Here is a 55924-nt window from a genome sequence, read left to right on the forward strand (position 1 = left end):
CATGTTGCCGAAGCGGGTCGGCGTCCCGAAGATGATGGCGTCGTAATCGGCGAGTTCCGCCGGAGTCGCGACCGGGGCGGCCTGGTCCAGCTTGACGCCGGCCTTGGCCGCGACTTCCGGCGGCATCAGCTCGGGTACGCGCTTGACCGTCACGTCGGTGCCGGGAACCGAACGGGCTCCTTCGGCGACCGCTCCGGCCATGGTTTCGATGTGACCATAGGTGCTGTAGTAGAGGACCAGGACCTTCGCCATGTCTCGTCTCCCGTTGGATGGATCCGTCGGCACCAGTTCGCCGCGCCGACGCCCTGATAGGTATCGCGTTGCGCCGATCCTGATAATCACCGACAATCTCACTTCATTGTTCTGCCAGACGCAACAATACGGCGGGAAGGATGTATGGACCGGCTTGACGACATGTGCGTGTTCATCCGGGTGGTGGATGCCCGCAGCTTCACGCTCGCGGCGGAGCGGCTGGGCTTGTCCAAGTCGGCGGTCAGCCGGCGCATGGCCGACCTGGAGAACCGCCTGGGCGCCCGGCTGCTCAACCGTACCACCCGCAGCCTGAGCCTGACCGAGGTGGGGCGGGCTTTCTACGACCGCTGCGCGCGGATCGTGGCCGACGTGGAGGAAGCCGAGCGAGCCGTCGCCGACCTGCACGCGCAGCCGCGCGGGACGTTGAGGATCAATGCGCCGATGTCGTTCGGCATGATGCATATCGCGCCGGCAATCGCCGAGTTCCTGCGCCGCCATCCCGGCCTGGAGATCGACATGGACCTCAACGACCGGTACATCGACTTGATCGAGGAGGGCTACGACGTCGCGGTGCGGATCGGCAGGCTGCGCGACAGCAGCTTGGTCGCCCGGCGCCTCGCCCCGAACCGGCGAGTGGTCGTGGGCAGTCCCGCCTACTTCAAGGCCCACGGTCGGCCGGTCGATCCCGATGATCTGGCCGGCCACAACTGCTTGATCTATACCAACGCGCCGCTGGCCGACCAGTGGCAGTTCCGGATCGACGGCGAAGTGCGCTCGGTGAAGGTTTCCGGCACCCTGCGGGTCAACAACGGCGAGGTACTGCGGGAGGCCGCCGTCGGCGGCCATGGGATCGCCATCCTGCCGACCTTCATCATCGGCGAGCAGATCGCCAGCGGCCGGCTGGACGTCGTCCTGATGGATTTCGTCGCCGGAGACAGCGCCGTCCACGCGGTTTATCCGCACGGTCGCCACCTGTCGCCCAAGGTGAGGGTGTTCGTCGATTTCCTGGCCGGGCGGTTCGGTCCGGTGCCCTATTGGGACGCCTCGCTGCACGTGCTGACCGGGGGGTGAGCGGCACTCACCCGGGAACCCTCCGCTCCACTCCCTGTTGTAACCGCTAACAGGCGAGTTGCTTGTCAAGAGACAAAACGCGGAGGATGAGGATAATGAACAGGTTGATGTTGGGCGCGGCGGTCATCGCGCTTACCGCAGGGACGATGGGAACGGTTCAGGCCCAGACCTCCTCCAGTGGCAGTACCGAGAATTTGCAGCCGGCTTCCTGCACGCAACTGGAGATCGGTCAGGTCGGCAACCGTGTGGACCAGCTCCAAGGCCAGCAGAAGGCCGAGGCCGAGCTGATGCTCCAACGGGCCCGCGGTGCCCAGAACGATGGCGAACTCAACCAGTGCCGCCAAATTCTCGCGGACCTTGAGAAGATGCTCCCGGGCGGCCAGCAGGTCACCAAGACGACCCCGCTTCCCGCTATCCTCGGCGGCGAGGGTGGCCAAGGCGGCCAGGGCACCGCGCGTAGCGGCGCCGATCCGCAGCAGGCTCCCATCCAGGCTGACAACGTGGTCGCGGCGCTGCGCGAGAACCGCCAGTTCAGCACCCTGGTCGGATTGATCGAGAGCGCCGGCATGGCCGAGACGCTGAGCCAGTCGGGTCCCTACACGATCTTCGCGCCGACCAACGCGGCCTTCGAGAAGCTGCCGCAGAACGTCCGCGACCAGCTGGGCCAGGAGCAGAACCGCGACCAGCTCCGCGCCGTGCTGTCCCAGCACGTGGTCCAGAACCAGAGCATCGCCTCCACCCAGATTCCTTCGGAAATCAAGGCAATGGGCGGCGGGCCGATCGACGTGTCGATGACCAATGGGCGCCCGCGCCTCAACATCGGCGCGCCGCAGCCGCCGGCCCAGAATCAGAGCGGGGCCGGCGCCGGCCAGACCATGGCCTCCCAGCCGGCAGCCGTGACGGATGTGCGCGACGCCCGGACCGCGCTGGAGAACGCAAACCAGACTCTGGGCGGCCAGGGCCAGGATATGGAGGCTGTCCAGGATCAGATCACGACCGCGCGCCAGGCGCTCGACCGCGGCTTGACCGGGGCGCAGGCGCCGAACCGCGCGCCCCTCGAACAGGCGAGCTCCGCCCTTGCCCGCGCCGATCAAGCCGTGCAGGCCAACGACCGGAACGCTGCCCGCCAAGCGGTCGACGACGCGCTGCTCCAACTCCGCCAGGCGGAGACCGCGATGACGGAAGGCACGGGGACCACTACCTCCGGCCAGACCGGTGGCGGCCAGACCGGTAACGGCCAGCAGCGGACGGCGGACCGTTCGGGCCAGAACCCCGCGTCCATCACCGTCGGTGATATCCGCACGGGCAACGGTTTCGTCCACGGCATCGATCAGGTTCTGGTGCCCGAGAACGTGCAGGAAGCGCTCGTCCAGTAACGGTTGGCAGTAGCGGCTGCAGCCAACCCCCAAGTCACCTCTTCGAGGCCGGCGCTCCCAGCGCCGGCCTTTTTATTTGTATTTGCCCTGCTTGACGCGCGTTCGAGACCAGCGTAGATGACTGAGTGAATGAACGTTCACTCTCAGCACAGACGGCAGCACGGCGGCAATGGCACCAAGCTTCAAGGAAGACTCGACGACCACGGCGGCAGCGGCGGCGACGGATCCGCGGGAGGCGCAGCAGCAGCGCATCCTTGCCGCCGCCATGACCTGCTTCGCGCGCTCGGGCTTCCACAAGGCCAGCATGCAGGACATCTGCGCCGAGGCCGGCATGAGCGCCGGCAACCTGTACCGCTACTTCCGCAGCAAGGAAGCCATCATCGGCGCCATCGCGGAAGCCGACCGCGTCCGCAATGCCGAGATCTTCGAGATCCTGGACCGCACGGACGACCCGGTGCGCGGCCTTTCCGCGCTGGCCCGCGCCTTCCTGCGCGAGATGCACGGCCGCGAGGCGCCGGCGCTCTGCACCGAGATCATCGCCGAGGCGTTGCGCAACCCCGAAATCCGCGCCATGTTCGAGCGTAACATCAACGAGGCCCACGCCGCCTGCGCCAAGGCGCTGCGCCGGGGAATCGAAAAGGGAACCGTCGATCCCGGGATCGACGTGGACGTCACCGTCCGGCTGCTGATGGCGCTGGGTGACGGCATCATCGCCCACCGGCCCATGGCCGATTTCATGACCGACGACAGGATCGACGCCGTGCTCGACACCCTGCTGGAACGGTTCCTGCGGCCGACATCCGCACACTCCTCGCCTCTCCTTTCCGAATAAGGCCAAGACCATGTCCCGAGCACCCGATCGCCTCTCGTCCATAGGCAAGCTGCTGCTTGGCGCGGCACTGCTCGGCTGGTCCGCAGCCATCTTCCCCGCCGCCTCGCCGGCCCGCGCCGAGGAACCCGCCGTCAACGTTCCCAAGCCGCCCAGCGTCAGCGTGGTCAAGGCCCAGACCGGCACCCTGGCCGAGACGATCCTGATGACCGGCACCCTGGTCGCTCGCGACGAGGTGCTGGTCGGGGCGGAGATCGACGGCCTCGCCATCATCGAGCTGCTCGCCGAGGAAGGCGACCGGGTCGAGCGCGGCCAGGTCCTGGCCCGCCTGTCGCGCGACATGCTGGATGCCCAGGCGGCGCAGAACAGGGCGTCGATCACCCGCGCCGCCGCGGCCATCGCCCAGGCGCGCAACCAGATCGCCGAAGCCAACGCCAATGCCCGGCAGGCGGACGCCGCCTTCGACCGCGTCCGCACCCTGCAGGACCGCGGCAACGCGTCCCAGGAATCGCTGGAGCAGCGCGAGGCCGCCGCCTTGGTGGCCCGCGCCCGTGTCGCCGTCGCCGAGGACGCCCTGCGGCTGGCCCAGGCCGACAAGGATCTGGCCGAAGCCCAGCAGCGCGAGATCGATGTCCGGATCGGCCGGACCCAGATCAAGGCCCCTGCCGCCGGCATCATCAGCCGGCGCGAGGCCAAGCTGGGAGCCCTGGTCTCCTCCGGCGGCGAACCGCTGTTCCGGATCATCGGCAACGGCACGATCGAGGTCGAGGCCGACGTTCCAGAAACCTCGCTGGCTCGGCTGCGCGTCGGCCAACCGGCGCAGGTCCGTCCCGCGGGCATGACGGAACCGGTTCCGGCCCGGGTCCGGCTCGTCTCGCCCGAGGTCGACCGCACGTCCCGCCTCGGCCGCGTCCGCCTGTCGGTGGACGAGGTTCCCGGGCTGGCGGTCGGCGCCTTCGCCCGCGGCGCCGTCGAGGTGGACCGCCGGGAGGGCACGCTGGTGCCCCTGTCGGCCGTGCTAAACCGGCCGGAAGGACCCGTGATCCAGGTCGTGCGCGACGGCGTCGTCGAGACCCGGCCCGTCACCGTCGGATTGAAGGCCGAAGGCAAGGCCGAGATCCGGAACGGCCTGACCCCGGGAGAGGACGTGATCGCCGTGTCGGGCACCTTCGTGCGCGGTGGCGACCGGGTGACCCCGGTCCCGCAATCCCCCGCCGCGTCGGCGATCCAGACCAGCAGCATCCCCTAAGCGTCCCCACGAGAGAGAAGCGGGAGCCCGTCCCATGTCGCTCAACGTCTCCGCCTGGTCGATCCGCAGTCCGGTCCCGGCCCTGGTGTTCTTCGCGGTGGTCATGCTTCTAGGCATCGTGTCGTTCCAGTCGCTGCCGATTACGCGGTTCCCCAACATCGACGTGCCGGTCGTCGCGATCACCGTGACCCAGTCGGGTGCGGCGCCGTCCGAGCTGGAATCCCAGGTGACCAAGCAGGTCGAGGACGCGGTCGCCAACATCACCGGCGTCAAGCACGTCACCTCGACCATTACCGACGGCACATCCACCACCGCGATAGAGTTCCGCCTGGAAGTGGACACCGACCGGGCGGTCAACGACGTGAAGGACGCGATCGCCAAGATCCGCGCCGACCTGCCGCGCACCATCGACGAGCCGATCATCGAGCGGATCGACGTGGAAGGCCAAGCGATCCAGAGCTACGCCGCCTCCGCTCCCGGCATGACGCTGGAGCAGCTGTCCTGGTTCGTGGACGATGTCGTCAAGCGCAAGCTCCAGGGCCTGAAGGGCGTCGGCCGGATCGATCGGATCGGCGGCGTCGAGCGCGAGATCCAGATCCAGCTCGACCCCGACCGGCTGATGTCGCTGGGCATAACGGCGGCCGACGTCAACCGGCAGCTCCGCGCCACCAACATCGACCTGGGCGGCGGCCGCGGCGAACTGGGCGGCCAGGAGCAGGCGATCCGCACCCTGGCCGGCGCCCGTACCCTGGACGACCTGCGCCAGACCCGCATCGTGCTGCCCGGCGGCCGCGAGGTGCGCCTGTCGGACCTGGGCGAGGTGGCGGATTCGTACGAGGAGCCGCGGTCCTTTGCCAAGCTGAACGGCGAGCAGCAGGTCGTCTCGTTCAGCGTGTTCCGATCCAAGGGGGCCAGCAACGTCGAGGTGGCCCGGGTGGTCGAGGCGGAGCTTGCTCGGCTGTCGGAAGCCCACCCCGACGTCAGCTATACGCTGATCGACGACACGGTCGACTATATCGAGGGCAACTACGAAGCCGCGATGATGACCCTGCTCGAGGGCGCCGCCCTGGCCATCATCGTGGTGCTTCTGTTCCTGCGCGACTGGCGCGCGACCCTGATCGCCGCCGTGGCGATGCCGCTGTCCATCATCCCGGCCTTCTGGGTCATGAGCATGATGGACTTCTCGCTCAACTTGGTCAGCCTGCTGGCGATCACGCTGGTGACCGGCATCCTGGTGGACGACGCGATCGTGGAGATCGAGAACATCGTCCGCCACATGCGCATGGGCAAGTCGCCCTACCGGGCCGCGATGGAGGCGGCGGACGAGATCGGCCTTGCGGTCATCGCGATCACGTTGACCATCGTCGCCGTGTTCGCGCCGGTCAGCTTCATGGGCGGCATTCCCGGCCAGTACTTCAAGCAGTTCGGCCTGACGGTCGCCGTCGCCGTGCTGTTCTCCCTGCTGGTCGCCCGGTTGATCACGCCGATGATGGCGGCGTACCTGATGCGCGCCCACCCGCCCCGGCCGGAGCGCGACAGCGCTCTGATGCGGGCCTATACCGGTTTCCTGCGGGTCACGCTGCGCTGGCGCTGGCTGACGCTGCTGGCCGGCATCGGGCTGTTCGCGGTCTCGATCTGGAGCACGTCGCTGCTGCCGACCGGCTTCATCCCGGCGGAGGACGCGGCCCGCTCCGTCGTCTCGGTCGAGCTGCCGCCCGGCGCCACCCTGGAGGACACCGCCCGGACCACCGACCGGATCGCCGCGACGCTGCGCGAGATGCCGGAGATCCGGTCGGTCTTCGTGATGGGCGGCACCACCCCGACCGGGGCCGGCCGCGAGGTGCGCAAGGCGGCGCTGTTCATCATGCTGACCCCCAAGGACGAGCGGGAGCTGACCCAGAAGCAGGTGGAGGGCGAGATCTCCCGCCGCCTCGCCGAGGTGCCCGACATCCGCGCCTGGTACGTCAACGAGCGCGGCGAGCGGGAGCTGTCGATCACGGTGATGGGCAACGACGGCGAGGCCCTGGGCGAGGCGGTCGCCTCGATCGAGGCGGCCATGCGTCGCGAGCCGGGCTTCTCCAACGCCGCCGCCAGCGCCGGGCTGGACCGGCCGGAGATCCGGGTCCTGCCCCGGCTGGACGAGGCCGCCCGCCACGGCGTCTCGCCGGAGACCATTTCCGAGACGGTCCGGGTCGCCACGATCGGCGACATCGGCGCCAACCTGGCCAAGTTCAACGCGGGCGACCGCCAGATCCCCATCCGCGTCCAGCTCGACACCCAGGCCCGCCACGACCTGCGGCTGATCGAAACGCTGGCGGTGCCCAACACCGCGGGGGTGGCGGTGCCGCTGATGTCGCTGGCCGACATCTCCTTCGGCCAGGGTCCCTCGTCGATCGAGCGCTACGACCGGGAACGGCGCGTGCTGATCGGCGCCGACCTGACCGGCGGCCTGACGCTGGGCGACGCGCTGGCCCGGGTGAAGGCGCTGCCCGAAGTCCGGGACATGCCGGCCGGCACCCGCATCCAGGAGAGCGGCGACGCCGAGATCATGGGCGAGGTCTTCGCCGGCTTCGCCGCCGCCATGGGCGCCGGCCTGCTGATGGTGCTGGGCGTGCTGGTGCTGCTGTTCCACAACGTGTTCCAGCCGATCACCATCCTGCTGTCGCTGCCCCTGTCGATCGGCGGCGTGATCATAGCCCTGCTGCTGACCGGCAACCCGATCAGCATGCCGGTCGTGATCGGCATCCTGATGCTGATGGGCATCGTCACCAAGAACGCGATCATGCTGGTCGATTTCGCGGTGGAGCAGGAACGCCAGGGCATGCCCCGGATCGAGGCGATCATCGACGCCGGCCGCAAGCGTGCCCAGCCGATCATCATGACCACCATCGCGATGGCCGCCGGCATGCTCCCCAGCGCCATGGGAGCGGGCGACGGCGGCGAGTTCCGCGCCCCCATGGCTATCGCGGTGATCGGCGGCCTGCTGGTCTCCACCGTGCTGTCCCTGATCTTCGTGCCCAGCTTCTACACGATCATGGAAGGGCTGTCGGAACGGGTCGGCCGCGTCCTGGGCCGCTTCGTCGGCCCGAAGGAGGACGACGATCCGCACGGTGCGCCCCAGCCGGCGCCGGCCCTGCCGGTGCGCCACGCGGCGGAGTAGGCCGCGCGGAAGAGCCGGGGACCAGCCATGACGAAGGGTGCGTTGACCGAGGTCGGCGCACCCTTCATCGTTTGCCATCAAACATTCGTGCGCAAGCCCCCGTCACTCCGCCGGTCCCCTCCCCGTGAGCTATATCGCCTTCATCGTCGCCAATGGGCGGCTGCTCGCCTTCGGCTTCCTGCTGACCCTGTTCTCCAGCTTCGGCCAAACCTTCTTCATCTCGCTGTCCGGCGGCCATATCCGCGAGGAGTTCGGCCTGACCAACGCCGAGTTCGGCCTGCTCTACTCGATCGCCACCCTGGGCAGCGCCACCGCGCTGATCTGGGCGGGCCGCCGGATCGACACCACCGACCTGCGGCGTTACGTGGCCGCCGTCTGCCTGGCGCTCGCCGCCGCCTGCGTCGGGATGGCGACCGCCAGCCATGCGGCCCTGCTGGTGCTGGCGCTTTTCGGCCTGCGGCTGGCCGGACAGGGACTGATGCCGCACACCGCCTTCACCACCATGGCCCGCCGATTCGACACCGGCCGGGGCACGGCCCTGAGCCTCGCCGCGCTGGGCCACCCGACCGGCGAGGCCCTGCTGCCCACGGTGATGGTGACCGTCCTGGCGCTGCTGGGCTGGCGCAGCGCCTGGGCGATCTGTGCCGGCGTGCTGCTGCTCGCGGTGCTGCCGGTGCTGCTCTGGCTTTCCCGCGCCGAACCCGCCGCTCCCGACGCGGCCCTCCCAGCCGGAACCTCGCCATCGGCCCGCCCCGTGGCGGTCCGGGACTGGACGCGGGAGGAGGTTCTGCGGGATCCGCGCTTCTACATGGTGCTGCCGGCCTTGCTCGCCCCCGGCTTCATCAACACCGGCGTCTTCTTCCACCAGATCGCCCTGGTCGAGTCGAAGGGGTGGCCGCTGTCCCTCTTCGCCGCCAGCTTCGCGCTCTACGCCGGGACCACCATCGTCACGTCGCTGACCGTCGGCCCCCTGATCGACCGGCTGGGCGCCGTGCGCCTGATGCCCTTCTACCTGCTGCCGCTGGCGGCCGCGCTGCTCGTTCTTTCCTCCACCGCCGACCCGCTGGCGGCGGCGGGCTTCATGGCCCTGGCCGGGATCACCGCCGGGATCAGCGCGATCATCGTCGCGGCCGTCTGGGCCGAACTGTACGGCACCCGCCACCTGGGAGCGATCCGCTCGCTGTCGGTGTCGGTCACCGTGCTGGCGACGGCCTTGTCGCCGGGACTGTTCGGCTGGCTGCTCGACCGGCAGGGCAGCTTCGACGGCATCGCGCTGGGGAGTGCCGCCGGCGTGCTGGCGGCTGCGGCGCTGACGGTGCCGGCGGTGCGGCGGCGAGCCGAAGCGGAGATTTGAAAACGGTAAGCTCGAAGTGTCACGGCAGCGGCATTCGTGCCGATTGCGTGCACTGCAGCGGACTGTTAGACACCTCCGCGGATACCGGACGCCGCCATGCGGGCCGGCAAACTGCTATGGGGTGGCCTTTCCGTGATCAGACCGCTGTACGACTGGACGATGCGCCTTGCGGGTCATCGCCATGCAATGTGGGCGATGGGGTTCATCTCCTTCATCGAAAGCTCGGTCTTTCCGGTGCCGCCGGACGCCCTGCTGATGCCGATGGTGCTGGCGCGCCGCGACCGGGCCTGGGCGATCGCCGCCGTCTGCACGATCGCCTCCGTCGTGGGCGGAGCCTTCGGCTACATGATCGGCTACTTCCTGTGGGACGCGATCGGCCAGCAGGTGATGAACCTGTACGGCTATACCGACAAGATGGACCAGTTCGCTGCGCTCTATAACGAGTGGGGCTTCTGGATCGTCGCCGGCGCCGGCTTCACGCCGTTCCCCTACAAGGTCATCACCATCGCCAGCGGGGTCACGCACCTGGACTTCGCCGTGTTCATGATCGCGTCGATCGTGTCGCGCGGCGCGCGGTTCTTCCTGGTGGCCGGCCTGCTGTGGTATTTCGGTCCGCCGATCCGCACCTTCATCGAGAAAAACCTGGGCATCCTCGCCACGGCGTTCTTCGTGCTGCTGCTGGGCGGTTTCGTGGCCGTGCGGTACATGGTCTGATCACCCTCGGCCCGCATTTCTCAACGGAGACCATGACTACGTCAGACGCCCTGTCCGCCCCCCGCCTGCCCGCGCTCTTCCTGCTGGGAGCCAGCGTCGGATCGTTGCTGGCAGCCTTCTTCTTCCAGTACGTGGTCGGGCTTCAGCCCTGCGTGCTGTGCATCTGGCAGCGCTGGCCCTACGCCGCCGTGATCGCCCTGGCGGCGGTGGCGCTGCTGATGGCGCGAGCACCGAAGGCACGGGCGGCGCTGCTCGCGCTGTGCGGCGTGGCCCTGCTGATCGGCGGCGGCATCGCGGTTTTCCATGTCGGCGTGGAACAGCACTGGTGGACCGGAACGCCGGGCTGCGGCGTCACGGGAACCGCCGGCTCGGTCGAGGCGCTCCGGGCGCAGATCATGGCGACTCCGGTCGTCGGGTGTGACGAGGTCGCCTGGTCGCTGTTTGGCATTTCCATGGCTGGATACAATATCCTGATCTCACTCGTGCTGGCGGTGGTGGCATTGTTCGCCGCCGGCCGTGCCGCCTCGGCGGCGCGGTGAGAGGAAGAGGAGAAACCGATGAACCTGACCAACGAACGGCCGCAGCCGACCGGCTCCGACGCGACTTCGCCGATCGAAGCATCCCCCGGCCAGGCCGAGGCGCCGAAGCCTGCCCGCCCGCGCTATCTGCCCGGGGACCCGGAAACCCGCGAGCAGCTTGCCCGGATGATCCGGGTGAACCATGCCGGCGAATACGGCGCCAAGCGGATCTACGAGGGACAGCTGGCCGTGCTGCGGAACTCTTCCGCCGCCAAGACCATCCGCCACATGCAGGAGCAGGAACAGGAACACCTGGACACCTTCAGCCGACTGATCGTCGAGCGCCGGGTCCGGCCCACGGTCCTGCATCCGCTGTGGCACGTCGCCGGCTTCGCCCTGGGCGCCGCCACGGCGCTGATGGGCCAGCGTGCCGCCATGGCCTGCACCGTCGCGGTCGAGGAGGTCATCGACGAGCACTACGCCCAGCAGGCCGAGCAGCTCGGCGACACCGAGCCGGAGCTGAAGGGATTCATCGAGAAGTTCCGTGCCGAGGAGTTGGAGCACCGGGACATCGGGCTTGCCCACGAAGCCGAGCAGGCTCCGGCCTATCAGGTGCTGACCGGCCTGATCAAGGCGGGGTCGCGCGCCGCGATCTGGGCGGCACAGAGGTTCTGATAACGGTGCCTGTTGAATTTGGCCGGCGGTCGGTCGGTCAACGGCTGCACGGTGGGCCTGAAAAATCGTGTGACGTGGATTGCAGGCGGATTGCTGTAGGTCGCCCTTCGACCGAAGGGCGAACGCCGACACCCTGCATCAACGTTCAAGCCACGCTGTCGGCGTCGGCCTTCGGCCGAGGCCGACCTACGCTCCCCAGCATCTCCCAGGTCGCGATCCCAGCCGGCCGAAGCGGTCAGAACGGGTCGAGTTCGGTATCCCAGTAAAGAAAATCCCGCCAACTTTCGTGCAAGAAGTTTGGCGGGAAGGATCGTCCGTTTTCCTGAAGCTGATGCGCCGTCGGCTGGAAGGGCGGCATTAAAGGTACCATGCCGCACTGATTGGGTAGCCTGTTCCCTTTCCTGAGATTACACGCCGAACAGGACGTGACGACGTTCTCCCACGTCGTTCGCCCGCCTTTCGAGCGCGGAATCACATGGTCGAACGTCAGTTCCTGGGTCGGGAACGGGTCGTTGCAGTACTGGCACGAGAACCGGTCGCGCAGGAAGACGTTGAACCGAGTGAAGGCTGGACGGCGGGCCGCCGGGATGTATTCCTTCAACGAGATGACGCTGGGCAGCCTGATCTCGAAGTTGGGGGACCGGACGACCCGGTCATACTCGGAAATGATGTTCACGCGGTCGAGAAAGACGGCCTTGACCGCTTCCTGCCAGGACCACAGGGACAAAGGAAAGTAGCTCAGCGGACGGAAATCCGCATTCAGTACCAGCGCCGGACAGTGATCGGGTGGTGGTGCCAAGCCCACGCCCTCCTCTGGTTCCCTTGCCTGTCAGGCCCAAGCGCCTGACTTGGATGCGCTTCTCTCATAGAGCATCCTCGACCCAAACTCAACAAGCTGGACCGCCGGATATTCCCAACTTCATGATGCTGTAACGGTATGCCGTGCCGGACGTCCCATAGATGCGGGTGAACGGGTGCCGCTCTACGGCGTGCAGGTCACCCCAGAAGCGCCCGTTTCAGGAAGAAACCGCCGCGGGTCAGGCCTTCCTGGTCGATTCCGTGGCCGAGACCGGGACGGACCTCGACCTCCACGGGCACGCCTGCGGTTTGCAGGGCGGCCTGCGCGGCCGGCAGGGCCTGCGGCGGGACGACCTGATCGGCATCGCCATGGACCAGGAGGACGGGCGGGCGGGACTTGATTTCCCCCGCCAGCAACTCGGGAGCGAGCAGCGCGCCGGAATAGCCGAGCACGGCGGCAACCGAGTCGGGGCGCCGAAGCGCCACGTAAAGCGATGTCATGGTGCCTTGGGAGAACCCGACGAGCGCCAGCTTGTCCGAAGTCAGGTTGCGCTCCGCCAGGGCTTGGTCGATGAAGGCGTCGATCACCGGAGCGACCCGCTTGACCCCCGCCGTCATGGCGGACATCGAACGGTCCAGCAAGCTGAACCATTGATACCCGTAGGGCGACATGTCGCATGGGTCCGGCGCGTTGGGGGAGATGAACTCGGCATCCGGAAGCAGGGCGCCCCAATAGTCCGCCAGCGAGATCAGGTCGTCGCCATCGGCCCCGACTCCGTGCAGCAGGATCACAAGCTGGCGGACGGGACCACCGGACGCGGGCGGGACGCTGGGTCCCGAGAGTTTGGCAAGGTCGCTCATGCGTGCTGTTTTGACCAACCCTATTCGTCCTGTCAATCTTCCTCCGGGTTACCCAACGGAGATTTGAACGGACCGGCCTCTTCGGGGAAGGGCTTGGCAAGGCGTGAGGCGCAGTGCCAGATGATAGCGCCATGAGCATCGTCACGCGCTTCGCCCCCAGCCCGACCGGGCATCTCCACCTGGGCCACGCCCATTCCGCCCTGTTTGGCTGGCACGCGGCCGTCGACCACGGCGGCCGCTTCCTGCTGCGGATAGAGGATATCGATCCGGTCCGCTGCCGGCCGGAGTTCGAGCGCGACCTGATCGAGGACCTGGAATGGCTCGGCCTGGATTGGCCCGGACCGGTCCGGCGCCAGTCGGAGTACCTGGAAGACTATCGCGCGGCGCTGGAGCGCCTGGACCGGATCGGGGTGACCTATCCCTGCTTCTGCACGCGCCGCGAGATCGACGAGGAGATCGCGCGCGCCGGGCACGCCCCCCATGGACCGGACGGCCCGCTCTACCCCGGCACTTGCCGGAGCCTCACGCCCGGGGAGCGAGCGGACCGCATCGCCCGGGGCATGCCGTTCGCGGTCAGGATCGACGTCGCCCTTGCGTCGGAACTGACGGGTCCGCTCACCTGGCATGACCGCGCCGCCGGAACGGTCCCGGCCTCGCCGGGAGTACTGGGCGACGCCGTCCTGGCGCGGAAGGACGTGCCGACCAGCTATCACCTCAGCGTCACCGTTGACGACCATCTGCAAGGCGTGACGCTGGTGACCCGCGGCGAGGACCTGTTCTTCGCGACCCACCTTCACCGGCTGCTCCAGGCCCTGCTGGGATACCTCCCGCCGGAGTATCATCACCACGGGTTGCTGACCAACGAACGCGGCGAACGGCTCGCCAAGCGCGACAAGGCGGTCTCGCTTCGAGCGCTCCGCGCCGCAGGCAGGACGCCGGCGGAAGTCAGGGCAATGGCGGGCTTCCCATAAGCGGGGACCTACGCCAAAGGGGCGCTAAAGCGGGCGGCGCAGGCCCATTACCAGATCCAGATAGTCTGGCTGCTCGGGCTTCAGGTAGCCGTGGCGCACCAGGAAGTCGATGATCACCAGGTTCACGTTGAACTTGAAGTCGTCGCTTTCGCGGACCCGCGCGGCCACTTGGTCGAGCGGCCACAGCATGAATTCCTCGACCTCGCCGTCCGTGTTCCGCGGCTTGAAATCCTCGGCCACTTCGAGGTCATAGACGAACAGGGTGTCGGGCTTCAGCCCGGCTTCGGTCTCCATCAGGTAGGATACCGCGCCCACGGGAACGGCGCGCCGGGCCAGGCCCGCCGACAGGCCGGCTTCCTCCTCCGCCTCCTTCACGAGGTTCTCGTCGAGCGACAAACCGTAGGGTTGCCCGCCGGCGACCAGGTTGTCCAGCTTGCCGGGGGCGATCCGGCGATCGGTCGCGCGCTTGCCGATCCAGAGATGCAAGCCGTCAGGCCGCCGGACGAAGCCGTTGACGTGGAGCCCGAAGGAGCGGATGCCGAAGAAGGCGACCGCCGACCGGTCGATCTTCAGCAGCGGCTCCGCTCCCCAGGCGGTCACCACGGGATAGGCCTCGCGGCGGAGACGCTGGATCGTGCCGTCGGCGACCAGGGCGTCGAGGACGCGAGCCATGGCTTCGGACCGGGACTCGAACGTATCGAGAGTCTCGCGCAACGAAACCATGTCCGGCCGGACATCGAATACGTCGCCGAAGCGGGCGAGATGGTCGGCCAGGGCGTGGCGCACCCAACCCACCCGGTCCTCCGCCACCCGAAAGGGGCGGAAGCCTGTGAGGTCATGGGTATTGCAGGCGCTGATGTGATGCAGGTAACTCGTCATAGGCGGATTAAACCCCCGCCCACGGAGTTCGTCACGCTGTTTTATCCGGTGCGGCGCCTATTCCGCGGCGGCGCGGAACCGCTCGGACGTCAGCACCGTGACCACGTCGGGGATCTGGCGGAGGCAGGCGGCGACATAGTCCGCCTCGCTCCGCACCATGCCGTGCATCTGCAGGTCGATGATCAACTCGTCGTCCCGGACTCCGCCGACCCGGCTGTGCCAGGAAGTCGGTACCAGTCCGCGCTTGGCGAACAGTTCGAGCACGCGCGGCATCACGCCGGGATCGGCCGATGCCTGCACCGAGAAGCAGGCGGTCGTGTCGGCATCGTAGGGGCGGGTTTCGGCACCGGGTGCCGACAAGGTGGGCATAGCCATGGGGGGCTGTCCTTCAAGCGGTATCGTCAGGGCGAGTCAGCGGTCGAGTACTCCCGGCCCTCAGGAGAGGACCGGGCCGCTAATTCGCGAGATGATCGCTATGAGGGCTGCCACTTGCATGGACCGGACCATACGGGGCTCGGCCGAGGCCGGTCAAGTGCCATGCTGACGCAGCCGATATGCGCCGCGGCAAAGGTTCAGTCGCCCCGGGTCCGCTCGACGCCGAGCAAGCCGGTCGGGCGCATCACCAGCACGGCGATGAGGACGGCGAAGACGGCGATGTCCTTGAACGCCATCGGGAACCAGGCGGCCCAACCGGTTTCCAGCGCCGCGATCAGCAGTCCGCCCAGGAAGGCGCCCGGAACAGACCCGATGCCGCCGACGATCGCCGCGGCCAGCGCCTTGAATCCCAGCAGCGTGCCCATGTACGCATTCACCCCGCCGTACTGCAATGCCACGATGAAGCCCGCGGCACCCGCGCAGGCGGCTCCCAGGGCGAAGGTGGCCCCGACCGTCCGGTCGGTGTCGACCCCCAGCAGTTCGGCCATCGCCATGTCGTCGCTGCAGGCCCGGTTGTCGCGCCCGAACCCCGTGCGCCGGAGCATCCACCAGAGGCCGCCGGAGCACGCGACGGTCAGCGCCATGGCCAGCAGCTGTCCGACCGAGATCGTGACGGAGAAGCCCTCGGCACCGGCCAGGGTGAGCCGGCCCGTCAGCACCGGGGCCAGCCAGCGGTCGCGGCTGCCCTGGAGCAGGCGCGCCGCCTCCTGGAGCGCGATGGACAATCCGATCGCGGCGATCAGCGGGATCTGCGTCGGCGTGCGCCGCAGGGGGCGGAACACCAGCCGCTCGACCGACCAGCCCTGCCCCGCCGTGAGTGCCACCGCCGCCAGCAGTACCAGCGGCAGGACACCCCATCCGGCGCCTCCCAGACCCATGAGGACGACGGCCGAGATCACGGTCTGATAGGCCCCCAGCATCATCAGCTCGCCGAACGCGAAGTTGATCCGCCCGATGATGCCGTAGACCAGCGAGAACCCGACCGCCAGCAGGGCATAGATGCAGCCGAGCACGGCGCCGTTGACCGTCTGCTGAAGCGGATAGAGCCAAGCCAACCCCCGCTGCTCTACCATGGGGTTCGCAGGAATGGCTGACGGTTGTTCGACGGCGGGCGCGCCCCTTTCCAGGGCGAGCCAGCGCTTCAGGAAGAACAGGCGCAGGCCGGTCACTTCCCCGTCCTGGCTGGTGGCGACACGGGTCAGCTCCAGCGGGGCGTTCTCCACCCGTCGCGGAGAGAACCGGCAGGCGATCCAGCGCGCTTCCCCGTCGGTCGTCCTGTACCCGACGACCACGCCATCGGGATCGGAGGGATCCGACTCCGGCGGTCCGACGAAGACCCGGGCCATGTCGGGCTCGAAGGCGCCGATCGCCCGGCGGCAGGTCTCGACTTCGCCCGGATCGGGTCCGCAGCCGGCGAGCAGCAGGAGGAAGGCGAGCGACGGAAGCAGCGATCGGACAGGCATACGGTCGGGATTCCACCAATGCGCTGGCCATGTCCGGATTGGCGGACCGGCGGACAGAGTTCATATCAGAGGGGGAAGTTATCCGACCAGGGGTTCCGATATGGCCTGTTCCCGATTGCCCTCGTACGGGGTGATGGCGGCACTGCTCCTGCTGGCCGGGTGCGGCGGCAGCCGGGTGGTCTCCGACACACCGAGCACGGCCTATTCCCCGCTGGAGTTCAGCGCCGCGGCCGGCGGACGCGACCTCGCGACGGAGGTCGTCGGCAATCCGTTCGGCATGGACCAGGTCGCCTTCGGCAATTCGGTGACGGACCTGATGCAGAACCAGCATTTCGGCCCGGCGACCCGTTTCACCACCACTCCCGGCGACAGCGCCGACCCGCGATATAAGGTGGTGCTGGTGTTCAACCCGGCTGAGAACGTGCCGAATCCGCAGATCTGCGGCGGGCGCCCGATCGCGACGGATACAAGGCCCGGCCAGCCGATCCGCCTGCAGGCGGCGTTCTGCCGGGGCGGCACCCTGACATCGACCAACGGCTGGGCGCCGGCCTTGTCGTCTCCGCAGGACCCGGCGTTCCGCAGCCTGATATCGGACGCCACCTTCTCGCTGTTCCCGGTCCGGGACCCCAACGATGGCGGCGACGAGTGCCGACTCGCCGGCTGCTGACCCGCCCCTCGGCCCGATGCGGGCTTCAGGAGTAGATCAGCCAGTCCCGCATCAGCGCCGTCGCGGCAAAGGGGCGCTCCAAGGTGGCCAAGTGGCCGCATTCCTCGATGACGGCGAGGCGGGCGCGGGGGATCAGGTCGGCCATCTCGACATGCATCTCCAGGGTGCTCAACGCGTCCTCCCGGCCGCACAGCACCAGGGTGGGGCTGGTGATGCCGGGCAGGTCGGCGCGGCTGTCGGGGCGGCCCATGATCGCGGTCTGCTGGCGCAGGAAGGCATCCTTGCCGACCCGCTCAGCCATGCCCATGACGGTGCCGGTCAGGGCCTCGTCCCCCGTCCGGGAGGGATGGATCAGCATCGGCAGCAGGCGGGGCGTCACGCCGCGGAATTCGCCCTGGTTCGCCAGGGCCATCAACCCGCGCCGCCGACGGCGCTGCTCGTCGGTATCGGCCCGCGCGTTGGTGTCCAGCAGCGCCAGCTTGACGACACGGTCGGGCGCCTGCCGGGCGATCTCCAGCGCCACGTACCCTCCCATGGACAGGCCGGCGACGGCGAACCGCGGCGGCGCCGCTTCCAGCACCGCGGCGGCCATCGCCGCGACGCCGTCATGGCGGGTGAGGTCGGCGACGCTGACGTCGGCGACCTCTTCGAGATAACGGGATTGATGCGCCCACAGCGCGCCGTCGCACAGCAGGCCCGGAAGCAGGATGAGGGGAAGCTTGGTCATCGGATCAGTGGAAGAACCTTCTTGAAAGCGGGCGTGTCGGCGCGTCCCAGCCATTCGAACATGACCATTTCTGAAGTCACGATCTGGACGCCCCGGCCGCGCATCCGCTCCATGGCGAGGTCGCGGTTGAGCGGTACCCTGGACCCGACGGCGTCGGCCACCAGGAAGCAGTCGAATCCGGCCTCGACCAGTCCCAGCGTGGTCTGGAGCACGCAGACATGGGTTTCGGTCCCCGCGACGACGATCTGGCCCCGGTCGAGCCGGCGGACGCGGTCCATGAATCCTTGCTCCCGAGCCGCGCCGAAATTGATCTTCTCGACCACGGCGCCCTCCGGCATCAATTCGGCGACCGGCGCTATGGTATGGCCCAGCCCCTTGGAATACTGCTCCGTCGCCAGCACCGGAACGCCCAGTTCGGCCGCTGCCAGGAGCAGCTTCCGGATGGAGCCGACGACCGCCTCGACCTCGTGGATCGCGGTGGCAAGGCGCTCCTGGACATCGACCACGAGCAGGATCGACCGTTCCGAGTCGAGCAGCATGGCGCAGATCCTCCTTGCGGAAACCCTCGGGTGACACTATCGTCCGCGGTATTGCGAAGCCAAGCCTATCGCACCGTGCCGCGCACCGCTGAGAAAAATCGGTGCGACAATACGGAATGTTGACACAATGGTTTGACTTTCCATACTGCCGCTCCAATCTGTGCTGCAAGCCGATAGGCTTACGCTGCTTTCTCCAACCGACACTGGCTTAATGAATTTTTCGGAAATTGGGCTCGGGCCCGAAGTCCTGCGCGCCGTCGAGGATGCGGGCTATACCCAACCGACTCCGATCCAGGAACAGGCGATCCCCTGGGTCCTTCAGGGACGGGATGTACTGGGCTGTGCGCAGACGGGCACCGGCAAGACGGCAAGTTTCACCCTCCCCATGATCGAGATCCTGGCCAACGGCCGGGCGAAGGCGCGCATGCCGCGCTCGCTGATCCTGGAGCCGACCCGCGAACTCGCGGCGCAGGTCGCCGAGAACTTCGAGACGTACGGCAAGCACCATAAGCTGAACATGGCGTTGCTGATCGGCGGCGAATCGTTCGGCGACCAGATCAAGAAGCTGGACCGCGGCGTCGATGTCCTGATCGCCACGCCGGGCCGCATGATCGACCTGTTCGAGCGCGGCAACATCCTGCTGAGCGACATCAAGATCTTCGTGATCGACGAGGCCGACCGGATGCTCGACATGGGGTTCATCCCGGATATCGAGCGGATCGTGGCGCTGCTTCCGAAGATGCGGCAGACCCTGTTCTTCTCGGCGACCATGCCGCCGGAAATCAAGCGGCTGGCCGACAACTTCCTGATGAACCCGCGCGAAGTGTCGGTGTCCCCGCCCGCCTCCATGGCGGAGACGGTCACCCATGCCCTGACGATCGTCCAGCCCGAGGACAAGCGGCGTGCGCTCCGCCACCTGCTCAACACCGAGGACGTCAAGAACGCGCTGATCTTCTGCAATCGCAAGCGCGACGTGGCGATCCTGCACAAGAGCCTGGAGAAGCACGGCTTCAACGCCGGGGCGCTTCACGGCGACATGCCGCAGAGCAAGCGGACGGAAACGCTGGAAGCCTTCAAGAAGGGCGAGATCACGCTGCTGGTGTGCAGCGACGTGGCGGCGCGCGGCATCGACATCGCCGGCCTCAGCCACGTCTTCAACTTCGACACGCCGCTCCATGCGGAGGATTATGTCCACCGGATCGGCCGCACCGGCCGGGCCGGCCGACTGGGCCGCGCCTTCACGATCGCCAATCCGGAAGAAGGCAAGCAGGTCGCCGCGATCTCCAAGCTGATCAAGCGGGAAATCCCGCTGATCTCGATCGACGGCATCGATCTGGCCGAGTTCGAGGAGATCTCCGACCGGCGCCGCCGGCGCCCCGCCCGCAAGGACGAGGTCCGGAAGGAAGAGCCGCGGAAAGAAGAGCCCCGGAAAGAAGAAGAGACCAGGGCAGCCCGTCCGCCGAAGTCGGAGGCCCGTCCGCGGCCGGAGCTCCGGCCGGAACGCGAGGTCCGTCCCGACCGCGAGCAGCGCGCCGAGGGGATGCGGTCCGACCCGCCGCGGCGTGACCGCGACGACCGTCGCCGGCGCCGCGACGATGATGACGACGATGAGGTCGTGATCGGTTTCGGCGATCATATCCCGGCGTTCCTGCTGCGCCGCGCCCGGCCGATCGCCAATCCGGAAGCATAGGGGCGATCCCGGCCATGCAGACCATCTTCATCATGGTCAAATGCGACCTCGGACAGGCCTACGAGGTCGCGGACCGCGCGGTGCAGGACGTGGAGCAGGTATCGGAGGTCCACTCGACCTCCGGCCAGTACGATCTGCTGATGAAGTGCTACCTGGACGACGACACGGATATAGGCCGATTCGTCACCGAACAGGTGCAGACCCTGCCGGGGGTGAAGGACACCTTCACCCTGATCACGTTCAAGGCGTTTTCCTGAGGGCTCCGGTGACCGGCGGCCGAAGGCCTCGCGGCGTCACCGGCCGACCGCCAGGTTCTCGCGCCGGATATCGGCGCCGCCCAACAACTTCCCGTCCTCCATCGCGATGATGCTGAGGCCGCTGGTCAGCTCGGTCACCGAGACGCCGTGGCCCATCCGCTCCAACTCGGCCGCAAGATCGGTGACCGACGTACCGGCTTCCAGCAGGGTCGCGGGCGCTTTTCCGTTGTTGTTCTGAAAATGCGGCAGCGCCGCTACCTGCTGCGGATCCAATCCCCAATCGACCAGCGCCACGATACTCTGCGCGACGTAGGAGATGATCGAGGAGCCGCCGGGCGACCCGAGCACGTATTTAACCTTTCCGTCCCGGTCGAACACGATCGTCGGCGCCATCGAGCTGCGCGGCCGCTTGCCCGGCTCCACCCGGTTGGCGACCGGCTGCTCCGGCGTGCCCGCCGCGAAAGAGAAGTCCGTCAGCTCGTTGTTGAGCATGAAGCCGCGCACCATGCGCCCCGATCCGAACGCGCTTTCTATGGTGGTCGTCATCGACACCGCGTTGCCGAACCGGTCCACGATCGAAACATGGCTGGTGGCGGGAACGTCGCGGTGCATTCCGTCGAGCAACCGGCCCGTCCTGAACGGCGGATCGCCGGGTTCCGCCGGCCCCATGTCACGCTCGGCGCCGATCAGGCCGGCGCGCGTCTTGAGGTACTGAGGATCCAGCAGCCCGCGTACGGGTACGTCGACGAAGTCGCCATCGGCGACGTACCTGTTGCGGTCCGCGAAGGCCAGCCGGTTGGCCTGGGTATAGAGCTGCACCGACCGCGCCGTGTTGGCCCCGGCGGCGGCCATGTCGAACGGCTCCAGCATCGCCAGGATCTGGGCCACCGCGATGCCGCCCGATGACGGCGGTCCCATGCCGCAGACCCTGTGCTCACGGTAGACCCCGCAGACCGGGGCGCGCTCCTTGACCCGATAGGAGGTGAAATCTTCGGAGACCATGTCCCCTGCCCGAGGCTCCCGACGAACCGTCGAGATGATGTCGTCCCGGATAGCGCCCTTATAAAAGGCGTCGGCATTGCCGTGCCGCGCCAGGGACTCGACCGACTGTGCGTAGTCCTCGTTGCGCAGCAGCGTGGCGGCCTGCTTGGGCGTTCCGTCCGGGTTGAAGAAATAGGACCTGGCGACGGGATCGTTGGGGATGCGGGTCGAAGCCTTGATCGAGTCGGCGAGACGCGGCGATATCTCGAACCCGCCGCGTGCCAGCTCGATCGCGCGCGCCGCAAGGTCGGAAAGCGGCAGCGACCCGAAGCGGCGGTGCATCTCCTCGATCAGCTTCGGCGTTCCCGGAACGCCGGTCGAGAGCCCGCTTTCGATCGCGTCGGCCAGGGACATTCCCTCGAACCGGGCAGGCGTCGCGGCTCCCGGCGCCGTCTCCCGCGCGTCGAGGGTGATCAGCCGGTCGGCCGCCGCATCGTGATAGACAAGGAAGGCGCCTCCGCCGAGCCCGGAGGACTGTGGCTCCGTCAGCCCGAGGACGAGCTGGACCGCGATCGCGGCATCGATCGCGTTGCCGCCCCGCTCAAGGACGGCCAGACCGGCGCGCGATGCTTCCGCGTTGGCCGAGACGACCATTTCGCTTTCGGCCTCGACCAGGGGCTTCTGGCGGAAGCCGGTGGCGATTTCCGGCGGGAGCCGGTCGTTCAACTGAAGTGCCCATACCGGCAGCGTCGCCGCTACGGTGCCGACCGCGCCGGCGATGATGGATAAAACGACCTGTCTGCGCCCCCGGCCCATCCTGCTGCTCCTCGATTATGGCGGCCCCTTCCGACCGAAGCGTAATCGCTACATGGGCGAGCCTGCACCACTTTCCCCGGCCAGTTCCCGCGCCTCTTCGAGACGTTCCATGCACTGGGCCGTATCGCCCTGGCGGCCGGCATTGCGGGCACCGAGCAACAGGGTCTCCACCTGCGCCCGTTCCGCCGCACCCATTTCCGGCTGTCCGCCCGGAACCGCCCCTTGGGGAGCGCCGTCCTGCCGCGGGATCGCCGGTGCCGTGTCCATGCCGTCGGCGCTCGGATTCGGCGGCTCGACCACACGCCCGGCGCCAATGTCGGGCGGCTGGATGACGCCGCCGGACTGGGCGAGGCTTTCGCTGCCAGCGCTCCCCCCACTCCCCGCCTGGGGGGCGCTTCCGTTCAGCCCCAGCGATCCGGCCAGCTGGTCGACCTCGGCGAGGCAATCCTGAGCCTGGCCCTGTTGGGCATAAGTGGCCGAAGTCGCACCGGTCAGGATGACCGACGCAGTCAAGAGCATACCCAGTCCACGCATTCGAACCTCCTTCGACCTGTCATGCCCTGTCAACACCTGGAGGAGCGGTTTCGTCCCCCATGGCGCGGGCAGGCGCAACAAGTGATCGGGGAACATGTTCACAGGAGGCTCTATCCCCAACTTGCGGCCGCCCTGTAAAATGCCAGCCTCGACGTCCGGTCCCCGGGTCTTCTCCCCGCGATCCCATTCGCCGCAATTCCAGCCGCCGCAATCCCAGCCGCCGCAATCCCAGCCGAGTGTCCGGCCGCTCCGCGTCCAGCCGGCCGCCCCGGCGGTATCGCCCGGCACGACGCTCGGCATCATCGTGACCGTCGTCGCGGCGCTCTATTTCGGCCGGGACATCCTGATGCCGGTCGCGCTGGCGATCCTGCTCAGCTTCGCGCTGGCGCCGATCGTGATCCGCCTGCGCCGCTGGGGACTGGGCCGGGTCCTCTCGGTGATCCTGGTCGTCCTGCTGATGTTCACGGCGATACTGGGCTTCGGCACCCTGGTGGCGAGCCAGCTTGTCGACCTGGCTCGCAACCTCCCGAACTACGAGCAGAACATAAGGGCCAAGATCCAGAGCGTACGGGGGGCGACCGAGGGGGGCGGCGGCGGCGTGATCGACCAGGCGTCGGAGATGCTGCGCGATCTCAGCAAGGAACTGGAGCAGGCGACCACTCCCAGTACCGAAGAGGTCGCCCGCCAAGCCGGGGAGGATGGACGGCTCGAGGTGCTGCGCCCCATCCCGGTCGAGATACACGAGCCGCGCCCATCGCCCTGGAACGAGATCCAGACCTTCCTGGGGCCGCTGGTCGCCCCGATCGGCACCGCCGGCATCGTGCTGGTGTTCGTGATCTTCATGCTGCTTCAGCGGGAGGACCTGAGAGATCGCCTGATCCGGCTGGTCGGGGCCAACGACCTGCACCGGACGACCGAGGCGATGGACGAGGCCGGGGCCCGGGTCAGCCGATACCTGCTGATGCAGCTGATCATCAATGTCACCTACGGCATCCCGGTCGCGGTCGGCCTCTACTTCATCGGCGTGCCCAACCCCATACTGTGGGGCGTGCTGGCGACGGTGCTGCGCTTCATACCCTATGTCGGCCCGGTCGTGTCGGCCTTCTTCCCCATAGTCCTGTCGTTCGCGGTGTCGCCCGGATGGACCGACCCGCTGCTGACCATCGGCCTGTTCCTGGGGCTGGAGCTGTTCAGCAACAACGTGCTGGAACCCTGGCTCTACGGCAGCAGCACCGGCCTGTCGCCGCTGGCCGTGATCGCGGCGGCCGTGGTCTGGATCACCCTCTGGGGGCCGGTCGGGGTCCTGCTCGCGACGCCGCTGACGGTCTGCCTCGTCGTCATCGGCCGACACGTGCCGCAGCTCCAGTTCCTCCACGTGATGTTCGGCAACGATCCCGTCCTGCCGATCGAGGCCAGGTTCTATCAGAGATTGCTCGCCCGTGACCCCGCGGAAGCGGCGGAACTGGTGGAGGAAGCCGCCGGCGAACGTCCGCTCGCGGTCCTCTACGACGAGTTGATCCTGCCCGCCCTCCATCTCGCGGAGACCGACCGCCAGCGCGGCTCCTTCGACAACGTCACCCAGGCGGCCATCGCCGAAGGCATCGACACCGTGGTGGAAGCGCTCGACGACTATGAGGAGCCACCGGCCTCGGAAGATGATGCCGCCGAGAACGATGCCGTCAGAAGCCAGGCGGCTCCCGTCCGCGTCCTGTGCATCGCCGGCCGGAACGAGCTGGACCGGGCGGCGGCGGTCCTTACGGCCCATCTGCTGGAGCGGGACGGGTTCAAGGCGGAAGCCCTGCCCTGCGAGGCCGTATCGCTCCGCAACCTCGCCAAGCTCGACATGTCGGATGTCCGGCTCGTCTGCCTGTCGTATCTCAACCCTGGATCGGTCCAGCATGCCCGGCGGGTGGTGAGACGCCTGCGTGGCAAGCTGGGCACTTCGACTCCCATCGTGGTCGGGATGTGGAGCGGACCAGGCACTTTCCCCCCGGCGGATGCAGAGAGCACCATATCGGCGGACAGGCTGGAAACCACCCTGTCCGGAACGCTCGCCCATATCAGGAATCAGCAAATCTTCGGGAGTACAGAGAGCTGATCACGGGCATTTCCTGTTGTTAACGATAAGGAAATAACCAAACGCTCGAAGTTCAGAAGGGGAATTACGTTGGGTGGAGTGCGTCTCATCATAGCCGAGGATCAGTTGCTGGTCGCGCTCGACATGGAGACGATCCTGACCGGAGCCGGCCATGAAGTCTGCGGCATCGCCTCCAATGCCGACGAAGCGCTGACCCTGGTGGCGGAGCACCGGCCAGACCTGGCGCTTCTGGACGTCGAGCTTGGCGGCACCGACGGACTGGAAGCGGCCCGCCTGATCATGGACCGCTGGCAGGTGCCCACGCTGCTGGTCACCGGTCACGTCACCATGGAGATCGCGCGGGGGGTGGGTGTCGTCGGGCTGGTGCGCAAACCCTTCACGGAGCGCACCCTGCTGGCCACCATCGACGCATGTCTCACATGGCTCGCCGATGGCGTGGTCCAGGAGCCGCGACCGCCGGGTTTTATCGGACCGGACATCTAAAGCGGTACCCGATCAGCCTGACCCGGCCGTAACAGGCGGGTCGATGCGTTGGCCCATGGCCCAACGCATCGCGACAATTGGAACGACAGGCTGTGTGGAACCGGTCAATCTGGTCAGAAACCGTTCTAGCGTTCCGGCCGGAACATCAGGGCGCCGACGGATCGGAGTGAGCAGCCAATCGAAGCTGAGGTATCACACCTGAAACTTATTCATCAGCAACGGTGCCGGACTCTTGAAAAGCTCAGCCTAAGTAACAAAAGGCCCATCATTGGTCATAGCGGCATGTTCGACATGGTTCCGCACGATCCGAATAGTATCAGTTGGTATAAGTATTTATTGTAATGGACAGGCACCGTCAGTTCCGTAGATAAATCTGCTACTTGAAACGTCGGCAGCCTCGGGGCACAGCCGCTTTATCACCGGACTGAAGCATGACTTCGTGGGCCTTGCAGGATATGCGGCACGCTATCACCACCATGATGCCGGACCTGCGGCGCTATGCGCGTTCGCTGACACGATCAGCCGATGCCGCTGACGATCTCGTCCAGACAGCCTACGAGCGCGTCCTGACGCGACAGGTATCTCTGGAATCCATCGAGCAGCCGGCGAGCTGGATGCGCTGCATCATCCGGAACCTGTGGGTCGACCAGAAGCGCAGTTCCCGGGAGCGTCTGTCGGCGCCGTTGGAAGACGGCGAGCATATCGGAACGGAGGAAACCGAGCGGACCCTGATCGCACGCTCCACCCTGATGCGGGTGCGAGAGGTGATGGCGGCGCTTCCCGAGGAGCAGCGCGCGCCCATCATGCTGGTCTGCGTCGAGGGCTTCAGCTACCAGGAGGCCGCCGCGGAGCTGAACATTCCGATCGGCACCCTGATGAGCCGCCTTGCTCGGGGACGGCTTGAACTCGCCAGACGGGTAGGTTTGGCGAAATGAGGCGCGACCGCTGACCACCCCAGGAAGCATCCTCCTGCGGAATACCAAGTCGAGGAGCATCCGCAAGGGTTGGGCCCGAGGGCCCAACGCACTGCGGGAGAAAACGTGGACGGCAGCCCCCTGGCGCCGCGGGACCTCAACCGCTACGGCCGGACGGCTGACCTTCCGTGGTGGTGATCTCGCCCGCTTCCATCAGCTGCTTGAGCCGGCGCAGCGCCCGGTGGGCATGGAGTTGGGGCTCCTGTCCCGATAGCATGGCGATCCCTCGGCCCAGCCGGCCCAGCGGCGGTTCGTAAGTCAGTTCGAGCCGTACTTCCGTGCCGCGGCCGCCCGGCGCGTCGGCGAACGTAACCCAGCCCGAGTTATGCACCTGGGCGTCGCCGACGCTGCGCCAGGCGATGCGCTCGTTCTCGCGGTCGTCATCGACCTCCGCGTCGAAGGTCACCTTTGCCCCGCCCGGTCCGTTGACTACCCAGTGGGAGTGGCGCGGGTCCCGTACGTCGATCCGGTCGATTTCCGTCATGATCCGCGACAGGTTCGTGAAGTCGCGCCAGAACCGGTACAGTTCCTCGCGCGGCTTGGCGATCGTGACCGAATGGCGGATGGTGACCGGTTTCGGGTGGATGGCCGGCATGTCGCGCAAGTCCGGAAGATGGAGGCGCTCCCTTACGGCATCGTTGGCGACGCCGCTGGCGAGCAGGCCCGCCCCGGCCGCCGTCAAGGCCGCCCCAGCCCAACCGCCGCGGCGCAGCCCCTGGACGGTCAGCAATCCACCGCCGGCCAGCAAGGCGTAGCGGCCCCAGTTCGCGGCCGCCGTCATCGATCGATCCATGTTTCTACCCTCCTGGTTTTCCGTTGATGGCCGCATCCGCTGTCAGGGAAGGCCGCCGATGCCGCCCAGTGTGCCCGCCTTGGTCCCGGTGGAGTCGGGATCCTCGTCATGCCCATAAGGCTTGCCGTCCGCATCCAGCGTCGGCGAGGCCCCCTGTTCCATCCGGCGCTCCTTGCCCGTCCGCATGGCTTGGTCGGGTTCGGGATCGAGCCCTCCGACCGAAGCCGATTCGCCCTGCTCGTCTGCAAGGTGGCGGGCGTCGCGCTCCATGATCACGTCGGTCCGGCTGCGGATGTCCTGCGGACGCTCGCCCACCGGCTTCTCACGCTTTTCGCGGGCTTCACGGTCGTTCATTGCCTTGTCCCTGGACTGTTGTAGTGCCTTCGACAACAGCCTGGACGCCAGACCATTGCGTGGCGACGCGCGGTTCCACCTTGGCTTGTCGCGCCCTATATGCGGCCGGCATGGAGCGTGTATCATCGCGGTACGGTAATCACGGCACGCGGAGCGACGATCGATGAAATTCCGGATTGCCATGAAGGGCGCCCCGATGCGGGTCGCCGCGCTGACGGCGCTGGTCCTGCTCACGGGCCTTTCCCACGGGACGGCCTACGCCTCGGAGCAGGCCAACGGCCTGACGCTCGATCCGCCCAGCGGCTGGAGCCGGTCCCAGGAGGGGACCAACGTGGTCTACCGGACGCAGACGTGCAGCCTGTCCGTCCTGGCTCCGAGGGCATTGGGGGGCGAACGCCCGGTGCCTTTCTTCCAGCAGACCTGGAATTCGGTCAAAGGACCGCTGCGGGTCCTGCGCGAGCAGCCGCCGACGCAGATGCGGACGGGCGACGGATCGGTCGGCCGCTATGCCTCCGCCGTGGTGGATTCCGGCGCCGACGAGCGCGTCGTCGCCGTGTTCATGGCGAGCGACTCGCGGGACGCCCACTTCATGGTCTTCACCGGAGAAGCGGCGGACTGCGAGCCCCATCTGCCGAGCGCGGAAACGGCCATGCGGAGCGTCACGTTGGGCCGACGCGGCGCGACTCCCGCGCCGCTGTAGGCCGGGAAGCCGAGCCTGTAGCCGGGGCCGGGTACACCTGATCGGGTAACGCCCTAGCGGCCGTAAGCCTTCCAGCCGCGGCCGGTGCGGCGCCCCTGGTGGCCGGCCGCGACCCGCTGCTTCAGGAGGGGGCGCGGCAGGAAGCGCGGGCCGTAGGCGTCGTGCAGGATCTCCTGGACCTGGAGCGTCAATCCGTTGGTCACCAGGTCCATCAGCTCGAACGGACCGACGGGGTGGCCGAGGCCCAGGCGACAGGCCTTGTCGATGTCCTCCGGCGTCGCGACCTCCTCCTCGGCGAGGCGGACGGCCTCGATCAGGAAGGCATGCAGCACCCGGTTGACGGCGAACCCGGCGACGTCCTTGACCTGGATCGGCTCCTTCGCGGCGGCCCAGCAGATCTCCATCACCCGGTCCACGACGTCCGGCGCGGTCTCGAAGCCGGGGATCACCTCGACGAGCTTCATGCGGCTGACCGGCGAGAAGAAATGGGTGCCGAGGAAGCGATTCCGCCGCTCCGCCGACAGCGCCGCCGCCAGGGTCGAGATCGGGATGGTCGAGGTGTTGCTGGCGAGCAGGCAGTCCGGCGCGCAGATCGCGTCCAGGCGGCGGAAAACCTCTGACTTGACCGAGACGTCCTCGAACACCGCCTCGATCACGAACTCGCGGTCGGCATATGCCGCGAGGTCCGGCGTCGGCAGCAGGCGGTCGAGCGTCGCCTGTTTGTCCTCCGCCTTGTAAAAGCCCCGTGAGGCGCCCTTGTCCAGCACCTCGCCGAGCCGCGCCATGGCGCGATCGATCGACGCCGGATCGTTGTCATGCAGCCGCACCTCGTTGCCGGCGAGGGCGAAGCTCAGCGCGATCTCCGCGCCCATCATGCCGGCGCCGACGATTCCGATTCTCACGGGTCCGATACTCATGGGCGGTTCTTCCAGGAAATAGTGAGGATACGGTCAAAACCAGTCCGGCCGCATGTCGAGCAGCGTCGGATCGAGCGAAAGCAGCACCTGGGCATGAGCCCGGGCGCGCGGCAGTTCGTAATGGAAGAAGTAGCGGCAGGCCTGGAGCTTGCCCGCCCGGAACGCCGCGTCCGGATGCATCCGGACCGCGACTGCCTGCCTCAGCCACATCCAGGCGACGACGGCATGGCCGACCAGATCCAGGTACAGCGAGGCGTTGGCGAGCGCGCGGTCGGCCGGCCCCTCGCCCAGCGCCGCGGTGATCCGCTCGATCAGGTCCCAGGTCCGCGCCAGGTCTTCGGCGTGGCCGGCCGCCTCCCCGCCCCCGGCCTGGTCGATGGTGGCCCGGACCTCCCGAACCAGCAGCCTGAAGGCGGCACCGCCCTCCATGGCGACCTTGCGGCCGAGCAGGTCCAGGGCCTGGATGCCGTTGGTGCCCTCGTGGATCGGGTTCAGCCGGTTGTCCCGGTAGAACTGCTCGACCGGATACTCCCGGGTATAGCCGTAGCCGCCATGGACCTGGATGGCGAGGTCGTTGGCTTCCAGGCAGTACTGCGCCGGCCAGGCCTTGACCAGCGGCGTCAGGATGTCGAGCAGGAGCCCCGCCTCGCGCCGGGCGCCCTCGTCCGTGGCGGTGCGCCGCTCGTCGACCAGCCGGGCGGCGTAGAGGCACAGCGCCAGCCCGCCCTCCACATAGGCTTTCTGGGCCAGCAGCATGCGACGGACATCGGCGTGCTCCATGATGGGTCGCTGCGGCGCCGAGGGGTCCTTAGCCCCCGCCGGGCGCCCCTGGGGACGGTTCCGGGCGTAATCGAGCGCGTGCAGGTAGCCGGTATAGCCCAGCATGACGGCGCCGAGCCCGACCGCGATGCGGGCCTCGTTCATCATGTGGAACATGTAGGACAGGCCCTGGTTCGGCTCCCCGACCAGCCAGGCGACGGCGCCTTCCCGCTCCCCGAAGTTCAGCATGGTCGAGGTGGTGCCCCGCCAGCCCATCTTGTGGATCAGGCCGGCCAGCGCCACGTCGTTGCGCCGCCCGAGGGAGCCGTCCGGCTCGACCAGGAACTTGGGCACCAGGAACAGGGAAATGCCCTTGGTCCCGGCCGGCGCCCCGCGGATCCGGCCCAGCACCATGTGGACGATGTTCTCCGACAGGTCGTGATCGCCGCCGGAGATGAAGATCTTGTTGCCGGTCAGCCGCCAGGTGCCGTCGCCGGCGGGCTCGGCCATGGTCCTGATGTCGGCCAGTGAAGAGCCCGCATGGGGCTCGGTCAGCGCCATGGTGCCGAACCAGCGCCCGGCCAGCATGTTCGGGACATAGCGGGCTTTCTGTTCCTCCGACCCGTGGGCCAGGATCAGGTTGGCCGCCGCCATGGTCAGCATGGGATAAGAGGCGGTCGCCAGGTTGGCGGCCTTGAACAGCCCGAAGCCGGCCAGCGCCACCGCATGGGGAAGCTGCATTCCGCCAAGCTCGAAGTCCTGACCCGCGGCCATCATGCCGGCCCTTGAGAAAGCGTCCAGCGCCTCCCCGACTTCCGGGATCACATGGACCCTGGTGCCGTCGAAGCGGGGTTCCTCCAGGTCGGACTTGCGGTTATGCGGGGCGAAGTACCGTTCGGCCAACCGAAGCGCCGTATCGATGGAAGCATCGAAGGTCTCGCGGCTATGCTCGGCGAAACGCTCACGCGTGGTCAGGTCCTGGACCCGGAGAACGTCGTACAGCTGGAAATCCAGGTCGCGCCGGTCGATCAGCAGACTTGGCATCACGCTCCGACAACGCCGGGTCGGCGTGGCGCGACCACCGGCCCGGTCCCGCAAGTCGGGGCCAAGCCGGCAGCAACGGAGAGGCCGGAAACCGGCGTCATCTGCGTAACCTCCCTAGAGGGGATTGTTCTTCCTGAATGCCCTGGTGTCCGGGCTTAGCGGGACTGTATATTCAAACAAACGTATGAGTCAATCACGCAGGTGGCTCATGGGAGCGGAAATCCTATGGATTCCGCCAGAATGCGGCTCGCTCGTCCAACTTGGCCTTCAGGTCGTCCCGCGCCCTCTCCATGGCGTCGATGTCGGTCATCTCCATCGCCTCGCGGCAGTCCGCGCAAAATCCGGCGGTTTCCTGGATGGAAAACAGTATGAGGTCGAACCTCCACAGCATCAGCCCCAGATGGACCGACAGCAGGTCGAGTTGGTGCTGGAGCGTGCCGATCTCACCCCGGAACGCGTCCATATCCTCGACATGCGGAGCCGGACGGCCCGCGGCATGCGGGGCGCGCGCGGCGACTGCCTGCTGGAAATCGATGATCTTGGCCGTCCCCATGATCACGCGGCCTGGACGCCGGCCATCCGGCTCACCGGAGTTCGGCAGCCCGTTCATTGTCATGATTCCTCCTCGGTAAGCAGGCAAAGGATTTCGATCCCGCAAGAGAGTTCCGGAATAACTTCGCTTGGAAACCGCTCCTGCCTGATGACGAGAAAGCTAGATGTTTTTGCACAAAACAGTAATTGAGCTAAAGGTTAGAGGTCGAAGTTTTGCGGTGACCGGGCGTATAAGGCCGTTACATAGAATGTCATACACGCAGGCCAGGACATCGGCGGCTGCTCCATGCCGCCGCGCCTGAGGACGGGCCGGCGGCATCGCCTTCGGTGGACGGGGTCGGACCGGTCAGTCGATCTCGGCCAGCGCTGCGCTGAATGCCTCCGCTATCTGAACCATGGCGAAAGGCTTCACAAGGTAGCCGAAGGGTTCGGCGGCGGCCGCGCGCCGCCGGGTCGGCGCGTCGGACTGGGCGCTCATGAAGATGGAGCGGATGCCGGGGTCCTCCCTGATCTCCAAGGCTGCCTGGATCCCGTCGGAGCCCCTGGCAAGGCGGATGTCCATCAGCACGACATCGGGGCGAAGCCGCCTCGCCGCCTCGACGGCAGCATGTCCGGTATCGACCGTGGCGATGACATCATGCCCGAGTTGGAGGACCATGTCCTCGATATGCATGGCGGTAATGGCCTCATCCTCGACGATGAGGACGCGGAGCGCGCGACGGAGCCGCTCCACCCCGCCGGCGCCCGATTCCGCGGCATAGGCAGGTCGGCACATCATGCGATGATTGCAACCGGCGTAACCCAAGTTTTGCATTCCGCCTTAGCTTTCTTCGCAGTTTATTGAACGGCGGGATATGATCGCCGCTCGTCGGGCATGATGTCACACCGATACCAGGGAGTACCAGTATGTCGAAGGCGGACAGGGATGGCGAACACCAGTTCCGCCTGCTTGCCGATAACGCTCCGGTCATGATCTGGCGATCCGACCTGACCAAGGCATGCGATTTCTTCAACAAGCCGTGGCTCGAATTCTCGGGCCGGACCATGGAAGAGGAACTTGGATTCGGCTGGGCCGAGGGGGTCCATCCCGAGGATCACGATCGTTGCGTCCGGATCTACACGACTAGCTTCGACACGCGCGAATGCTTCACCATGCCGTACCGGCTCAGGCGGCATGACGGGGAGTATCGCTGGCTGCTGGACAATGGACGCCCCTATCACGATGCCGACGGCTCCTTCGCCGGCTATTTCGGTTCTTGCATCGACATCACCGACATGAAGCAGGCGCTGGACGACAAGGACGTGCTGCTGCGCGAGGTGCATCACCGGGTCCGCAACAACATGCAGCTGATCTCAAGCCTCCTCGAAATGCAGGCCAGCACCGCCCAGGCACCGGAAGCCAGGAGCAAGCTGCAGGAGACCGCCTGGCGCGTCCGGTCGATCGCACTGGCGCAAGAGCAGCTTCACGAGGCCGGGAACTTCTCGAACGTCGATCTGGGGGACTATGTCCGGTCCCTCATCCTGGCGGTGGCGGACATGAGCGAGCGAATCACCTTTGAGGTCGATGTCGATCAGATCCCTTTCCCGCTGGACCGGGCGGTGCCCACCGGGCTGATCGTCAACGAGTTGCTGACGAACTCCCTGAAACACGCGTTCCCCGGCGACAGGGCCGGTACCGTCCGGGTCGAGGCGCGCCGGGGAGACGACGGAACGGTGACGATCACCATCTCCGACGACGGCGTCGGTCTGCCCTCGACCGACTTGCCGGAACGGGCGCGGAGCCTGGGATACCGCTTGGTCAAGCGGCTGGGCATGCAGGCGGGAGCCCGGATCTCGGTGGAGAACGCCTGCGGCACCCGCCACCGGATCGTCCTGTCCCCGGCGTGACGCGAGGCGCCATCGGCCGTGGTTCAGACCCGTCCCCGGAAGGAAGGGCCGGCCCACGGCGGATGGTCGCGACCACCTACTTGCGCGCTCGGATCGCCGCCAGCCGGTCCGAGAGGGCGGCCGGGGCCGGCGCCTGCCCTGAGGCGAGACGCAGGGCCGCCGCGATGTTGGGGTCGTCCTCCTCCGGCTTGGTCGGCTTGAGCAGCTTGGCCTTGGACGCCGCCGCGTCGGCCGACGCCATGTCGCGGGCCGCCGAATCCTGCATCGCCTTCAGCGCCACGCTGAGACCGCTCGTGGCGCTCGCCAGCCCGGCGGCCTGCCGGGCGGCTTCGGCCCGGCGCTCGGCCGCCTCGCGCTGCTGCTGGGCGCGCGACATGTCCCGCTGGGCGCGGTCGAGTTCGCTGCGGGCGCGCTTCAGCTTCGTGCCGGCATCGGCATAGGTCTGCTCCAGCATTTCCAGGAATTCCTGGGCATCCTTGGCCTCGGCCTCCTCGCGCTCGATCTCCGGCGCCATTTCCTCCAGCATGGAGACCAGGGTGTTCAAACTCTTCTCGAAAGCCGCCTTGCGGCCCGGGTCGGTTTCCGCGGCGACCTGATTCTCGATCTGCTCGGCGGCGGCAAGGCGCTGCCGCGACAGGGCGTTGATCGCGTCGGCTTCCTTCTTTTCCCGCTCGTAGCTGGCGCGGGCATGGGCGACCTGGAGGCCCAGGTCGTCCAGATGCTGCTCCATGGTGCGCAGTTCAGCCTCGGTCGCGGCCTGCGGGTCCCACCGGACCAGCGCCTCGACGCTGGCCTGGACGGCGCGGTCCGTCTTGACACCGACGAGGTTGCGAATGAACGAGATCATCTAGGGCTCCTTGCCAAATTGGTCGATGCAGATTTGGGCATCATCCCGCCATCGCGCCAGCGTTCAACAGGCCGATTCCGATCTGAATTCCCGCCAGGGTCAGGGCCGCCGCCACATTCCCCCCTTCGATCATCGGCCGCATGTCGCGGAACAGCAGGGTCGCGATGCCGAAGGCGGCGAGCTGGAGCACCAGGGCGATCAGGCCCCAGATCACGATGTCCAGCAGGAACAGGCTGGTGGCGAGCGTGGCGCCCAGCGGTATCGCGAAGGCCACGATGGTGCCGCCATAGACGATGCCGGCGGCGATGTTGCCGCCGCGGACGAGGTGCCGCTCGTTGAACGGGGTTATCGCGGTGTAGCAGGCGACGCCGAGCGCCAGCAGCAGCAGGGTCACCGCGAAGTGCAGCAGCAGGACGGGCAGGCCCTGGCCAAGGCTGGTGAGGACGGTGCCGAAATCGGTTTCCATGGGGTGTCCGTGCTTCTTGGATGGCGGGTCGGGTCGGGCCGGCTCAGGCGAGGGAGAGCATGGCGGGATTGATGTCGATGCCGGCGTGGATCTCGACCCAGGCCTGGCTGCCCTCCTCCACCGCCGACACCATGATGTATTCGGTCGGCGGCGCCGGATCGGCGGCCCCGGTCGGAGCGGCGTAGAGCATGGTGTTGACCGTCCTGACGGTCATGCCGTTGGCGTCGGTGCCGTTCTCGTACTGGGTGTGCGGCGGAATGCGCGACGGCCCGGGCGCCCAAAGGCGCGGATAGACCTTGCCGTCCTTGGTCTGGAACTCCGGCCAGCCGATCATGCCTTCGCGCTTGTCCAGCCAGAAACCCCACTCCTCCTCGCTGCCCGGCTGGACCTCGTCCATCAGGGAGAAGAAGCGGCATTCGTCGGGCTGGCCCGCGGTGTTCAGGTGGATCTGGAAGAATCCCTTCTCCTCCGGCAGGTAGAGCCGGTGCAGCGTGGCGGCGCCGTCGCCGACGGTGGAGACCATGGCGACGCTGACCAGCATGTTGGAGCCGGAGACCTCGCTGGGCGCCGCGACCTTGGTCGTGCCGCCGGCCAGGATGAAGGGCGTCGGGTCCAGGGTCAGCGTCATGCCCACCCGGAACAGCGACGGCTTGTAGGTTTCGCCCGACAATTTCTGACGCAGGATATTGCCTGCGGTCCTAAGATTGCTCATGGAGCCACTCCCTCCGGAACGGGCGGGCCGCGCGCCCTTCTGCTTTCGCCACAGCCAGACCAGGAAAATCACGCCTCCGCCGACCAGTACGATCGCGACGAGGCCGAACTCGCCGAAACCGCCCGAATCGGCCGGCGAGTCGGCGGTCCCGGCCAGCGCGACCTCGCGCGGGGTGTCGGGCGGCAGGTATTCGGGATCGCGGGGTTCGCCCTGCTTGGCGTCCAGGGATTGGTCGAGCGAGTTCAATTTCGATCGCAGGTCGGCGTTGTCGGCGGCGAGGCGGTCGGCCTCGGCCCGCCATTGCTGGTAGCCCGGATCGTTCTGATGGTTATGGAAGAAATCGGCGTAGCCGGGGCGGGTCAGGTTATCGAGCAGGAACCACAGGAACAGTCCGTCCCAGATCCCGAACCGGGACGCCGAACGGGCCGCGTAGCCGGGCACCGACCAGCCGCGCGCCCCGCCCCAGCCGCCGAAGCCGCCACCGTACCCGCCGCCCGAATATCCGCGACCGAAGGAGCCGCCGTACCCTCCCCCACCATAGCTTCCGCCGGTGCCCGAGCCCCAGCCCCAGCCGGAGCCGCCGCTGCGCCGCTGCCCGCCGTACTGGGTGCCGTAATCTGGCCTGGGCGCGGTCGGAGCCGCCGCGGCCGGGGGCTGCTGCTGTTCGCGGTAGCGGCTGAGCGCATCGCCGCCGGACTGGCGCGACACGGCGCGGTCGCCCGCGGAGGGCGCGCCGGAGCCGAAGATGCCGCCGCCCGACGTGGACGGCCGGGAATAGCCGCCGCTGGCCGACGGCGTCCTGCTCGACCGGCTCGTGCTCCCGAACGACGGCGTGCGCGAATAGCTGCTGCTCGGCCGTGAATAGCCGCCCGACGACCGTGAACCACCGGACCGCGGGCGTGCCTCCGCATGGTCCACGCCCATGGTGACCTCGACGCGGCCGCCGGACGGCCAGCGTTCCAGCGCCGGGGCGCCGGTCAGGACCAGCGCGGCGCCGAGCGCCACCACCTTGAGCCATCGCCAAGTCATCTGCAGGAGCCGATCCTTCCGAAAATTCGGTGCCAACGAAACGCGGCACGGAACCGTCAACACGTCGGGAAGCCTTTTATCCCTTCCGCGGTCCGGGCGGGAAGCCTCTTTATCGGCGACGAGATCGGATAATCCGGCTCAGCCGTGCTTCGCCAGCTCCAGCCGGGCCACGGACTCGAGGTGAACCTCGTCGGGACCGTCCGCCAGCCTGAGGGTCCGGGCGGAGGCCCAGGCGTAAGCCAAGTGGAAGTCCTGGCAGACCCCCGCGCCGCCATGGACCTGGATCGCCCGGTCGATGACCGCCAAAGCGACATTCGGCGCAACCACCTTGATCATGGCGATCAGCCCGCGAGCCGCCTTGTTGCCGACCGTATCCATCCGGCGCGCCGCTTCCATGACCAGAAGGCGGGCCTGATCGATCTCGATTCGCGACCGGGCTATCTCCTGCCGCAGGGCGCCCTGCATGGCCAGCGGCTTGCCGAAGGCGACGCGGGCGTGCGCGCGGGCGCACATGGCTTCCAACGCCCGCTCGGCCTGGCCGATCAGGCGCATGCAGTGGTGGATACGGCCCGGCCCAAGCCGCCCCTGCGCGATCTCGAAGCCCCTGCCCTCGCCGAGCAGGATGTTCGAGGCGGGGACCCGGACATCGGTGTAGGTCACCTCGGCATGGCCGTGCGGGGCGTCGTCGTAGCCGAACACGGTCAGGGGCCGGACCACTTCGACGCCGGGCGTGTCGAACGGCACCAGGATCATGGACTGCTGCTGGTGCTTGGGCGCGGACGGGTCGGTCTTGCCCATCAGGATCGCGATCCTGCAGCGCGGGTCGTTCGCGCCCGAAGACCACCATTTGCGCCCGTTGATGACGTAGTGGTCGCCGTCGCGTTGGATCCGGCATTCGATGTTGGTGGCGTCGGACGACGCGACGTCCGGCTCGGTCATGGCGAAGCAGGAGCGGATTTCGCCGGCCAGGAGGGGTTTCAGCCAGCGCTCCTTCTGCTCCGGTGTCCCGTAGCGGACCAGGACTTCCATGTTGCCGGTGTCCGGGGCCGAGCAGTTGAAGATTTCCGGCGCCATGAAGGAGCGGCCCATGATCTCGCACAGCGGCGCGTAGTCGCTGTTGGACAGCCCGGCGCCCAGTTCGCTCTCGGGCAGGAACAGGTTCCAGAGGCCTTCCTCCCGGGCCTTCGCCTTCAGTTCCTCGACGATCGGCGGCGCCTGCCAGCGGTCGGCCTGGGCGGCGTGCTGTTCGTGCCAGACCTTCTCGTTGGGATAGATGTGCCGGTCCATGAAGGCGAGAAGCCTGTCGCGCAGGCCGGAGGCGTCGGAGGCTTGGATGCTGGCGGACACGGCGTTCTCTCCCCTAACCGGTGAATTCATTCAAACGATCGTTTCAATCACGCACGATAAATGCTCCCCCTGCCCTTTGTCCATTGCCTTATGAGAGGTCATCGACATTGATTGAAGCGAACGTATGAAATAAGATTGAAACGTTGTTTGAACGCGGAACGGGACCATGCGCGGATCGGAGACCAAGGAGATCATCCTGGACACGGCGGAGCGGCTGTTCGCGGAGCGGAGCTTCGCCAGCGTGTCCCTGCGGGAGATCACGGCCGCCGCGGGCGTCAACCTGGCGGCGGTGAACTACCATTTCGGCTCCAAGGACGCCCTGCTGCTGGCTGTGTTCAAGCGGCGCGCCGCCGACCTCAACCGGGAGCGGGTGGCGTTGCTGAGGGAGGCGGAGGCGCGCGCCGCCGGCGGACCGGTTCCCCTGAGGGAAATCCTGTACGCGCTCCTCTGCCCGCCGATCCGCTGGACCCAGAATCCCAGCGGCGGGCTGTCGGTCTTCATCCAGTTCATGGCGCGGGTGCGCACCGACGGCACGCCGGAGATGCGCAGCCTGATGGACAAGGATGTCGGGCACCTGCAGCGGTTCGTGGTGCCGCTGGGCCGGGCACTGCCCCATCTGCCGCAGGAGGAGATCTACTGGCGCCTGCACTTCACGCTGGCGCTCATGCACTACACCATCACCGACCTGGGCCGGCTGGAAGCCATCTCCGGCGGCCTGTGCGACCTGGAGGATACCGACGCGCTGGTCGAGCGGATGATCGATTTCGCGGTGGCCGGTTTCCACGGGCCCCATGCCGCCGCGGCCGCCAGGGCCGCGGCGCCGGAGACGGCCTCGGCGTCAGGATAACGCCTGGCGCAGGTCGGCCATGGCATCCAGGTCGGTGCGGTCGAACTTCAGCGGGGTGACCGCCACCGCGCCCCGCTTGAGCGCCGCGACGTCGGTGTCCGGAGCCAACTCCCGGCGCTCGCGCAGGAAGCGCAGCCAGTAATAGGCTTTCTCTCGGGTATCCTCCCGCTGTTCGATTCCGATATGCAGGATGCCGCCCTCGCCCTGGCGGACCGCCTCCATCGCGGTGACCTGCTCCGGCGGAACGTCGGGGAAGTTCACGTTGTAGCACAGGTTGCCCGACCATCCGCCCACCGTCAGGCTGCGGATCACCTTCGGTGCCCAGTGGGCCGCCGTCTGCCAGGGCACGGAGTTGCGGGTACGGTAGGACTGGCTCAGCGCGATTCCACGGATACCCAGGAACAGGGCGGTCATGGCGCCCGCGACCGTGCCGGAATAGGCCACGTCGTCGCCCAGGTTGGCGCCCGCGTTGATGCCGGACAGCACGAGGTCGGGCCGCTGGTCGCCCATCAGGTGCTGCACGCCCATCAGGATGCAGTCGGCCGGCGTGCCGTTGACGCTGTAGCGCCGGTGCCCGCGCTCCCGGACGCGGATCGGCTGGTGCAGGCTGATCGAATTGGCCGTGCCGCTCTGGTCGGCTTCCGGCGCCACCACCCAGACTTCATGCGCCAGCGTCGCCGCGACCTCCTCCAGGATGTCCAGGCCCGGCTCGCCGATGCCGTCGTCGTTGGTCAGCAGCACGCGGTTGAACGGACGGTCCGTCATATCGGTTTCTCCTTGGGTACGCGGACGGAGCCCGCTCGACAGGCCCCGTCCCATGGCATAGAATTAGAACAAACGTTTGAGTGAATCCACAGGCCATGGCTTGCGGGTCGCTCCAGGCGGGGCACCATGGCACGGGCTCCGCCCCGAAAACAGGAAACCGAGGGGAAGCGCATGTTCGACTTGACGGGCAAGGTCGCCCTGATCACCGGCTCCAGCCGCGGGATCGGCCGGTCGACCGCGGAGTGCATGGCGCGGGCCGGCGCCAAGGTGGTGATCTCCAGCCGCAAGGCGGACGCCTGCGCCGCCGTTGCCGAAGAGCTGGCGGGTGCCGGCCACGAGGCGATATCGGTGCCCTGCAACATCTCCCGCAAGGAGGATCTCCGCGCCCTGGTCGATACCACCCTGGAAACCTGGGGACGAATCGACGTACTGGTCTGCAACGCCGCGACCAACCCGGTCTACGGCCCGTCGATCGAGGTCAGTGACGAGGCGTTCGACAAGATCCTGGGCACCAATCTCCGAAGCACCTTCTGGCTATGCAACATGGTCCTGCCCCAAATGGCGGAACGGGGGGACGGCTCGATCGTCCTGCTGTCCAGCATCACCGCCCTGACCGGCAATCCGGTGATCGGTATCTACGGCGTCTCCAAGGCGGCTGAGGCCCAGCTCGCCCGCAACCTGGCGGTCGAATGGGGACCGCGCGGCATCCGGGTCAACTGCATCGCGCCGGGCCTGGTGAAGACCGATTTCGCGCGGGCCCTGTGGGAGAACCCCGACCTGCTGAAGCGCGTCGAGGAACGCACGCCCTTGCGGAGGATCGGCGACCCGGACGATATTGGCGGCATCGCCACCTTCCTGGCGTCGCGCGCCGCGCAATTCATCACCGGGCAGGTCATCGTCGCAGATGGCGGCGCCACGGTTTCCGATCCGCTCTGACATCCGGAGAAAGCCATGACGACCAATTCCCATGCAGGAGCGGCCGACACCGGCGCGGTGCGCGACGTCCACCGGTTCGACGAGAACGCCCTGGCCGCCTATCTGAGCGCGGCCCTGCCGGGGTTTCGCGGGCCGGTGACCATAAAGCAGTTCAAGGGCGGCCAGTCCAATCCGACCTTCCTGATCGATACGCCGGACCGGCGCTATGTCCTGCGCAAGAAGCCGCCGGGCACGCTGTTGCCGTCCGCCCACCTGATCGAACGCGAATACAAGGTGATGGCCGGCCTGAAGGGCACTGGCTTTCCGGTCGCGACCCCGCACCTGCTGTGCGAGGACACCACCATCATCGGAACCGCGTTCTACGTGATGGATTTCGTCGAGGGCCGGATCTTCTGGGACCCTGCCCTGCCGGGAATGTCGGCGGACGAGCGCGCCGGCATCTTCGACGCCATGAACGACACGCTGGCCCGGCTCCACTCCGTGGACTGGCGCGCCGCGGGGCTGGCGAACTACGGCAAGCCGGACAACTATATCGGCCGGCAGATCGACCGCTGGACGCGCCAGTACCAAGCTGCCCGGACCGAGCCCATGCCCGCCATGGACCGGCTGATCGAGTGGCTGCCCGCGAACCGGCCCCCCGGTGACGAGACGGCGATCGCCCACGGGGATTTCCGGATCGACAACATGATCTTCCATCCGACCGAGCCGCGCGTCCTGGCCGTCCTGGACTGGGAACTCTCCACGCTCGGCCATCCCCTGGCCGACCTCGCCTACAACTGCATGATCTGGCATCTGCCGGCCGGCCAGCGGGCCCTGACCGGCCTGGGCGGGCTAGATCTGGCGGCGCTCGGCCTGCCGACCGAGGACGAGTATGTCGCGGCCTATGCAAGGCGGACCGGGCGTTCCGGGATCGACGACTGGCGCTTCTACATGGCGTTCGGGCTGTTCAGGATCGCCGCGATCGCCGAAGGGGTTCGCGCCCGGGCGCTCCAGGGCAACGCGAGTTCGCCCGACGCCGATGCTGTCGGCGGCATGGCGCCGCTGTTGGCGGAACTGGGATGGCAACAGGCCCGGGCGGCCTGAACGACGCGTCCAAGCCGGTCGTGCGGACCTCAGTCCGCGGCCTTGGCCTTGGCGCGCTTGCGGACGGGTGTGGGGCGCGCCGCGTCCGACGCCTTCTTGGCGGCCTGCTTGGCCAGCCGGCGGGTAGCGAGTTCCTGTTCGAGCGCCGGCATCAGGGCCGTCGCCGCTTTCTTCTGTGCCGTCGTCCCGCTCTGTATCAGGCGCGAGGCGTTGCCGTTCAACGTATCGAGGGCACTGTCCGTCATGTCGGGAAGCTTTGCGGCAAGATCCACGATGGTGACCTCCCTTGTTCAGGGTCGCCTTCAGAAACCGGACGGGGCCGGTTCACCTGGAAGGAGACCGGGCCAAAAAACAAAACGGGCGGCCGAAGCCGCCCGTCCCGCACCAGTCAGAGAGCCCGGAGGCTTTCCGCCGAGCTTTTGCCGCGACGCGGGTCGCGGACGATCTCGTAGGAAAGCTTCTGGCCTTCCTGGAGATTGCCGAGGCCGGCGCGCTCGACGGCAGAGATGTGGACGAACACGTCCTGGGTGCCATCGTCCGGCTGAATGAAGCCGAAGCCCTTGGTGCTATTGAACCATTTCACGGTGCCAGTGGACATATGTCTCTCCCAAGCTGGCGTTGCCCCGCGCAATATCGCGGATGGGGCATCGAGGTGACTGAGGGTAGACCAGTACCGGCACGAGGGACGGTAGACGTGGAAGACCAGAACAGCATCGACAGCCCTAATGTGGGACTCCCCGTCACCATAAGCAAGACGCGATTTCACCGGAAGCACCAGCCGAAGGATTTAATCTCGGCATCAGGTTGCGCAAAAGATCGGCAAGAATTTCGACGACCACCTCACCGAAAGAGAGCAGGTTGGTTCTTCTCGGAAAATCGCTCATTATGTGTTAGCCCGTAAAGTCAATAACCCTAAATAGGCGGCGAAAAGGCCTTATTTTTCCACTTTCATCCTGGCGTCTTGAGGTAAGTTGGGATGGTTTAATTTATCCCTCTGAGGAACCCAATGCCTCCTGTACAGGTCCTTTTGATCGACCATAACAAGCTGTTCCGCGAAGGCCTGAAACTCCTTCTGAGCGGGGAGAAGTTCGAAATCTCCGGCGAAGCTCAGAACGTTGCCGAGGGCGTCTCCCTGGTGCAGGGCGGGTTGAAGGTCGAGCTCGTGCTGCTCGACATGACCTGGAACAGCGACACGGAAACCGAAACCCTCCGGACCCTGCGCGACCTCCTGCCCGACGGCCGGATCGTGCTTCTGGCGGCCGACATGGACCCGCAGCGGCTGATCTCGGCCCTTGCCGCGGGTGCGGACGGCTGCCTGATGAAGGATCTTTCGGCCGATGCCCTGATCCAGTCGCTTCGCCTCGTCATGATGGGCGAAAAGGTGTTTCCGACCCATCTGGCGGCCCTGCTGATCAGCGGCCGGATCAACACCAGCACCATGGACATGCCGAGCGCCCGCAAGGGCCTGTCCCAGCGTGAGGTTCAGATCGTCCGCTGCCTGCTGAACGGCGACAGCAACAAGGTGGTCGCGAACCACCTGAACATCACGGAAGCGACCGTCAAGGTCCACCTGAAGAGCCTGCTGCGCAAGATCAACGCGACCAACCGGACCCAGGCCGCGATCTGGGCGCTCAACAACGGCTTCGCCAGCGAGCCGGCCCAGCAGCAGCAACCCACGAGCAAGGCGGGCTGAGCGTCCGGGTCGCTCACCTCCGCCGGTCTCTACCCGCTGGTCTCAGTCCTGGCTGATCCGGACCAACTGCTTGCCGCGGTTGGCTCCGGCCAGCATCCCGATGAAGGCCCGCGGTGCCGCCTCGATGCCTTCGGCCACGTCCTCCTTGTAGGTGACGCGGCCTTCGCGCAGCCATCCGGCCATGGTGTGACGGAATTCCTCGGTCCTGTGGGCATGGTCGAAGACCAGGAAGCCCTCCATCCGGGCCCGCTTGACCAGGAGCTGGCGCATCCAGCGGATCCCTATGTCGCGCTTCTCCAGCTCGTTGTAGACCGAGATGGTCCCGCAGATGATGACCCGGCCGTGCAGGGCGATGTTCGCCATGGCCGCGTCGTGGACGGTTCCTCCGACATTGTCGAAATACACGTTCACGCCCTCGGGGCAGCTGTCGGCGACCTCCCGCGACAGGGTCTCGAAGTCCTTGGCCTTGCCTTCCGAGTCCTTGTAATTGATCGCGGCATCGAAGCCGAGCCGGTCGCGGACATAGGCGAGCTTGTCGTCCGATCCGGCGACCCCGACCACCCGGCAGCCGCGGATCCTGGCGATCTGGCCGACCACCTGCCCGACCGCGCCCGAGGCCGCCGAAACCAGGACGGTCTGTTCCGGCTGAGGCTCGCCCAGGTAAAGCAGCGCGCAATAGGCGGTCATTCCCGGCATGCCGAGCACGCCCAGGTAATAGGAGGCCGGCGCCAAGTCCGGATCGATCCGGGTGATCCGCTCGCCCGGAAGCAAGCCGTATTCCTGCCATCCCGTGCTGGCCAGCACCATGTCGCCGGGGCGCCAGGCTGGGTGCCGGGAAGCGACGACCCGCCCGACCGCTTCGCCGGGCATGACGCCGCCGATCTGGACCGGCTCGGCGTAGGATTTCACGGCGCTCATCCGGCCCCGCATATAGGGGTCGAGCGACAGGAAGCTGTTGCGGATCAGCACTTCGCCGTCGGCCGGATCGGTGAGCGGCACCTGTTCGATCCGGAAGTCGCCCTCGACCGGAGCCCGGTTCACCGGCCGCTCCGCGAGCACTACGCGCGTATTGTTACCCTCGGGCATGTGGCCTCTACTCCCTCGACGCTTTCTTGATGCGCTTTCGAACGAACGCGCTCTTCGTTGACGCAACGTCCCCCATACCGGGACCGGAAAATCCGGCCAGATGGTCCTGGCGTCATGGGGGCGTGATGCGGAGGGCAGACTAGCGTCTGCATGCCGGAGGGACAAGCCTCGCCGCCTGGGGCTACCGCGGCCTGCGACCGGCAAGAAAAATGGTATCAGGCGGGAAAAGAAAAAAGGGCCGCCCGAAGGCGGCCTGAGTCTAGGGAGGAAACGCCCAAGAGAGGCGTTGCGGCATCGCTGCTGCACTGCGGAAAATGGTCTCGCGGCAAATTGGTTTCAATCAAAAAAGCAAGGTGCGTATCAGTTTTTTCGAATATGCGGGTCACGCTCAGAAGTCCCGGACGGTGCCGCTATCGGCCAGCAGCTGGGTCAGCCGGGCCGTCAGGGCGCGGGGGCTGACCGGCTTCGCCAGCAGAACGGTCAACGGCGCGCCCAGGTGAACCTCGCCGGCATACCCCGTCACGACCACCGCCGGGAGATCCGGGCGTCGTTCACGCAGGCGATCCAGCAGTTCACGGCCCCCCATGCGCGGCATCGCCAGATCCGTGACCAAGGCTTCGGCCGGATCCCTGGCGTCCGCTTCCAGAGCCTCGATGCCGTCGCGCGCCACGGTGACCCTGTGCCCCTCTTCTTCCAATGCGTCCTGAAACATCAGCGCGATCAAAACCTCGTCCTCGGCCAAAAGCACATGCGCCACGTCGGCTTCACCCCTCGTGCTGAAATTTTTCGGCGCCGTTCGGCCGAGCGGCCTCGCCGCCGCCCAAGGCGGCACGGATTCGTTCGGCCAGATCGCTGCGCCGGTACGGCTTGTTCAGGATATCCATGCCCGACCAATCGGCACCCGGCGCCGTCGCCTCGTCGGTGTATCCCGTGGTGAGCAGAACGGGCAGTCCGGGAAAGCGGTCCCGCACCCTCCGGGCCAACACCAGTCCGTTCATCCCTCCCGGCATGACCAGATCGGTGAACAGGAGGTCGACGGAGTCGCGATCGTCCAGCAGGTCGAGCGCCTCCTCGCCGCTCCGGGCGCAGATGACGCGATAGCCGAGGCCGCGCAGATGTGTCGCGGCCACGTGGCAAACATCGTCATTGTCCTCGACCACGAGGATGGTCCTGATCGGACCGGGAGCGGACTTGCCGTCCGCCTGTCCGATTCCGCTGACGTCCTCGGGTTCGGGAGCAGGCGTGCGCGAGGTCTCCACCGGAAAGATCATCCGGACGGTGGTTCCCTCGCCCGTCCGGCTTTCGATTTCCAGCCTTCCATGGGACTGCTGGACGAAGCCATGGACCATGGCGAGGCCCAGGCCGGTACCCGGCGACTTGGTCGTGAAGAAGGGCTCGGTGGCGCGCTGGGCCACCTCCGGAGCCATACCGAGTCCATCGTCGGTCACGCACAGCACGACGTAACTCCCCGGCGGAAGCTGGTGGGCGGCGGCCTTCCCGTTCACCGTCCGGGTCGCGGTCGCGACGGTCACCCTCCCGCCGTCCGGCATCGCATCGCGCGCGTTGATCAGCACGTTGAGCAGAGCCATCTCCAAATGTACCGGATCGAGCGTGCTCGACGGCAAGCCCGGCTTGAGATCGAGACGCAGGTCGACCTTGTCGCCGATGGTCCGGACCAGCATCTCGCTGAACTCGACCACCAGCGTATTGAGGTTTACCCGGCGCGGTTCCAGCCGCTGCTTCCGCGCGAAGGTCAGCAGCTGCTGGGTCAGCTTCGCCCCCTGCCCGGCCGCGCGGCCGGCCCGGTCGATCGCGCGGCGCAATGCCTCGTCGTTCCCGGCCCTGGACGCGGCGATCTCCAGGTTACCGGAAATCACCTGCAGCAGGTTGTTGAAGTCATGGGAAAGACCGGCGGTGAGCTGGCCGATGGCCTCCATCTTCTGCGCCTGGCGGAAAGCCTGCTCAGACGTGCGCCGGCGGGTCACGTCCATCTGGGACGCGAAGAAATAAAGCAGCTTTCCGTCCTGATCGAAGATCGGACCGATGAAGAGTGCGTTCCAGAACGGGGTGCCGTCGCGCCGGTAGTTAAGGATATCTACCGCGACCGCCCGCTGCTCGGTGAGCGCAGTGCGAATTTCGTCCACCGCCTCGGGATCCGTCTGCGGACCCTGGAGGAACCGGCAATTCCGTCCCAGCACCTCGCTCTCGTCGTACTGGGTCAACTCGAGGAAAGCGAGGTTGGAGAAGACGATCGGATTGTCCGGCTGGTTCGGGTCGGTAACCAGCATCGGCATGCGTGTCATCTCGACGGCGGCGAAGAACACGCTGCTGCGGTCGTCCAGGCCGGGTCGCGTGATGTAGCCCTCTTCCCAATGACGGGCGCCTGGAATTCCCGTCGGGGAATAGACGTGGCGGCTGTCCAGATCCCTGGTGGCGGGCAAGCCGGCGCTTTGTCCGCCGCCTTCGACATCGAGCGATCTTTCATCGCCTGTCCTGTTGTTCTTCCCACCAACCATGAACCGCCGTCCGTCCCGAGTCGTAAAACACACCAGATACCGTCACGACCTTGAACCGAGGTCGTTTCGCAGGAGCAGGTTCCATGGGAAAGCCGCGCCTGAACAGAGTCACTCCAGTACGGCATGACGGAGCTAAACGCGGGATCGAAGGGGTTGTTCCAGTCGAATGCCCCGAAATTCTACCCTCTATGCGCCGCACCGCCATGGAACCGGTTCGGCCGGCCGTCCGGCGCACATGATCTAACCGGACATCCACTCTTGTGTGGATGATATGTATGCATACATCATCCCGGCAAAACATCCATACAACTGGTAGACCCTCATGGAACCCTATAGCGAGCCTCTCGGAAAAAGTTCTCTGGAACTCGGTGCGCGAGGGCTCTGCCCCCGATGCGGCAAAGGTCATATCTTCAAGGGCTTCCTGACGCTGGCGAAGCAATGCGAGGTCTGCGGGCTCGACTACTCCTTCGCCGATCCGGCGGACGGCCCTGCCTTCTTCGCCATGTCGATCGTAAGCTTTCCTCTCGTCGGCTTCGCCGCCTGGCTGGAACTGGCCTTCCAGGCTCCGATCTGGGTCCACCTCATCACGACCTTGCCGCTGCTGGTACTGTCCTGCCTGGCCTTGCTACGGCCCTTGAAGGGGTGGCTGGTCTGTTCGCAATACATCAACAAGGCGAACGAAGGCCGCTTGACCCCGCGCGACCAGCCCTGACAAATGCCGGATACGGTCGGCGACCAAGTCGGAATTCGGAGGGGGAGCGCAGTTTGAAGGAGGAGTCTTCGCCCTGCTCCTGGGTGCCCGATCTTTCCGACGCCTCCGGCCCGATCTATCTGGCCCTCGCCGACGCGATCCAGGCGGACATCGCCGCGGGAGCCCTGGTCGCGGGGGAACGCCTGCCTACCCACAGGGCTCTCGCGCTCGCCCTCGACCTGGACCTGACGACGGTCACCCGGGCCTATGGCGAGGCGCGGCGGCGCGGACTGGTGGATGCCGCGGCCGGACGCGGCACCTTCGTGCGCGGCTCCGCGGCGCAGCCTCCGGTGGTCGCCCCCTTTCCCGCGGAAATCGACCTTTCCATGAACCTGCCGCCCCAGCCCCCGGCGGCGGCCATTCCCGCCAGGCTTTCCCAAGCCCTGGCGGCGATCCTGCGCCGAAGCGATGCGCCCCGGGTGCTCAGCTACCACCCCAGCGGTGGCGGCACTGCGGAGCGCGCCGCCGCTGCCCGGTGGCTTGCACCCCTGCTCGGCACCGTGCCGCCGTCCCGCGTCCTGGTCACGGCCGGGGGACAGGCGGCACTCATGGCGCTCCTGACGACGCTGGCGCCTTCGGGCGGCACGGTCCTGACCGAACAGTTCACCTATCCCGGCCTGCGGGCCGCCGCCTCCCAGATCGGCATCAGGCTGGAGGGGGTGGCCATGGACGGGAACGGCCTGATTCCCGAAGCCCTCGACGATGCTTGCGCCCGCTTGAAGCCGGCCGCGCTCTATACCATTCCCACCATACAGAACCCGACGGCAGTCACCATGCCGCCGGCGCGCCGAGCCGCCGTGGCGGAAATCGCCCGGCGCCACCGGCTGACGGTGATCGAGGACGACGCCTATGGCCTGCTGCCGTCAGCACCGGTCCCGCCCATCGCGACCCTGGTGCCGGAGCTGACCTGGTATCTGGGGACGCTCTCGAAGTGCCTGCTGCCCGCGCTTAGAGTGGCTTATCTCGTCTGTCCCGACGACCGCGGCGCCTCGCGCGTCCAGGCGGCATTGCGGGCGGTCTGCCAGATGGTCCCTCCCCTGTCGGCCGCGGTCGCGACCCGGTGGGTCCAGGACGGCACCGCGCTCCATTTGGTCGAGACGATCAGGGCCGAAGCCGCCCTCCGTCAGGAGGTCGCCGGTCGCATCCTCCCGGCCGGCAGCTTCACGGCCCACGGCCAGGGGCACCACCTCTGGCTTCGGCTGCCCGCCGGCTGGAGCGCCACGGGCTTCGCCGCCCAAGTCCGCCGCTTCGGCCTTGCCCTGGTTCCCGACACGGCCTTCGCCGTGGGACCGGCACCGGACTCCGCCGTCAGGATATCGTTGGGAGCGGCACCTGACCTCGACTGCCTCGCCGCGGCGCTCGGGCGGATCGGCAGCCTCCTGGAAGAAGACGCGGACGCCCTGCCGGAGATCGTCTGACCTCCGGCAGGGCGCCGCTCAGCCTTTACACCATGATGCAGCCGATGATGCCGCCGTCAGCCCCCCGCCGCGTCGGCGACCAGCGCGCCGGCCGGCTGGGGGGCGACAAGCGAGGCGGTAACCGGCTCCGGCGTAGCCTCGGCAGTCTTCTCGCGGACCGGCATCAGGTCGGTCGCCGCCAGCATCGCCGCGATCAGGTTCGGCACCGCCATGACCGCCAGCAGGATGGTCCACAGGGTCAGCGACACGGTCCCGGCATGATTGAGCACGGTGGCGATCAGGCAGCAGACCACCAGCAGCCCTGCCAGCACGGCTTCCGGCACGGCGGGGAACTTCGACGCCTTCTTGCGCTTGCCCTTCGACGTCACCTTGAAGGGTTCGTGCTTGGTGAACAGCCCCTTCAGCACGGCGGCGCCGACGGTGTAGTTCAGGCTCATGCCCAGCAGCGCGGTGCCGACCGTCTCGCCCCAGCCATGCCGGGAGGCGAACTTCGTCAGCGCCATGCTGGCCGCGGCGCGCAGCATCAGCGCCGCGATCGCGATGGCCGTCACCTCCGGCGGCGGCAGGTGCAGCGGCAGCACGGTCGCCAGCAGGGTCCAGGTGATGGCGCCGGCACCGGCAATCAGCCCCAAGGCATCCGACCACCAGCGCGCCCAGCCGGTCCAGAAGTGGAACTTCTGGATCCCGTTCAGGCCCTTGGCGCCGGGCAGCAGGGCCCGCAGGTGGGCCTTCATGATCTGGACCGAGCCGTAGGCCCAGCGATGGCGCTGCTGGCGGAAGTCCTTGTAGCTGTCCGGCGTGATGCCGGCGCCCAGCCGCTCCGTCGTGTAGTGCTGCTTCCAGCCCTGCTCCAGCAGGGTCAGGCCCAGTTCGGTGTCCTCGACGATGCACCACTCGGACCAGCCGCCGAGATCCTCAAGGGCGGAACGCCGGACCATGATCATGGTGCCGTGGGCGATCAGCGCGTTGTCCTCGTTGCGCTCGACCATGCCGCTGTCGAAGAAGGCGCGGTACTCGGCCGCCATCAGCCGCTTCAGCAGCGACTGGTCGCCGTCACGGTGTTCCTGAGGCGCCTGGACCAGACCGACGGCCGGGTCCGAGAAGGCGGGAGCCAGCCGGCTCAGCCACTGCGGCGAAACGGCGTAGTCGGCGTCCAGCACGGCGATGACCTCCGCCTCGTCGGCGGTGATCCGAAGCGCGCGGTTCAGGGCGCCCGCCTTGAAGCCGGTGATCGGGTTGAAGTTGGCGAACTTGAACACGGTGCGGCCCAGCCGCGCGTTCAGGGTCCGGCAATGCTCCTCGACCGGGGTGATCAGTCCGACGTCGTCGGTGTTGTTGATCGCGACGACCACCTCGAAGGCCGGATAGTCCTGGGTGGCGAGGCTGTCAAGGGTGGCGTTCAGCATCGCCGGATCCTCGTTCCGGGCGGCGATGTGGACGGAGACCATCGGCTCCCGCACGGCGATGCCGGCGTTGCGGATCAGTGCCGCGGCGCCGTCGGCCGGCAGCAGCCGGGTCGGCCGGCGGCCCAGCAGGGTCCGGGTCATCTCGTCCAGGTCGGCGAGCGCCAGCACCAGCAGGATGCCGCCGAGCGCGAGGCCGCTGCCCCACATGATCACGGTACCCATGGTCGGATAGACGCCCATGGCGGCCAGGACGGCCCAGGCGGTCATGCCGGCCGAGCCATGGGCGGCGATCGACCACAGCAGGGTCTGGAGCACGGTGGCCCGCCGGCGGAACAAGGCGGGAAGCGACAGGAACACGCCGACCAGCACCGACGCGACGCCGACCGCGTAGGCTTCCGGCTTGGGCTCGACGGCGCCCTGGAGCTGCCACTTGGGCTGCCGGTCGGCATCGAGAACGCCCCAGAACGGGCCGGGGCTGCCTTCGATCGCGGTCTTCCAGGGCTGGTCGAACGCCTCGATCACGTTGTACTCGACGCCCATCCGCTTGGCGTCCCGGGCGAATTCGCGGATGATCCGGGCCTGCTCGGGACGGGACGCGTGGGCATCGCCGAAATTGTCGCCGTCCGAGGGCCAGCCGATTTCACCTACCCAGATCGGCTTGCCGGGATAGGCCTGCCGGATACGCTTGATCTTGTCCAGCGCGTAGGGCAAGGCGCCGGAGCTGTCGAGCTTTTCCCAGTAGGGCAAGGTATGGATGCCGACGAAGTCGGACACCGCGACCGTCTTCGGCGCGTTCAGCAGCTCCGACCAGGTGTCGGCCGTGCCCACTGGGATGCGCCGCGGAACGCGCGACCGTACCTCCGCGACCAGAGCCGCGAGGCTCTCGTCGGTCTGGTCGGCGCGCAGCAGCGACTCGTTGCCGACCACGACGCGCACGACGTTGGGCGTGCTGCGCGCGATCGCCACGGCCTGGTCGATTTCCTGCCTGTTGTGCTCGGCGTCGGCGTTCAGCCAGATGCCCAGGCTCACCTTCAGCCCCATGCGGGCGGCCACGCCGGGAGCGCGGTCCTGACCGTCGGAAACGGTATAGGTCCGGATGCCGTCGGCGATGCCGTTGATCGCCGCCATGTCCTTGCGGATGTCGGCGACCGACACGTGCTGGTCGTCTTCCGGGCTGAAGTCGCGGCCGGAAGGGCTGTACGACACCGATTGCAGGCGGCTCGGCGATGCCGCCACATCCACGGGGGCGGTCTGGCCGCGCCAGATGCCGAGGTGGGTCATCGCGGTGCCGGCGATGACCGCAGCCATAAGGGTCAGGGAAAGGATGGTCCGCCTGGGCGGAGTGCGTGTGTCCACCGCCGGTGAGCCGGTGGGAAGGATCGACATGGCCGTTTTTCTGGGGGTGAGTGGTTGAGCGGGAAGCTACTCAGGAAGGGGTGATGCCGGGGCGACTGTATCGAAACCGATTTTGCCGCCACATTACCGGATGGCACTCTAATCGAGTTTGCGCAGATGGGTATGTGACAGCTATCACTTGGCTACGATGTCGCAGGGGCCGATTGCCACCAATCGGCTTCTTGCCGGTTTCGTTAACGGTTTAGTAGCCATGTTTATTCTATGTGTCTGCGGACAAAACTAGGCCAGTCGTCATAAAGGGTATGCAATGCGGTTGAAGCTTTTCGGGATAGTGGGCGCCCTGCTCGTTTTGACGGCTTGCGAGTCGGCACCATGGGACGCCTCGAGCAACAGCGGCATGGGTGCGGTGAGCGGAGCCCCGATCGGCTCGGGCGGCCCGGGCGGGGTCGGAGTCGGCGGTGTCGGGGGCGTGGGCACCGGCGGACTGTCGAGCGCCCGTCCCGGTGCCGGCGGCGTGATGCCGGGCTCCCAGCAGGATCTGGCCAACAGTGTCGGCGACCGTGTGTTCTTCGGATACGACCAGGTCGACCTGAGCGCGGAGGGCCGGGCGACGCTGGAACGTCAGGCCCAGTGGCTTAAACAGTACGCCAACGTGACCGTGACGATCGAGGGCCACGCCGACGAGCGCGGCACCCGGGAGTACAACCTGGCGCTCGGCGACCGCCGGGCCAACTCGGTCAGGAACTATCTGGTCACCCAGGGCATCCAGCCCGGCCGCATCGGGACGCTGAGCTTCGGCAAGGAACGCCCGGCGATCGGCGCGTCCGGGGAACAGGCCTGGGCACAGAACCGCCGCGCGGTGACCCTGGTCAATTGACGCCCTCCCCTGCGGGTTGGCGTCGGAAAGCCCGCAGGTCGGATACCGCTTCGCTTATCCGACCTGCGACAAGGAAAGAGGGCTTCGGGAGTGATCCTCCCGAAGCCCTCTTTCCTTGTCCGGACGGTCCGGTCAGCCGAACTTGTAGCTGATGCCGTAGCCGCCGCGCGGATAGTTCCACGAGACATTGCCGTGGTCCTGGCAGATGACCCGGCAGGTCCCGCACTCGAGGCAGCCGTCGGTAACGAGGTTGACGCCGCCCGCGTCATCCTTCGTGTAGCAGTTGGCCGGGCAGCAGAAGGTGCACGGCTGACTCTTGCAGTTGGACGCGCAGACCTCGGCGTCCTTGATGTAGATGTGGGGACGGTTTTCGTCGACGATGTACCGGTTCTGGTACAGCTTGTCTTCAACCTTGATCACGCTCATCGGAAAGCCCTCGCCAGCTTGAATGCGTCACCGACCAGGCCGAAGAGCGACCGCCGCTTGGCGAACGACTTCAGGATCTGGTTCTCCTTGGTCTTCTTGTCGACATTGTCCACGGTGAAGAGATTGTGGGCGGCGCCGTTCAAGAGGTCCGGATAGGCGCTGAAGAACTGCGGCGACATGTGCATGATCTCCGGCAGATTCTTGTACTTCTTCAGATCCTTCATGACGAAGCTCTCGTCGAGCTTCTTCTTGTAAAGGGACAGGTTGGCGGCTACCGGCGCCTTGCCCTGCTTCTTCAGTTCGATCAAGGTCTCGGCGGCGAAACGGCCGCTGGTCATCGCCAGGTTCGACCCTTCGCGGTGCGCGGCGTTGTTCAGGTGGGCGGCGTCGCCGACCACCATCCAGCCATCACCGCAGACCTGCGGGGCAGCCTTGTAGCCACCCTCGGGGATCAGGTGGCCGGCATACTCCTTGACCTCGCCGCCCTGGATCAGGGGCTTGATCACCGGATGGTTCTTCAGGTCCTCGAGCAGCTTGTACGGGGCGATGCCCCTCTCCTTGAAGTCGGAGATCAGGCAGCCGATGCCGATGGTCAGCGATTCCTTGTTGGTATAGAGGAACGCGGTTCCGACCATGCCGCCGGTGACCTTGCCCATCATCTCGATGACGACGCCTTCGTCGCCCTTGACCTGGAAGCGCTGCTCGATCAGCGCGGGGTCGATGAAGTGGATCTCCTTCACCGCCAGCGCCGCGTTCTCGGGCGGAAGCTCCGGCTGCAGGTCGGCGCGGCGGGCCAGCAGGGCGTTGACGCCGTCGGCCATGATGACCACGTCGGCATGGACCTCGCCGTTCTCGCGGTCGGTGCGAACGCCGTAGACCTTGCCGTTGGCATCGCGCAGCAGTTCGGTGACCGTGGTCTCGCAGATCACGAGGGCGCCGGCTTCGCGGACCTTCTCGTTGAACCATTTGTCGAACTGGGCGCGGATGATGGTGTAGCGGTTCGGGCGCTCGCTGTTGAAGCTGTCGGACCGGTAATTGGTCCCGATATAGCTGTCGTCGCCCAGCAACCAGATGCGCTGTTCGATGATGTGGCGTTCCAGCGGCGCGTCGTCGCGGAAGTCGGGGATGATCCGCTCCAGCGCGTCGGCATACATGATCGCGCCCTGGACGTTCTTGGAGCCGGAATATTCGCCGCGCTCGATCTGCAGGACCTTCAAGCCACCCTTCGCCAGGGTGTACGCCGCCGAGTTGCCGGAAGGTCCGGCGCCGACGACGATGGCATCAAACTTCTCTACCATGTCAGGCACTCTCCTCTGGCGGGTGGTCAGCTCGCCTTGCGGTTGACCAGTCGGCGCTGGCGGAACTGCTCCGTCAAGGCCGGAAGAATCTGCAGCGCGTCGCCGACGATGCCATGGTGGGCGAAGTCGAAGATCGGCGCGTTGGGATCGGAATTGATCGCCAGGATCACGTCGGAATTCTCGCAGCCGACGCGATGCTGGATGGCGCCCGAGATGCCGGCGGCGATGTAGAGCTTCGGGCGGACCGTCTTGCCGGTCTGGCCGACCTGCCGGTCGCTGGTGACCCAGCCGGCCTGGGTGCAGGGCCTGGACGCGCCGACCTCGGCCCCCAGCACTTCGGCCAGGTCCCAGATCAGCTTGAAGTTCTCCGGCTTCTGGAGCCCCTTCCCGCCCGACACGATGATGTCGGCGAAGGCGAGCTGCGCCTCCTCCTGGTCGCTGTCCGGGATGAAGTCCAGCACCTTGGTGACGAACACCTCTTCCGCCAGGTTCGGCGTGACCTCGACGACCCGGCCGGTGCGGGTTCCGTCGCGCTCGGGCATCTGCATGACGCGCGGCCGGATGGTCGCCATCTGCGGGCGATAGGCCAGCGTCTGGATGGTGCACAGCAGGGTGCCGCCGAAGGTCGGGCGGGTGGCGGCCAGGCTGCGGTTCTCGGCGCTGATGTCCAGCTCGGTGCAGTCGGCGGTCAGGCCGGTCAGCAGCGTGGTCGCGATGGCCCCCGCCAGGTCGCGGCCCAGCGTCGAGGCGCCCAGCAGCACGATCTCCGGCTTGAAGGTGTTGACCACGTCGGTCATCACCTTGGAATAGGGCTCGGTCCGATACTCGGCCAGGACGGGATCGAGCACCGTGTAGACCACGTCGGCGCCGTAAGCGATCGCCTCGCCGGTGATCTCGTTGATGAAGGGGCCGGGAGCCCCCAGGATCACCGCGCCGACCTCGACGCCCAGCTTGTCGGCCAGCTTGCGGGCCTCGCCCAGCAGCTCGTACGAGACGGTGTGGACCTTGCCGCGCTCCTGCTCGACGATGACCCAGACACCCTTGTAGACTTTCAACTCTTCCGGCAGTTCGAACTTGCGGCCACCGGCGGCCTTCTTGGCGGGGGGTGGATTGGCAGGCGCTTGGCTCATGTCGGCCTCACAGTCTCGAAGTAGGGGTTCGGCAGGCGTCGGACGGGGTCGGGTACGATCGGGGTTGGCGGCGGCCGTGTCAGGCGCCCGCCTTCCGCGACCGGTCCCTTATCGGACCAGGTCGTTCGCCAGCTTCGGGTAGGTGGTGAAGAGCATGTCGATCGCCGCCGCCGCCTGGGCCTCGGCACCGCCTTCGGCCTCGATCATCTTCGCCTTCTCGGCGCGGGGCTTCGGCACGAACACCTTGGAGACGACGGTGGGCGAGCCCTTCAGGCCGACCTTGTTCTCGTCGTCGACGCAGGTATCCTTGTTCCAGGTCTTCAGCGGCGTGCGCGCGGCCCGGAACATGTCGTCCATGGTGCCGAAGCGCATCGTGTTGGAACCCTCCAGCATGGTGACCATGGCCGGCAGGCGGCTCTTCAGGACCTGAACGCCGCCTTCGGAGCGGCGCTGGACGGTGATCTCGCGGCTGTCGAGATTCACGTCCTCGATCTTCGCCACATAGGTCAGCTGCTGGAGGTTGAGGCGCGTGGCGATGCCGGGGCCGACCTGGGCGGT

Annotated in this window: 56 protein-coding genes (2 of these 56 cut by a window edge); 25 read left to right on the top strand and 31 right to left on the bottom strand. The window is 67.1% G+C overall.

Features of this window, described 5'->3' with window-relative positions; all coding sequences use genetic code 11:
* A protein-coding gene (gene wrbA, locus JL100_RS17560; RefSeq protein WP_202678758.1) for an NAD(P)H:quinone oxidoreductase crosses the window boundary here: on the bottom strand, nt 1-252 show its 5' portion. Its footprint begins 351 nt before the window's first position; 252 of the gene's 603 nt are visible here — the first part of the coding sequence; its start codon is at nt 250-252; its stop codon lies beyond the left edge, outside the window.
* 144 nt (nt 253-396) lie between these two features.
* Between wrbA and JL100_RS17565 the strand changes: the two genes are divergently transcribed.
* The 9 genes from JL100_RS17565 (at nt 397) to JL100_RS17605 (ending at nt 11198) form a co-directional block, all read left to right on the top strand.
* The gene (locus tag JL100_RS17565; protein WP_202678760.1) at nt 397-1323 is read left to right on the top strand and encodes a LysR family transcriptional regulator; all 927 of its coding nucleotides are present in this window, start codon (nt 397-399) and stop codon (nt 1321-1323) included.
* Between the two features lie 95 nt (nt 1324-1418).
* Entirely contained in the window at nt 1419-2699 is a 1281-nt protein-coding gene (locus JL100_RS17570; RefSeq protein ID WP_202678762.1) for a fasciclin domain-containing protein, read from the top strand.
* Between the two features lie 169 nt (nt 2700-2868).
* Complete coding sequence (locus JL100_RS17575) at nt 2869-3531, top strand: TetR/AcrR family transcriptional regulator (RefSeq protein ID WP_202678764.1); 663 nt, start codon at nt 2869-2871, stop codon at nt 3529-3531.
* A 10-nt stretch (nt 3532-3541) separates the two neighbouring features.
* A complete protein-coding gene (locus JL100_RS17580; RefSeq protein ID WP_202678766.1) occupies nt 3542-4777 on the top strand; it encodes an efflux RND transporter periplasmic adaptor subunit in 1236 nt (411 codons plus the stop codon).
* A gap of 34 nt (nt 4778-4811) precedes the next feature.
* Entirely contained in the window at nt 4812-7937 is a 3126-nt protein-coding gene (locus JL100_RS17585) for an efflux RND transporter permease subunit (RefSeq protein WP_202678768.1), read from the top strand.
* A gap of 124 nt (nt 7938-8061) precedes the next feature.
* Entirely contained in the window at nt 8062-9291 is a 1230-nt protein-coding gene (locus tag JL100_RS17590; RefSeq protein ID WP_202678770.1) for an MFS transporter, read from the top strand.
* Nucleotides 9292-9423: 132 nt separating this feature from the next.
* Nucleotides 9424-10005 (top strand): YqaA family protein, encoded by a 582-nt coding sequence (locus JL100_RS17595; protein WP_202678772.1) that lies wholly within the window; start codon nt 9424-9426, stop codon nt 10003-10005.
* A 32-nt stretch (nt 10006-10037) separates the two neighbouring features.
* Entirely contained in the window at nt 10038-10544 is a 507-nt protein-coding gene (locus JL100_RS17600; protein WP_202678775.1) for a disulfide bond formation protein B, read from the top strand.
* 18 nt (nt 10545-10562) lie between these two features.
* Nucleotides 10563-11198: a demethoxyubiquinone hydroxylase family protein gene (locus tag JL100_RS17605; RefSeq protein WP_202678776.1), complete on the top strand. Its 636-nt coding sequence runs from the start codon at nt 10563-10565 to the stop codon at nt 11196-11198.
* A gap of 235 nt (nt 11199-11433) precedes the next feature.
* On the opposite strand, the gene JL100_RS17610 is transcribed toward JL100_RS17605, so the two are convergent.
* Nucleotides 11434-11997: an HNH endonuclease gene (locus JL100_RS17610; protein WP_202678779.1), complete on the bottom strand. Its 564-nt coding sequence runs from the start codon at nt 11995-11997 to the stop codon at nt 11434-11436.
* 197 nt (nt 11998-12194) lie between these two features.
* Nucleotides 12195-12857 carry an alpha/beta hydrolase gene (locus JL100_RS17615; protein ID WP_202678788.1) on the bottom strand — a complete coding sequence of 221 codons (663 nt, stop codon included), beginning with the start codon at nt 12855-12857 and terminating at the stop codon, nt 12195-12197.
* Between the two features lie 131 nt (nt 12858-12988).
* On the opposite strand from JL100_RS17615, the gene gluQRS reads away from it, so the two are divergent.
* Nucleotides 12989-13828 (top strand): tRNA glutamyl-Q(34) synthetase GluQRS, encoded by an 840-nt coding sequence (gluQRS, locus tag JL100_RS17620; RefSeq protein WP_202678790.1) that lies wholly within the window; start codon nt 12989-12991, stop codon nt 13826-13828.
* Between the two features lie 24 nt (nt 13829-13852).
* On the opposite strand, the gene JL100_RS17625 is transcribed toward gluQRS, so the two are convergent.
* The 3 genes from JL100_RS17625 to JL100_RS17635 all read right to left on the bottom strand — a co-directional run bounded on the left by JL100_RS17625 (nt 13853) and on the right by JL100_RS17635 (nt 16605).
* Nucleotides 13853-14707, bottom strand: a complete 855-nt coding sequence (locus tag JL100_RS17625) for a DUF4743 domain-containing protein (protein ID WP_202678792.1) — start codon at nt 14705-14707, stop codon at nt 13853-13855.
* Nucleotides 14708-14764: 57 nt separating this feature from the next.
* A complete protein-coding gene (locus tag JL100_RS17630; protein ID WP_228420768.1) occupies nt 14765-15082 on the bottom strand; it encodes a hypothetical protein in 318 nt (105 codons plus the stop codon).
* A gap of 197 nt (nt 15083-15279) precedes the next feature.
* Nucleotides 15280-16605 carry a branched-chain amino acid ABC transporter permease gene (locus JL100_RS17635; protein WP_202678794.1) on the bottom strand — a complete coding sequence of 442 codons (1326 nt, stop codon included), beginning with the start codon at nt 16603-16605 and terminating at the stop codon, nt 15280-15282.
* A gap of 133 nt (nt 16606-16738) precedes the next feature.
* On the opposite strand from JL100_RS17635, the gene JL100_RS17640 reads away from it, so the two are divergent.
* Complete coding sequence (locus tag JL100_RS17640; RefSeq protein ID WP_202678797.1) at nt 16739-17272, top strand: hypothetical protein; 534 nt, start codon at nt 16739-16741, stop codon at nt 17270-17272.
* A 25-nt stretch (nt 17273-17297) separates the two neighbouring features.
* Here the strand turns inward: JL100_RS17640 and JL100_RS17645 are convergent, their stop codons facing one another.
* Complete coding sequence (locus tag JL100_RS17645; protein ID WP_202678799.1) at nt 17298-17999, bottom strand: alpha/beta fold hydrolase; 702 nt, start codon at nt 17997-17999, stop codon at nt 17298-17300.
* Nucleotides 17996-18538 (bottom strand): hydrolase, encoded by a 543-nt coding sequence (locus tag JL100_RS17650; RefSeq protein WP_202678801.1) that lies wholly within the window; start codon nt 18536-18538, stop codon nt 17996-17998. Before JL100_RS17650 ends, JL100_RS17645 begins: the two co-directional genes overlap by 4 nt.
* 211 nt (nt 18539-18749) lie before the next feature.
* Here JL100_RS17650 and JL100_RS17655 point away from each other — a divergent pair, with 211 nt between their 5' ends.
* Together JL100_RS17655 and JL100_RS17660 are read left to right on the top strand one after the other, a co-directional pair.
* Entirely contained in the window at nt 18750-20228 is a 1479-nt protein-coding gene (locus tag JL100_RS17655) for a DEAD/DEAH box helicase (RefSeq protein WP_202678803.1), read from the top strand.
* A gap of 14 nt (nt 20229-20242) precedes the next feature.
* Entirely contained in the window at nt 20243-20485 is a 243-nt protein-coding gene (locus JL100_RS17660) for an Lrp/AsnC ligand binding domain-containing protein (RefSeq protein WP_202678805.1), read from the top strand.
* Between the two features lie 36 nt (nt 20486-20521).
* On the opposite strand, the gene ggt is transcribed toward JL100_RS17660, so the two are convergent.
* Together ggt and JL100_RS17670 are read right to left on the bottom strand one after the other, a co-directional pair.
* The gene (ggt, locus tag JL100_RS17665; protein ID WP_228420769.1) at nt 20522-22282 is read right to left on the bottom strand and encodes a gamma-glutamyltransferase; all 1761 of its coding nucleotides are present in this window, start codon (nt 22280-22282) and stop codon (nt 20522-20524) included.
* 48 nt (nt 22283-22330) lie between these two features.
* Entirely contained in the window at nt 22331-22816 is a 486-nt protein-coding gene (locus JL100_RS17670) for a hypothetical protein (protein WP_202678808.1), read from the bottom strand.
* Between the two features lie 139 nt (nt 22817-22955).
* On the opposite strand from JL100_RS17670, the gene JL100_RS17675 reads away from it, so the two are divergent.
* The 3 genes from JL100_RS17675 to JL100_RS17685 all read left to right on the top strand — a co-directional run bounded on the left by JL100_RS17675 (nt 22956) and on the right by JL100_RS17685 (nt 26332).
* Entirely contained in the window at nt 22956-24914 is a 1959-nt protein-coding gene (locus JL100_RS17675; protein WP_202678810.1) for an AI-2E family transporter, read from the top strand.
* 78 nt (nt 24915-24992) lie between these two features.
* Nucleotides 24993-25397, top strand: coding sequence for a response regulator (locus JL100_RS17680; protein WP_202678812.1), 405 nt, complete (start codon nt 24993-24995; stop codon nt 25395-25397).
* A gap of 431 nt (nt 25398-25828) precedes the next feature.
* Nucleotides 25829-26332, top strand: coding sequence for an RNA polymerase sigma factor (locus JL100_RS17685; protein ID WP_202678813.1), 504 nt, complete (start codon nt 25829-25831; stop codon nt 26330-26332).
* A gap of 136 nt (nt 26333-26468) precedes the next feature.
* Here the strand turns inward: JL100_RS17685 and JL100_RS17690 are convergent, their stop codons facing one another.
* Both JL100_RS17690 and JL100_RS17695 read right to left on the bottom strand, forming a co-directional pair.
* A complete protein-coding gene (locus JL100_RS17690; protein ID WP_202678815.1) occupies nt 26469-27164 on the bottom strand; it encodes an SRPBCC family protein in 696 nt (231 codons plus the stop codon).
* A gap of 42 nt (nt 27165-27206) precedes the next feature.
* The gene (locus JL100_RS17695; RefSeq protein ID WP_202678817.1) at nt 27207-27518 is read right to left on the bottom strand and encodes a hypothetical protein; all 312 of its coding nucleotides are present in this window, start codon (nt 27516-27518) and stop codon (nt 27207-27209) included.
* 163 nt (nt 27519-27681) lie between these two features.
* Here JL100_RS17695 and JL100_RS17700 point away from each other — a divergent pair, with 163 nt between their 5' ends.
* On the top strand, nt 27682-28218 hold the full coding sequence (locus JL100_RS17700; protein ID WP_202678819.1) for a hypothetical protein: 537 nt from the start codon (nt 27682-27684) through the stop codon (nt 28216-28218).
* 53 nt (nt 28219-28271) lie between these two features.
* Here the strand turns inward: JL100_RS17700 and JL100_RS17705 are convergent, their stop codons facing one another.
* The 4 genes from JL100_RS17705 to JL100_RS17720 form a co-directional block, all read right to left on the bottom strand.
* Nucleotides 28272-29135 carry a 3-hydroxyacyl-CoA dehydrogenase family protein gene (locus JL100_RS17705; protein ID WP_202678821.1) on the bottom strand — a complete coding sequence of 288 codons (864 nt, stop codon included), beginning with the start codon at nt 29133-29135 and terminating at the stop codon, nt 28272-28274.
* Between the two features lie 33 nt (nt 29136-29168).
* The gene (locus JL100_RS17710) at nt 29169-30938 is read right to left on the bottom strand and encodes an acyl-CoA dehydrogenase (RefSeq protein WP_202678823.1); all 1770 of its coding nucleotides are present in this window, start codon (nt 30936-30938) and stop codon (nt 29169-29171) included.
* A 223-nt stretch (nt 30939-31161) separates the two neighbouring features.
* Entirely contained in the window at nt 31162-31554 is a 393-nt protein-coding gene (locus JL100_RS17715; protein WP_202678825.1) for a hypothetical protein, read from the bottom strand.
* Between the two features lie 282 nt (nt 31555-31836).
* Nucleotides 31837-32268, bottom strand: coding sequence for a response regulator (locus tag JL100_RS17720; RefSeq protein ID WP_202678831.1), 432 nt, complete (start codon nt 32266-32268; stop codon nt 31837-31839).
* Nucleotides 32269-32396: 128 nt separating this feature from the next.
* Between JL100_RS17720 and JL100_RS17725 the strand changes: the two genes are divergently transcribed.
* Nucleotides 32397-33377, top strand: coding sequence for a sensor histidine kinase (locus tag JL100_RS17725; protein ID WP_202678834.1), 981 nt, complete (start codon nt 32397-32399; stop codon nt 33375-33377).
* A 76-nt stretch (nt 33378-33453) separates the two neighbouring features.
* Here the strand turns inward: JL100_RS17725 and JL100_RS17730 are convergent, their stop codons facing one another.
* From JL100_RS17730 to JL100_RS17745, 4 genes are all read right to left on the bottom strand, one after another.
* The gene (locus JL100_RS17730) at nt 33454-34224 is read right to left on the bottom strand and encodes a hypothetical protein (protein WP_202678836.1); all 771 of its coding nucleotides are present in this window, start codon (nt 34222-34224) and stop codon (nt 33454-33456) included.
* A gap of 40 nt (nt 34225-34264) precedes the next feature.
* Nucleotides 34265-34690 (bottom strand): DUF350 domain-containing protein, encoded by a 426-nt coding sequence (locus tag JL100_RS17735; RefSeq protein WP_202678847.1) that lies wholly within the window; start codon nt 34688-34690, stop codon nt 34265-34267.
* Nucleotides 34691-34733: 43 nt separating this feature from the next.
* Nucleotides 34734-36431 carry a DUF2491 family protein gene (locus tag JL100_RS17740; RefSeq protein ID WP_202678849.1) on the bottom strand — a complete coding sequence of 566 codons (1698 nt, stop codon included), beginning with the start codon at nt 36429-36431 and terminating at the stop codon, nt 34734-34736.
* Between the two features lie 138 nt (nt 36432-36569).
* Nucleotides 36570-37778, bottom strand: a complete 1209-nt coding sequence (locus JL100_RS17745; RefSeq protein WP_228420770.1) for an acyl-CoA dehydrogenase family protein — start codon at nt 37776-37778, stop codon at nt 36570-36572.
* Between the two features lie 166 nt (nt 37779-37944).
* On the opposite strand from JL100_RS17745, the gene JL100_RS17755 reads away from it, so the two are divergent.
* Nucleotides 37945-38625: a TetR/AcrR family transcriptional regulator gene (locus JL100_RS17755; protein ID WP_202678861.1), complete on the top strand. Its 681-nt coding sequence runs from the start codon at nt 37945-37947 to the stop codon at nt 38623-38625.
* On the opposite strand, the gene surE is transcribed toward JL100_RS17755, so the two are convergent.
* On the bottom strand, nt 38617-39390 hold the full coding sequence (gene surE / locus JL100_RS17760; RefSeq protein WP_202678863.1) for a 5'/3'-nucleotidase SurE: 774 nt from the start codon (nt 39388-39390) through the stop codon (nt 38617-38619). The two genes, JL100_RS17755 and surE, sit on opposite strands and share 9 nt — an antisense overlap.
* Nucleotides 39391-39561: 171 nt before the next feature.
* Here surE and JL100_RS17765 point away from each other — a divergent pair, with 171 nt between their 5' ends.
* Together JL100_RS17765 and JL100_RS17770 are read left to right on the top strand one after the other, a co-directional pair.
* A complete protein-coding gene (locus JL100_RS17765) occupies nt 39562-40326 on the top strand; it encodes an SDR family NAD(P)-dependent oxidoreductase (RefSeq protein ID WP_202678865.1) in 765 nt (254 codons plus the stop codon).
* 15 nt (nt 40327-40341) lie between these two features.
* Nucleotides 40342-41409, top strand: a complete 1068-nt coding sequence (locus JL100_RS17770) for a phosphotransferase family protein (RefSeq protein WP_202678867.1) — start codon at nt 40342-40344, stop codon at nt 41407-41409.
* Between the two features lie 29 nt (nt 41410-41438).
* Here JL100_RS17770 and JL100_RS17775 read toward each other — a convergent pair whose 3' ends face one another.
* Together JL100_RS17775 and JL100_RS17780 are read right to left on the bottom strand one after the other, a co-directional pair.
* The gene (locus tag JL100_RS17775) at nt 41439-41681 is read right to left on the bottom strand and encodes a hypothetical protein (RefSeq protein ID WP_202678869.1); all 243 of its coding nucleotides are present in this window, start codon (nt 41679-41681) and stop codon (nt 41439-41441) included.
* A gap of 116 nt (nt 41682-41797) precedes the next feature.
* Nucleotides 41798-42007 (bottom strand): cold-shock protein, encoded by a 210-nt coding sequence (locus JL100_RS17780; RefSeq protein ID WP_158046181.1) that lies wholly within the window; start codon nt 42005-42007, stop codon nt 41798-41800.
* A 408-nt stretch (nt 42008-42415) separates the two neighbouring features.
* Between JL100_RS17780 and JL100_RS17785 the strand changes: the two genes are divergently transcribed.
* Nucleotides 42416-43102, top strand: a complete 687-nt coding sequence (locus tag JL100_RS17785; RefSeq protein WP_202678872.1) for a LuxR C-terminal-related transcriptional regulator — start codon at nt 42416-42418, stop codon at nt 43100-43102.
* Between the two features lie 42 nt (nt 43103-43144).
* Here JL100_RS17785 and JL100_RS17790 read toward each other — a convergent pair whose 3' ends face one another.
* The 3 genes from JL100_RS17790 to JL100_RS17800 all read right to left on the bottom strand — a co-directional run bounded on the left by JL100_RS17790 (nt 43145) and on the right by JL100_RS17800 (nt 46629).
* A complete protein-coding gene (locus JL100_RS17790) occupies nt 43145-44188 on the bottom strand; it encodes an NADP-dependent oxidoreductase (protein WP_202678875.1) in 1044 nt (347 codons plus the stop codon).
* A 388-nt stretch (nt 44189-44576) separates the two neighbouring features.
* Nucleotides 44577-44945 (bottom strand): response regulator, encoded by a 369-nt coding sequence (locus JL100_RS17795; protein WP_228420771.1) that lies wholly within the window; start codon nt 44943-44945, stop codon nt 44577-44579.
* A gap of 7 nt (nt 44946-44952) precedes the next feature.
* Nucleotides 44953-46629, bottom strand: coding sequence for a histidine kinase famiy protein (locus tag JL100_RS17800; RefSeq protein WP_202678877.1), 1677 nt, complete (start codon nt 46627-46629; stop codon nt 44953-44955).
* 397 nt (nt 46630-47026) lie between these two features.
* Between JL100_RS17800 and JL100_RS17805 the strand changes: the two genes are divergently transcribed.
* Both JL100_RS17805 and JL100_RS17810 read left to right on the top strand, forming a co-directional pair.
* Nucleotides 47027-47416 carry a DUF983 domain-containing protein gene (locus tag JL100_RS17805; RefSeq protein ID WP_202678879.1) on the top strand — a complete coding sequence of 130 codons (390 nt, stop codon included), beginning with the start codon at nt 47027-47029 and terminating at the stop codon, nt 47414-47416.
* Between the two features lie 53 nt (nt 47417-47469).
* Nucleotides 47470-48873 carry an aminotransferase-like domain-containing protein gene (locus JL100_RS17810; protein ID WP_202678881.1) on the top strand — a complete coding sequence of 468 codons (1404 nt, stop codon included), beginning with the start codon at nt 47470-47472 and terminating at the stop codon, nt 48871-48873.
* A gap of 56 nt (nt 48874-48929) precedes the next feature.
* Here JL100_RS17810 and JL100_RS17815 read toward each other — a convergent pair whose 3' ends face one another.
* Complete coding sequence (locus tag JL100_RS17815) at nt 48930-51665, bottom strand: glycosyltransferase (protein ID WP_202678890.1); 2736 nt, start codon at nt 51663-51665, stop codon at nt 48930-48932.
* A gap of 367 nt (nt 51666-52032) precedes the next feature.
* On the opposite strand from JL100_RS17815, the gene pal reads away from it, so the two are divergent.
* Nucleotides 52033-52512, top strand: a complete 480-nt coding sequence (gene pal, locus JL100_RS17820) for a peptidoglycan-associated lipoprotein Pal (RefSeq protein WP_228420772.1) — start codon at nt 52033-52035, stop codon at nt 52510-52512.
* 132 nt (nt 52513-52644) lie between these two features.
* On the opposite strand, the gene JL100_RS17825 is transcribed toward pal, so the two are convergent.
* The 4 genes from JL100_RS17825 to JL100_RS17840 form a co-directional block, all read right to left on the bottom strand.
* Entirely contained in the window at nt 52645-52938 is a 294-nt protein-coding gene (locus tag JL100_RS17825) for a ferredoxin family protein (protein ID WP_202678892.1), read from the bottom strand.
* Nucleotides 52935-54236, bottom strand: a complete 1302-nt coding sequence (locus JL100_RS17830) for an FAD-dependent monooxygenase (RefSeq protein ID WP_202678893.1) — start codon at nt 54234-54236, stop codon at nt 52935-52937. Before JL100_RS17830 ends, JL100_RS17825 begins: the two co-directional genes overlap by 4 nt.
* A 26-nt stretch (nt 54237-54262) precedes the next feature.
* On the bottom strand, nt 54263-55366 hold the full coding sequence (locus tag JL100_RS17835) for an electron transfer flavoprotein subunit alpha/FixB family protein (RefSeq protein ID WP_202678894.1): 1104 nt from the start codon (nt 55364-55366) through the stop codon (nt 54263-54265).
* 108 nt (nt 55367-55474) lie between these two features.
* A protein-coding gene (locus JL100_RS17840) for an electron transfer flavoprotein subunit beta/FixA family protein (RefSeq protein ID WP_202678895.1) crosses the window boundary here: on the bottom strand, nt 55475-55924 show its 3' portion. It continues 381 nt past the right edge of the window; the window shows 450 of its 831 coding nt (coding positions 382-831); its start codon lies off the right edge, out of view — the gene reads right to left on this strand; its stop codon occupies nt 55475-55477.

The sequence above is a fragment of the Skermanella mucosa genome (genome assembly GCF_016765655.2).
Taxonomy (GTDB): domain Bacteria; phylum Pseudomonadota; class Alphaproteobacteria; order Azospirillales; family Azospirillaceae; genus Skermanella; species Skermanella mucosa.

Coding starts and splice junctions, on each gene's coding strand:
- JL100_RS17565 (WP_202678760.1), top strand. CDS start 397: ATGGACCGGCTTGACGACATGTGCGTGTTCATCCGGGTGGTGGATGCC.
- JL100_RS17570 (WP_202678762.1), top strand. CDS start 1,419: ATGAACAGGTTGATGTTGGGCGCGGCGGTCATCGCGCTTACCGCAGGG.
- JL100_RS17575 (WP_202678764.1), top strand. CDS start 2,869: ATGGCACCAAGCTTCAAGGAAGACTCGACGACCACGGCGGCAGCGGCG.
- JL100_RS17580 (WP_202678766.1), top strand. CDS start 3,542: ATGTCCCGAGCACCCGATCGCCTCTCGTCCATAGGCAAGCTGCTGCTT.
- JL100_RS17585 (WP_202678768.1), top strand. CDS start 4,812: ATGTCGCTCAACGTCTCCGCCTGGTCGATCCGCAGTCCGGTCCCGGCC.
- JL100_RS17600 (WP_202678775.1), top strand. CDS start 10,038: ATGACTACGTCAGACGCCCTGTCCGCCCCCCGCCTGCCCGCGCTCTTC.
- JL100_RS17605 (WP_202678776.1), top strand. CDS start 10,563: ATGAACCTGACCAACGAACGGCCGCAGCCGACCGGCTCCGACGCGACT.
- JL100_RS17615 (WP_202678788.1), bottom strand. CDS start 12,857: ATGAGCGACCTTGCCAAACTCTCGGGACCCAGCGTCCCGCCCGCGTCC.
- gluQRS (WP_202678790.1), top strand. CDS start 12,989: ATGAGCATCGTCACGCGCTTCGCCCCCAGCCCGACCGGGCATCTCCAC.
- JL100_RS17625 (WP_202678792.1), bottom strand. CDS start 14,707: ATGACGAGTTACCTGCATCACATCAGCGCCTGCAATACCCATGACCTC.
- JL100_RS17630 (WP_228420768.1), bottom strand. CDS start 15,082: ATGGCTATGCCCACCTTGTCGGCACCCGGTGCCGAAACCCGCCCCTAC.
- JL100_RS17635 (WP_202678794.1), bottom strand. CDS start 16,605: ATGCCTGTCCGATCGCTGCTTCCGTCGCTCGCCTTCCTCCTGCTGCTC.
- JL100_RS17640 (WP_202678797.1), top strand. CDS start 16,739: ATGGCGGCACTGCTCCTGCTGGCCGGGTGCGGCGGCAGCCGGGTGGTC.
- JL100_RS17645 (WP_202678799.1), bottom strand. CDS start 17,999: ATGACCAAGCTTCCCCTCATCCTGCTTCCGGGCCTGCTGTGCGACGGC.
- JL100_RS17650 (WP_202678801.1), bottom strand. CDS start 18,538: ATGCTGCTCGACTCGGAACGGTCGATCCTGCTCGTGGTCGATGTCCAG.
- JL100_RS17655 (WP_202678803.1), top strand. CDS start 18,750: ATGAATTTTTCGGAAATTGGGCTCGGGCCCGAAGTCCTGCGCGCCGTC.
- JL100_RS17660 (WP_202678805.1), top strand. CDS start 20,243: ATGCAGACCATCTTCATCATGGTCAAATGCGACCTCGGACAGGCCTAC.
- ggt (WP_228420769.1), bottom strand. CDS start 22,282: ATGGGCCGGGGGCGCAGACAGGTCGTTTTATCCATCATCGCCGGCGCG.
- JL100_RS17670 (WP_202678808.1), bottom strand. CDS start 22,816: ATGCGTGGACTGGGTATGCTCTTGACTGCGTCGGTCATCCTGACCGGT.
- JL100_RS17675 (WP_202678810.1), top strand. CDS start 22,956: ATGCCAGCCTCGACGTCCGGTCCCCGGGTCTTCTCCCCGCGATCCCAT.
- JL100_RS17685 (WP_202678813.1), top strand. CDS start 25,829: ATGACTTCGTGGGCCTTGCAGGATATGCGGCACGCTATCACCACCATG.
- JL100_RS17690 (WP_202678815.1), bottom strand. CDS start 27,164: ATGGATCGATCGATGACGGCGGCCGCGAACTGGGGCCGCTACGCCTTG.
- JL100_RS17695 (WP_202678817.1), bottom strand. CDS start 27,518: ATGAACGACCGTGAAGCCCGCGAAAAGCGTGAGAAGCCGGTGGGCGAG.
- JL100_RS17700 (WP_202678819.1), top strand. CDS start 27,682: ATGAAATTCCGGATTGCCATGAAGGGCGCCCCGATGCGGGTCGCCGCG.
- JL100_RS17705 (WP_202678821.1), bottom strand. CDS start 29,135: ATGAGTATCGGACCCGTGAGAATCGGAATCGTCGGCGCCGGCATGATG.
- JL100_RS17710 (WP_202678823.1), bottom strand. CDS start 30,938: ATGCCAAGTCTGCTGATCGACCGGCGCGACCTGGATTTCCAGCTGTAC.
- JL100_RS17715 (WP_202678825.1), bottom strand. CDS start 31,554: ATGACAATGAACGGGCTGCCGAACTCCGGTGAGCCGGATGGCCGGCGT.
- JL100_RS17720 (WP_202678831.1), bottom strand. CDS start 32,268: ATGATGTGCCGACCTGCCTATGCCGCGGAATCGGGCGCCGGCGGGGTG.
- JL100_RS17725 (WP_202678834.1), top strand. CDS start 32,397: ATGTCGAAGGCGGACAGGGATGGCGAACACCAGTTCCGCCTGCTTGCC.
- JL100_RS17730 (WP_202678836.1), bottom strand. CDS start 34,224: ATGATCTCGTTCATTCGCAACCTCGTCGGTGTCAAGACGGACCGCGCC.
- JL100_RS17735 (WP_202678847.1), bottom strand. CDS start 34,690: ATGGAAACCGATTTCGGCACCGTCCTCACCAGCCTTGGCCAGGGCCTG.
- JL100_RS17740 (WP_202678849.1), bottom strand. CDS start 36,431: ATGACTTGGCGATGGCTCAAGGTGGTGGCGCTCGGCGCCGCGCTGGTC.
- JL100_RS17755 (WP_202678861.1), top strand. CDS start 37,945: ATGCGCGGATCGGAGACCAAGGAGATCATCCTGGACACGGCGGAGCGG.
- surE (WP_202678863.1), bottom strand. CDS start 39,390: ATGACGGACCGTCCGTTCAACCGCGTGCTGCTGACCAACGACGACGGC.
- JL100_RS17765 (WP_202678865.1), top strand. CDS start 39,562: ATGTTCGACTTGACGGGCAAGGTCGCCCTGATCACCGGCTCCAGCCGC.
- JL100_RS17770 (WP_202678867.1), top strand. CDS start 40,342: ATGACGACCAATTCCCATGCAGGAGCGGCCGACACCGGCGCGGTGCGC.
- JL100_RS17780 (WP_158046181.1), bottom strand. CDS start 42,007: ATGTCCACTGGCACCGTGAAATGGTTCAATAGCACCAAGGGCTTCGGC.
- JL100_RS17785 (WP_202678872.1), top strand. CDS start 42,416: ATGCCTCCTGTACAGGTCCTTTTGATCGACCATAACAAGCTGTTCCGC.
- JL100_RS17790 (WP_202678875.1), bottom strand. CDS start 44,188: ATGCCCGAGGGTAACAATACGCGCGTAGTGCTCGCGGAGCGGCCGGTG.
- JL100_RS17805 (WP_202678879.1), top strand. CDS start 47,027: ATGGAACCCTATAGCGAGCCTCTCGGAAAAAGTTCTCTGGAACTCGGT.
- JL100_RS17815 (WP_202678890.1), bottom strand. CDS start 51,665: ATGTCGATCCTTCCCACCGGCTCACCGGCGGTGGACACACGCACTCCG.
- pal (WP_228420772.1), top strand. CDS start 52,033: ATGGGTGCGGTGAGCGGAGCCCCGATCGGCTCGGGCGGCCCGGGCGGG.
- JL100_RS17825 (WP_202678892.1), bottom strand. CDS start 52,938: ATGAGCGTGATCAAGGTTGAAGACAAGCTGTACCAGAACCGGTACATC.
- JL100_RS17830 (WP_202678893.1), bottom strand. CDS start 54,236: ATGGTAGAGAAGTTTGATGCCATCGTCGTCGGCGCCGGACCTTCCGGC.
- JL100_RS17835 (WP_202678894.1), bottom strand. CDS start 55,366: ATGAGCCAAGCGCCTGCCAATCCACCCCCCGCCAAGAAGGCCGCCGGT.